Origin of the sequence: Allorhodopirellula heiligendammensis (genome assembly GCF_007860105.1) — a bacterium.
In the GTDB taxonomy this organism is placed as follows: Bacteria; Planctomycetota; Planctomycetia; order Pirellulales; family Pirellulaceae; genus Rhodopirellula; species Rhodopirellula heiligendammensis.
In genome coordinates this window covers 859,613-917,283 of record NZ_SJPU01000002.1, presented here as the reverse complement: position 1 = coordinate 917,283, position 57,671 = coordinate 859,613, and the positions used below count along the sequence as shown (strand labels likewise).

Below are 57,671 nucleotides of genomic sequence, written 5' to 3'. Positions count from 1 at the left end.
TTCCATGCGGCTGGCTGCATTCAGCGTTGGTCCCGAGGATGCACCCGCTGAGGTAACGATCATCAGTGCCGGCGGCAACCTCCGCAACAACGTCGCTCGCTGGATGGGCCAAATCCGCCAGTCGGCGGTTCCGGACGAAGACGTGGACGCGGCGTTTGAAGATGCTGAAAAAATGGACATCAGCGGCAGACCGGCCCAGCGGTTCGTGTTGCTGCCGCCGAAAGAGGAGTCCGCCACCGACAGTTCTGAGGGCGCCACGGCAATCGATGGCACCATGGTCCCGCTAAGCGACGATTTTGCCATGTTCATTAAGATGACAGGCCCTGTGGAAACGGTCCAACAACAATCTGAACAGATGAAATCCTTCCTCGAATCCCTCCAATTTTAGCCCACCTTGAGCCGAGTGCCGTGCGGCACGAGGCAGCACCGCCGCGCCAGTCGCCACTGCGTTGGGGCTCACTCGCTCGGCAGCCCGCTCACTGCGTTTTCGCTTTCATCCCTCCCCGCCTTTTAGCCCTTGGTCCCTCCCATGGCTTCTGCTAGCTCACCCTACACCACCGACGCGGCCGCATCGAAATCGCGGCTGCACGAACGTGGCTCCATTGCTCACGGAGTGCTCGCTGCTCTCGGTTCACTGAAGATGACGGTGGTGCTGTTTGCCCTTTCACTGATCCTCGTCTTGGTTGGGACGCTCGCGCAAGATGAAATGAACATGCAGGAGGTGAAACAGCGATATTTCCTGTCCTGGGTCGCGCCGCTGCATATCGACGACTTCTTTCCTCAAGCGTTCTACCGACATGACAAGCCGATTCCGGGCATCATCCCCTACCCAGGCGGTGCCCTGATTGGGCTGTTGCTAATGGTGAACTTGATTGCCGCTAAAATCACACGCTTTCGGGTCCAGGCCAGTGGCGGGCGTTTGGCCGCGGGGCTCGCATTTTTAGCAATCGGTATCGGGATCGCTGGCATCGTTGTGTTCATGGGGCATAACGACGACGGCTTGCAGGGCACACCCCCGGAGTGGCTCGGGTACGAGCGTCTCTGGTCGTTAATCATGGGGATGCTCGCGATCGCTGCAGTTGCCTGTGGGGTGGCCGCCTCGAGCAGCCGGTCGGTTGTTGTCAAGCGACTCGGTTATGTCACCGCGGCAGTACTCGCCGTTGCGGTGATCGCATCGATCTCGACGGGCTTTCGTATTGGAGATCCAGGCCTGCGAATTGTCTGGCAGTTAGCCAAGGGGCTCGGTGCGGGCTTGGTAATGTTGGTGGGATGTCAACTCGCCTTCGGTAAACAGGGCGGTAACGTTCTGTTGCACCTGGGTGTAGGTCTTTTGATGGTCGGCCAGTTCGCGTTTGGTGATCGGCAGACCGAACAACGATTGAGTTTGATCGAGGGGCAATCGACCAACACATTCGTCAATCTTGATGAGATCGAACTGCAATTGATTCACACCGAGGACGGTATCCAAACCGTCACGGCGATTCCTGCAGCGAGATTGCAAACAGCCGCGAGCAGCGATGCCGTGCTCGACGATCCCGCACTGCCAATGAAAATACGTGTGGAGCAGTTTTTCGAAAACTCGACACTGGCCAAGCCCGACGATTCAAATCCAGCGACCACGGGGCTCGGATTGGATTACGCGGCAGTCAAACGGGACAAGTCGGGTGGTGCCAAGATGGAAACGAATATTCCGGCAGCATACATCGAATTGCTCGATCCAGAGAGTGACGCCTCACTGGGAACGTATTTCGTGACGCTGATGCTCAACGATCAAGCCATGCTGATGCCAGACGGTACAAATTCGGACGAACTGGATTCGGTCACCGTCGACGGAGTAACCTACGAGATCGGCTTGCGGATGCACCGGGAGGTCAAACCCTACTGGGTACAACTCGATGACGTCCAGCGGATCAATTGGAGCAACTCGGACACGCCGCGAGATTACTCTTCGTTCATACGCATCGTCGACAACGAGACCGGCGAGGATCGCAAGGAACGCGTATGGATGAACAACCCGCTGCGATATCGCGGTGAGACATTTTATCAATCGAGCTATTCGCCATTGCCAGGCGGCAAGGAAATGACGGGGCTCCAAGTCGTCCGTAACTCGGGATGGTTGATTCCCTATGTCGCCTGCAGCATCACAGCGTTGGGCATGCTGGTGCACTTTTGGGGCACGCTGACGCGGTTCATTGCCCGTCGCCGTCGTGAGACCAATAACCTCGTCGATGCCCCGCTGCAGCCCGATCCATTCGGTCGGTTTAGTGAAGAGGAACTGTCGGGCAACTTGTCCGAAACCCGCTCCGGAGCGGCGCCCGTGGATCCGATGGATCCCGTGGACCCGGTCTCGGCGGCAGAAACGACACCTTCGAATTGGCCGGTCGCACTGTGGATTTCCGCCGTCGTGTTGTTCACCGTTTATCTGTTGTTGCCTGCCTCGTCGCTGCAAAACTTTCGTCGACCGTCCGAACGGGATACCTCGTTTGATTTCGTGGAAGCTGGGAAAATCCCGGTTCAGTACGGCGGGCGTGTGATGCCCTTGGACGCCTATGCACGGCAGACGCTCAAGTCGATGACGAACAAGGAATCTCTGCCAATCAAGGGAACCCCCGCCAAGCTCCAGGACCGTGTAGAAACACGCAAGATGTCCGCGGTGCAGTGGTTGATGGAAGTCGCCGCCGACCGCGAAGAAGTTCGCCGTTTGCCGATGTTTCGGATCGACGCGAGCGAGGTGTTGTCCGAACTTGGCTTGGATCGACATGAGAGCAAACTGTATTCGCTCAATGATATCGGCGAGAACCCCGAACGGCTCAATAGGTTTACCGAGTTGGTGAGGGAGGCCGGTGAAAAGGAGCCCCGAGATCGAGACTTTAAAGAGAAGAAGCTGATTGAGCTGGATCTGCGAACGCGTCAGTACACTCTCGCGGCTGCCTCGTTTCGACTGCCGATCCCCGATGCGATTCCGGAGGAGTTTTTCCCCGAAGGGACGAGCGAGCAGACCCGCCAGCTCTTTGCTCTGCAACGGCTGCAGGATCGCATGGAGAGTCTGTCGAGCATGAACGCGCCCACGCTGATTCCTCCGTCAGCGGAGCAATCCGTGTCGACAGTGAATCAACCGCGATGGAAAGCGTTTGCACCTGCGTTTTTTGACATGGCTAAGAATGGGCTCGACGAAGATCAAGCACCCGCGGGAATTCTCTCCTTCAGCGAGATGATTCGAGCCTACGGTAACGACGACCCCGCCGACTTCAATGCCGCTGTGGATGAGCATCTCGGTGCGGTGCAGTCCTACCCGATCATTGGTTATGACACGACCGCTGTGGCGCTCGAGCGGTGGCTCGGCGGTGCCGATCCCACGTCGGTCGCAATCATGATCTACCTCGTCGCCTTCGTGCTGGGCCTGATCGCAATGGCGATTGACTCTCCACGACTGAACACGGCGGTATGGGGAACAGTCGTGGTGGCCTTCGTCGTGCACACGATCGTAATTGGATCACGTATCTACATCACGGGCCGTGCACCTGTAATCAATCTTTATTCTTCCGCGATCTTTGTCGGTTGGGCGGCCGCTCTGTTCGGCTTGGTGATCGAACGAATCTTCCGCTACGGTACGGGTAACCTGCTGGCCTCGTTAGTGGGCTTCATCACCCTGCAGGTCGCCGGTTACCTAACGGTTGTCGGCTCAGCGGAAACGATGGGTGTACTGCAGGCGGTGCTCGACACCCAGTTCTGGTTGTCCACACATGTGATCACCGTGGCACTCGGTTATGTCGCGACCTTGGTCGCGGGCATGCTGGGGATCGGTTACGTCGTTTCCGAATGGGTGGGTGCGAGCGATCGTGCGAAGCGAGATTTGTACCGCGTGGTTTATGGGGCATCCTGTTTTGGGATCCTGTTCAGCTTTATAGGCACGGTGCTTGGTGGCCTATGGGCAGACGATTCCTGGGGCCGCTTCTGGGGCTGGGATCCGAAAGAGAACGGCGCCCTATTGATCGTGATTTGGAATGCGTTGATGTTGCACGCACGCTGGGACGGAATGGTCAAAGCGAGAGGGTTTGCAATACTCGCCATTGGTGGCAATATCATCACCGCGTGGAGCTGGTTCGGTACCAATGAGCTCGGCATCGGACTGCACAGCTACGGCTTCACCGAAGGCATTTTGCAAGCACTCGCGATCTTCTTCGCGGTGCAGATCGCATTCATCATCGCCGGGATTTTCGTCCCGATCATCGCCAAGAGGTTTTCTCCCAATGCCAACGGTCCCAGCACACCGTGACCGCGTGGTGGCAAGAGGGCCACATACTCGTTGAAAAATCCCTCGTGAAAGTTCGTTCACTCCCCACACGCGTTCCGGCGGTCGTGGCCCTTAAAGCTCCAACGTGTCGGGTAAGCTCATTCCACAGTGATTACCCGGTTCGATGAACGCGAGCCGAGTGATGCCATAGGCGCGGATGTCCCAATCGCCAGCAGGCAGGAGGTCCGTGTCAAAGGTGTAATCGGTCTCCGCAACGAGGATGCTGCCCGGTGGCGCGTGCCGTTGAACGTGCCGGATGATCGCAGCGAGCTTGGGATACATCTCCGGGTCATTCCAGAATCGATACGGTGGGCTGAGGAACACGATCCAAGGGGTGTCGTCCTCTCCATCACAACTCAGTAGGCGATTCGCGACGGCAAAGGCATCCGCTTGCACGAGTTTGAACTTACTATCGAGATCAAGATGCTCCACCGTTTTGCGAATTTGGTTCACAGCCTGCTTCATCGGCTCAACGGCGACGGCACGAATCGCTCCACGGCTGATCGCCTCAAACGCCAACACGCCGGTGCCGGCGAACAGATCGAAAGCCGTGGTCCCGCGGACGCCGCGACCGAGGATGTTGAACAGGTTTTCGCGCACACTGTCGCGCATGGGCCGAGTGAACTCTTCGCCATGGTACGTGACTGTGCGGCCACCCATGTCACCGCCAATGATCCGCAGCTTGGTGGCTTTCGAGTTGGGCTTCGATTTAGATTTCGAGCGTGATTTCATAGGAATTCAGTGCCAATCCAAGGGAGCTTGCCAGGCCGATTTCGCGGCCTCGATGTCGACATCGAGGACGACATCATCGCGATCACGGATCTGCACCGAGGTACCCGATGTGACTTCGCCTAACTTCGTCAGGGGGACACCCGCGCCGGAGAATATCGACGCGATGTCAGAAACGCGATCGGCGTTGACCTCAATCAAGAAACGGGTGTTCGACTCGCTGAACAAGACTTCGCTGCTGCTTAGTGGCTCGCCCTTGCCATCAACACGTGAGACATCATCGAGTGAAACGGTCAAGCCCAGACCGCCGGCGAGGGCCATCTCGACCGCTGCGACGGCCAGTCCCCCTTCACTTAAATCGTGGCAAGAGCGTATGTGGCCATCCATGATCGCGGCGTGGACGGTTGCAAAGACCTGTTTGGCAAATTCCGGGTCAACCTGTGGAACCTCGCCTCCGGTGACACTCTCGACGAGACTGTAGTGCGATCCCCCCAATTCTCGCTGCGTGCGGCCGACGAGCAGCAACACATTGCCGGCTTCCTTCAGGTCCATCGTGACCGCCTTGCTGACATCAGCGATCTGCCCCATCGCACTGATCAACAGGCTCGGCGGAATCGCGATTGTCTGCTTGTCGCCGCCCTCGTCGAAGTAACTGAACTCATTATTCAAGCTGTCTTTGCCACTGACGAATGGCGTCTGCAGTACCTCCGCCATGTCTTGGCATGCGATCGCACTTCGGACCAGTGACCCGAGCGTCTCAGCCCGATCAGTATATCCCCAGCAGAAGTTATCAAGGATGGCGATCTTCGAAGGGTCGGCGCCCACGGCAACCGCGTTCCGCATGGCCTCGTCGATCGCGGAAGTCGCCATGTGGTAGGTGTCAAAGTCGCCGTAGTGCGGGTTCATACCGCACGAAATCACCAGTCCGCGTTTGCTGGTGAGTTTCGGCCGGACGACCGCTGCGTCTCCAGGGCCATCGCACTGGGGGCCGACTAGCGGTTTGATCACGCTGCCGGCTTGCACTTCGTGATCGTACTGACGAATCACCCAGTGCTTACTGGCGACGTTGTAGCTGCCCAGAATGGCGAGCAGTGTATTCGTGTTGGACTCCGCGTCGCGGTCCTCAATCGTCAGCGGAGTGACCGCCGGTGGATGATAAACGGCGTCACGAATAACCGGTGGGCGTCCGTCATGGAGGAACGACATCGCGACGTCGCCCACCAACTCGCCTTGATACGTCAGTTTCAAGCGGCCTGTGGGTACGAAGCGTCCGATAGCGGCCGCTTCGACACCTTCGCTCTCGCAGAGCTCTCGCAACTCGTCCCACTTTGATTCGGGGACGGCGAAGACCATGCGTTCCTGCGCTTCCGAGATCCAGATTTCAGTGTAGGTCAATCCGTCGTATTTCAGGGGGGCCTTGTCCAGCCACACCTCCGCTCCGAGTTCCTCACCCATCTCGCCCACGGCGCTACTGAATCCACCGGCCCCGCAGTCCGTGACGGCATTGTACAGTCCGCGATCGCGAGCTTGCAGCAGGACGTCGAGCACCATCTTTTCGGTGATCGCGTTGCCGATCTGAACGGCACCGCCTGAGAGGCTCTCGGATTCACTGGTCAGTTCAGCGCTACTGAAGGTTGCTCCGTGAATCCCATCGCGGCCGGTCCGTCCGCCGATCGCGACAATCAGGTCGTTCGCTTTGACCTCTTTGTCTTCCATGCCGACCGGGAGGATGCCCACGTTGCCGCAATACACCAGGGGATTGCCGAGATACCGGCGATCAAAATAGACCGCACCGTTGACCGTTGGGATGCCCATCCGGTTGCCGTAATCCCGCACGCCCGAGACAACGCCCTGGATCACACGTCGCGGATGGAGGACTCCTGGCGGCAGTTCATCCGGTGTTACATCGGGCGGCGCAAAACAAAACACATCGGTGTTGCACACCGGCTTGGCACCCATGCCCGTACCCATCGGATCGCGAATCACGCCACCGATGCCAGTATTCGCCCCACCATACGGCTCCAGTGCCGAGGGATGGTTGTGCGTCTCCACTTTGAAGCACACATGATCATCCTCATCGAATGTGACGACTCCAGCATTGTCTTTGAACACGCTCACACACCAATCGTCATCGCCTAGCGTGCGTCGGATCGACTGCGTTGCCGCAAAGATTGTCTCTTTGAGCATGTTGGCGTATTGCCGCTCGTCGCCTTCTGGCGTGCCATCGGCACCTGGGCCGCGATAGTGAATGCGACCGGCCAGCGTTTTATGGCTGCAGTGTTCGGACCAGGTCTGCGCAACCGTCTCGAGTTCGATATCGGTCGGGTCGCGATCGAGGGACGCGAAATGATCGCGAATGGTCTGCATCTCAACGAGAGTGAGATAGAGCTGGCCATCCTTCGACAGTTTCTCCAAGCCCGCGTCGTCGAGGCTGCGGATGGGCACGCGTACCAATTCGAACTTTCCCTCGGATCCGACGCCGAGTTCGTTCATTCGCAGCGGGCCGATCACGAATTGTTCAATTGAGTCGTTCGAGAGAGCGCGCCGGCAGATCGCGTCGAGACCGGCCTCGTCCACGCCTGAAATCCAATACTTGCGGAACGTCTTGACTGCTCCCGCGTCCAGACCGCTATCGGCCAGGGCGCTCTGCGTACTCGCAGCGACGGGATCCATCACGCCCGGCTTGCTCATCACATGCACCAAGTGCGGCTGATCTTCCACACCACGCTCGGCGAGATTCTCCATCATCGACTCGGGCGGCTCCGAGAGCGCGTCACTATCGCCATCGACGCTCTCGCTAACGCGGCCGATCACCAGACGCTCGGTGACGGTATCAGCCAGCAAGGTCGCGGCGACCGATTGAGCCTGTTCACGGCTGATCTCTCCCTGCACAAGAAAGCCCCGCGCCGCGGCGACAGTCAGGTCGCTGCCTAGGCCGAGCTGGTAGATCTCGTCAGCGGTATGCAATCCCATCCGGTCGAGTTGCTGCGGTGCCGGATGAATGTCGATTTGCCAAAGTGGCATGTCTGGAGCTCAGTTTTTGAGAATGAGGGATGGGGAGAAGTGGGCTGAGGAGCAGAGGACAATAGTAGCGGGGAAGGCGGAACTTATGAGGGCGGCGGGAACGATGGCGGGGATGACGCCGCTTCGCGTCTTTTTCTGGCGTCGCGGAGGTAAGTGGTTAGGGCGGGGTCGTCGGCAGATTGAATGATCTCGATCAGCTGCGATAAATCTTGGGCCGTGGCCTGTATCGCCGCAAGGATAGCGGCCCGATTTTCACACACGATGGCGGTCCACAGCCCCTCGTCACCGGCCGCAATCCGGGTGGTGTCGAGCCATCCCGATCCCACCATCCGAAGCGCTTCCTCAGGGACCTGCCGGGCGACGACCGCCGCCAGCAGATGGGGTGCATGGGAAGTCACTGCCATCAATTCGTCGTGCCGCTGGGGCGATAGCCGCAGAGTCCGCGCGCCGGTGGACTGCCAAAACCGTTCGATGGCATCGACCACGCCGCTGTTTTCGGTTCCCGATGGCGTGAGCACAACCAACTTGTCGTCCAACAAATCGCCACGAGCGTGCTCAATGCCCGTTTTCTCGCTGCCCGCGATGGGGTGGGAGGCTACGAACCGAGCCATTGCCTCAGGAACCGTTGCAACCGCTTGCACAATGCCGCACTTGGTACTGCCCACGTCTGTGATTAAGACATGGGGGCATGCGGCCGCTATTTTCAGAGCATATTCTGCAATGCGGTCGACCGGCGTCGCGATGATGACGAGATCCGCCAGCTTGGACGCCTCGATAAAATCGTCTGAAACAGCGTCGACGAAGTCATTATCGATCGCAAATTCACGGGTTTCCGCCCGGCGTGCCCACCCAATCACACGAACCTGTGAATCTGCGCCCGTCCGACGAAGCGATTTTGCGACACTCCCACCGAGCAACCCTAACCCGATCACCGCAACAGTGCGGATCGGCAAGAGGGGCGATTCGGTAGCAAAATCAGGTGTATTCACGCGCAGCAGAATATCGCATCGCGGGGGTCAAGCCCAGCCGTAGGATCCCTCTCCACACCAAAATTCACGCTCGGGCGAGCAGTCGGCCGACCGTCGAAACCATGCTCGGCAGCGGGCACTTAGCTCGGCAGGGGGCACTTAGCTCGGCAGCGGGCACTTGAATTGATCTTGCCGTGATTTCATGGGCGAAGGCACAATCGGCGGCATGACTCCCCCTCCTCAATCAAACCGCTCGTCCTCTCAATCCCCGTCGGCCTCCCACCCTCGCGGTAATGGCCTTCCGCTGGGAACGGTCGACCGCACCGATTGCAATCCTGAATCGCAGTGGGATAACGCTCCCAATCCGTTTTCGCGGGTGCTCACCGCCAGTGAACCCTCGGCCAAGGATCGGTTCGTGAGGGCGGTGAGAACACTGGTGGTCACACTCGCGTTAACCGCAATTCTGTTCGCAGGTGTGTTTTTTGGCAAGCAATTCCTGCTCGCTCAGCTGGTCGCTGGATTCGATGATCTCGATGCTGCGGGCAAACAGGCTCGCTTGACACAAATCGCGAGCTTCGGACTTGATGCGGTCGAACCACTGGCCGGCAAGCTAGCAAACGAGGAGGATGCGGTGTCGGTAGCTGCATTCACGCTGCTTCAGCAGCTCCAGAATGACTGGATCACGCTATCTCCCGCAGCCGCCCAAGCAGCTCACAGCCGCTTGATTGAGTCGATTGCAACTGCATTTCGACGTCCATCGGAACAGGCTGGGATACCGGGGCCAGCTCAGCGTGGTCGGGCCAGTGAATTGCTGAGGCAGTCGATTCTCGAATTCTCATCAGCGCCGTCTCAGACACCGGAACTACTCGGCGCCGCCAATGATCTACTGGCGGAACTCGACGGTCCCGCGTCGACCAACGCGATGCTGGCCAACTCCCCGGTGCAACTGCGCTCGGCCCCGCGGCGTCATTCCGTAGCAAAGGTTGCGCGGCTTGCTACGCCCGTTCGCCAATCGGGCTGGACCGACTGGCCACCACCCACCAGTACTCAAACCGCTCAAATCGTCCGCTCTGGTGCTCGTCGCGCGAGTGTGGAGCAGGCGAGCTTGGCAGACCAAGCCGATATGTCAGCAACGCTGACGGCACCAGCGAGTCTGCAAGCCCTGCCACGTGGTGTGATGGCGCCGTTGCAGCAGATCACGTCACACGAGCCTGTCGCTTCATCCTCGCCTGCGGTTGCGGCGCATCGACCGGTCAGTCGGGTAATCCAGGTATCGGCGGATGCGGACGCTCCCATCGAGACGCTCAGTGAAGCGGGAACCCTGGAGAAAGTCTCGAATTCTAGCGACGCAGCAAACGAACGAGGTTACCCGGAGCTAACCGCGCGAGGGTTCTCCAAATCACAGCTGGAATCGGCCGCCAAATGGAGCAACGCAGCGGCCGAGGAGCGGATTGCAATGATCAGTTCTCTGGCTCGTTCGGGCGAACTCGGAACCGAGCCCTGGTTGTCCTATGCGATCAATGATCCGGACCGTCGCGTGCGTTTGGAGGTGGTCGGTGCCTTGGAGAAATCACGCGGCGCGGCCGTTTCAGCAGGTCTAAGGAAGCTCCTGGCCGGCGAGACCGATCCGCACGTCGCCGCTAGGATCCGCCGAATTCTCGATCTGTTTTGAGTTGAAGTCTGGCGATTCGGGCACACGGATTCTATAATTTTCATACACTGGAGTATCCGAATCCCCACTGAGCGATATTTTCTGCGGAAGTGCCATGAGCGAAGACAAAGTAGACGACCTAGCCGGCGCATTCGGCCAACTGACCCCCACCGGTGGTGGCGATCCGATCCCCTTGATCAAAGACAATCTACTGATCGGTCGACGCAAACATTGCGATATTTGCTTGGACTTTCCCAACGTGTCCAGCCAGCACTGCCGGATGACGCTGGAAAACGGCTACTGGTTTATTCGCGATCTCAATAGCCGCAATGGGACGAAGGTTGACGGGCGGCCCGTGATCCGCAAGCGTGCCGATCCCAAGTGCAAGGTCACGATTGCACGGCATAACTATATTCTCGAGTACGATCCACAGGTTCTCGGTGCCTATGGTCCTCCTCCACCGGATGACAATTACATCGAAGAAGTCATGAAGAGCTCGTTGATGGACCGGGCCGGTGTCGCCAAACGCGACCCTAAAAAGGGGTTGTTCAACCGCAAGTCGGACTGAGCGACATGGGATGAGCAAACCAGGTAGCTGCGTTGGCCAACAATTGGATCCGACGCTTTGGCAACGTTGGTTACCTCAGACTTGCGATTCCGAGACGGTTCGACAATCGTTTGATTTTAGCTAATCCGCATTTCTTATCTCGCCGATACAATCCTCACAGGCACTCTCGCTGCGCCCTGACTCCGACGGAGTCTCCTGTCGCGGGCGAGTGTGATTTTCCAGGGTTAGTCCACCGCGAGGTTTTCTGAATGTCGGGCGATTCCAAGGTTCTCGACCGAGATCGCCGATTGACGTTGCCGTCTCGCTTGCCGCAACCGCTGCATGCCTGGGTGATGCAATGGGGCACAGCGATTGTCGACGGCATTGCTGCCATCGGCGATTTGGCTTGCTTCACCTGGCAGATGCTGGGGTGGATGTTCACACGCTTACCGCGGCGGGGAACTTTATTAACCAACTTCTATCAGGTTGGGGTGTTGAGCCTGCCGGTGGTCGCATTGACAGGTACGTTCATCGGCATGGTGCTCGCCGTCCAAAGTTTCTATCAATTCCAAGCCATCGGATTGGCCAGTCGGCTCGGCGTGGTGATCAATACGTCACTGGTCCGTGAGCTTGGACCGGTGCTGGCTGCGACCATGCTCGCCGGTCGGGTAGGCGGCGCGATGGCCGCCGTGCTCGGCACGATGCGTGTCACCGAACAAATTGACGCGTTGACGACCATGGGAGCCGATCCCATTCACTATTTGGTCGTGCCCCGATTCCTCGCCTGCCTGTTGTTGATTCCCGCGTTGACCATCATGGCGGATTTCATGGGGATCGTGGGAGGATATTTTTATAGCGTGGTGATTCTAGGTATCGACCGGGCTGCGTATCTGCACCATTCGCGGGAAGGCGTCGTCGGATTCGACCTGTTCATGGGAATCTTCAAGAGTTTCTTTTTCGGCGCCATTATTGCGATCGTCAGTTGTTACCGTGGATTCAATTGCCAACCGGGGGCTGAGGGGGTCGGTAAAGCAGCCACGGCGGCGTTCGTTTACTCGTTCGTATTGATCCTCGCCGTGGATTTGTTTCTGAACATCGCGTTGGATTCGATTTACTTCATGGTATATCCCCAGGGACCGGTGCTGTTTTGAGCGATCACGATGCCATCGAGACGCCGCATGACGCCTCTGCAGATGAGCCCCTTGGGCACGCGTTGATTGAAGTCCGCGGACTGGACGTTGAGTTCGACGGTCATGTGATTCTATCGGGGATCACTCGCAGCATCACACGTGGCCAGACTGTCGCTGTGATCGGTGAGAGTGGTTGCGGCAAAACGGTATTCATGAAAACGCTCGTCGCGCTGATCAAACCAACTCGCGGTCAAATAAGTTTTGATGGGGCTGACTTGAATCAGCTCTCCCCCGCTGAACTCGCTCAGATCCGGCGGCGATTTGGTTTTGTATTTCAACATGCTGCGTTATTTGACAGCATGAATATTTTCGACAATGTGGCCTTTCCGATTCGACAAAACGAACCCGACACCGGCGAGGACGAAGTTCGCGATCGCGTGCGAACCCATCTGCTCGAGGTCGGATTACCCGAAGAGGTCGCCGCGAAATTCCCAGCTGAAATTTCAGGCGGGATGCAGAAGCGCGTCGGGTTAGCGAGGGCACTCGTGTTGAAACCCGAGTTGATCGTGTACGACGAACCGACCACTGGACTCGATCCCATCATGAGCGACGTGATCAACGAACTAATTTTAAATACTCGGCGGATGTACCCCGTCACCAGCGTGGTGGTCACGCACGACATGCACACGGCGCGTAAGGTTGCCGATCGTGTGATGATGTTTTTTCCTCGTCGGATGCTCGGCGAGGGGCAGTCTCAAATTTTATTCGACGGACCTCCCAGCGGACTCGAACACGCCGATGACCGGCGGGTTCGCCAGTTCGTCCGTGGCGAAGCGGGCGATCGGATTCGTGAAATGTCTCGAGCAATGGCGTAATCATCATGGACGACAGCAGACTACGATTTGGGGTGGGCGTGTTGGTCATCGCAGCAATCGGAATCGGCGTGATCCTCACGTTTCTGTTCGGTGCGTTTCCGGCCATCCTCAGCCGCGAATACATCTTAACGGTCAATTTTCCATCGGCTCAGGGTATCAATACCAATACGCCCGTCCTTCGCGACGGTGTGAAGATTGGGCGTGTTTCGGACATACAATTGCGTAGTGAGGGCGGCGTCACGCTCACCCTGGCGATGGATGAAGCGTATCCCATGCTGCACCAGTACATCCCACAAATTGGCATCGGATCACTGATCACCGGCGATTCGAAACTGGAGTTTCGCAAAGCAGAACCGCAAGAATTGGCGGCTCTTTTTCCTGATGATCCTGCGATGATTGACCGTACCTATAGTAACGGTGAGCATCTCGATTACGGGCAGAAACTCGATGATCCGTTCACCCTGTTATTTGGCATGGAAGACGAGTTGCGGTCGACGTTCAGCAGCATTCGGCATGCGGGTGATGCCGTTCAGGGCACCGGCGAGAGTATTCAGTCGCTGGTCAACGATGTGCGTGGTTTGATTGGGATCGAACCCTCCTCGAACGCTTACCCGCCAGGTTTTCCTCCTCAAACCTCCGTGCTCCCCAGACACTCGTCGATGGGCATCGGCAACTCCGCACCCATGTTCGCGCACGCGAGTCCGGGAGGGCAGATGCCGCCCGCTCCGTCGTGGGCGCATCCCGTCCGCCTGGTGTCAGCAAGCGCCTCTGAAAATACCGGTGCATCCACCGTTCAAACAGCCGCGTTCACGCAGCCCAATCAGAACTCGCTTCCGCCGGGCGAACTCGGTGCAGACCCCGCCCGATCCTTGCAACCTGGCTTGACGCCACCTGTAGGGACGCCTCGCGGTGGGGCTGGTACACCCACGTTTGTTCAGCTGCAAAACGAAGCCATCGAGACGCTGGAAGAGCTTCAAGGCGCGATTCGCGACGCACGCTCGATTCTTGGCAATGAGCAGATCCGCAGAGGGATCCACGACTCGGTGGAACGCTTCCCCGGCATGCTCGATCAAGCCAACGAAACACTTCGCACCGCTCAAAAAACATTCGATAACTTCGCTGAGGTTGGAAAGCAATTTGAGCAAGTTGGCTCGGTCGCCGAACAGGCCATCACCGAACTCAAAACGACCGCCGGGGGCACACTCGAAAGCTTCCAAGCGACCGCCCAGAACGTCGAGGCATTCACAGATCCGTTTGGCCGACGAAGCGAAGAGTTTGCTGAGCAGGTTCTGAGAAGTCTCGTCAGTGTCGATAATGCCCTGACGCAGATCGATACTTTCGGCAAGACAATCAATGGCTCCGACGGAACGCTCAAACGCTTGATCGAAGACGATGAGATGTATTATGAGATCAAACGTACCGTTGAAAATATCGAAGCAGCAACTGCCCGGATACGTCCCATTCTCGATGATGTTCGGGTGTTCACAGACAAAATTGCTCGTGATCCACGGCAACTCGGCGTCCGAGGAGCGTTGGGACATCGACCGACGGGCGCGGGGCTGAAATAGAATCGCCTGAATGGAGGTGCAGCCGGAACTACGAGCTGGCGTGAAGCCCGCCCCACGAGCGAATGGATCGCGAGCTCACCAGGGTGGCTGCTACCGCCAGACGGGGGTTGGGCAGATTGTGGCGAACCCTAATACGAAGTGTTTTGTTCGTTAGCAGGTTCGCTTTTTGGGACGCAAGTGAAGCGTTGATAGCGGTGCACCGCGAACGCTCCAGCAGTTCAGAGTGTGGACGGTGTACAAGCTTAGACCAGTGGTCTTCAATGCCGCTCGCGAGATGCACGAATTGGGTTGAGTTTGTCGGCACGTCCCGGGGAATTCACTTTGATTCTCCGCATTTGCTAGTGCGTTGATGATGAAATCCTCTACGATCATGGGCGTCTTTTCCCATATCGTGCACGGATATCAAAGCCTACATGGACGTCACCCTCCCCGAAGCCGACACTGCGGTAAGCGAGCCCGTTGAACTTGCGTTACCCTGTCAGCGGTCCGTTCCCGACCCGCGGCGTCGCGGTGCCATCCGCTGGGACTACACTCTCTTTTTCGTCACGCTGCACCTGCTTACCCTGTTGTGCCTGCTATCGTGGTTTTTTAGCTGGGCGGGAGTGATCGCTTTTGTGGTGGGCGTTGTACTGTTCGGTCAAATGGCGATTCCCATCGGCTACCATCGACTGCTCACGCATCGCAGCTTTCGCACCCCGAAATGGTTTGAGCGCACGCTCGTAACGCTCGCCATGTGTGCTGCCCAGGAAACACCAGCGCACTGGGTTGCGTGGCACCGGATGCATCATTCCCACTCGGATCATGCGGAAGACCCCCATTCGCCTCGCCAAGGATTCCTGTGGTCCCATGTTCGGTGGTTGGTCCATGAAACCCGCACGCGACTGGCGACGTTCTCGATGTACGAAAAATACGCTCGGGATGTGTTAGCGGACCCATACTATCGATGGATCGAAAAATTACCGTCACCCGCGGGATTATTTTGGCTCGGTCATGCGTTGATCTATACCTTGATCACGACCGCGATATGCCTCGCGATCTACGGCAATGAAGCTGCGGCGTACCGCATGATTGCCAGCATTGTTTTGTGGGGCGTGATCGCTCGCACCGTGTGGGTCTGGCACATTACTTGGGCGGTCAATTCGCTCAGTCATATGTTCGGCTACCGTAACTACGACACCAACGACGACAGTCGAAACAATTGGTTGGTGACGTTGCTGACCGCAGGTGAAGGCTGGCATAACAACCACCACGCGGACCCGGCGAGCGCTTCCGTCCAGCACCGATGGTGGGAAATCGACATCAACTACTACGTCATTCGAGGTTTCGAACTGGTCGGTTTAGCCAGTCATATCATTCGTCCCCGCTGCCACCGTCAAGCCGAGACTGGCAAAGCGGTCTCCAACGCCGTTGAGATTTAGCAGCCTGTTAGGTTAATGCTTTCGCTGCCCGGACGCATAAATACTAACCCGAAACGCAAGCGATGGACGAGGCGGGTTGCCTCGCTGGTTTGTCGGGTTACCGAATCAACAGGCAGCGAGGCCCCGACCGTATCCTGATGCTTGAACAAGCCAAGAAATGTGTTTCGGCATTCTCGATCCACGACGCCAGCGATCAGCTACGCCCCGCTGGCCAGCGGCACTTGGCAGGCATAATCACTCGCCAGCTCCACCTGGACGGCCAAAGCGGTCGTCGACGCGGCAATCCAACCAAACACTGGGCCGGTCATGGGATTGGGGGTGATTCACCTCGCGTTGGGAACGAACCGGCTCCTCATACGCGGCCGTTGGTTCCTCATCTGCGGTCGCTGTGCCAGGCAGAGGACCGTCAACAACACGCACTTCCATGCCGCGGAAATCTATCTCCAACCGGGCGGAGTCGATCACGCAAGGAGCATCCGGCAAAACAGCAGCCCCAACCGCCTCGTCGTAGGTGACGAGGCGGTACCGGACGGCTGGAGTTGGAGCGTTTCGCGTCTCGTCACGCTCGACGACCACCAATAGCGTATCATCGAGAATGACACGCTGGCCGACGCGTAACCGCAATAGCTGGCCTTCGTCGGAGGCGATGCGGATCGGGTCGCCGAACAGAGCTCGACGGAGACGCGATATCAATTCCACTATTGCTGCGCAGCGTCGTCGTCACCGGTAACGAATTTGTAGATTCGTCCGCCACCCATCATGGTGCTCATGAGAACCTCTCCCGATTCAGTCTCGCCGAAGGTGAAGACAGGAAGTTGCTCCCATGCGATCGTGCGGTTTTCGAGCACCTTCTTAGACGCGGGATCAATCTTCATGGCCCACAGGCGACCGCTGACGTAGTCACCGTAAAGGTAATAACCATCGAGTACAGGCGTGTCTTTTCCACGATAGACCGAACCGCCTGTGACCGATTTCCCCCAGTCATCGGTGTGGGGGTATTCGATCAAGGGCTCGATGTATTTCTCGTTGACGTCGGAACCTTTTTCTCCCCCTAGGGTGAACCGGTTAGCACCTTCGCGAACGCTCCAGCCGTAGTTGCCCCCGTTCCGAATCAAGTTGATTTCTTCCCAGTCATTCTGACCGACGTCGGCGGCCCAGAGTTCGCCGGTGGCCGGGTCGAACGACATCCGCCAAATATTGCGGATACCCCATGCGTAGATTTCTGGCCAAACATGGGTGCGTCCGACCAGCGGATTGTCGTCGGGGATACCGTAGGCCAGTCCGTCGTCCTGGGAATCGACATCGATCCGCAAGATCGATCCGAGCAGCTTGCTGAGGTCCTGAGCTGACTTGAGTGGATCGTTTCCTTTGCCACCATCACCCAACGCGATGTACAGGTATCCATCGGGACCGAAAGCGACCGTGCCACCATTGTGATTCCAAAACGGCTGGTCGATACGCATCAACTCACGTTCGCTATCGGCGTCGCCAAGTTTGTGTTGGGATCCTTCCTGCGTGCGGAATTCACTCACGATCGAGACATGAGGACGCTGCGAAGTCGTGTAGTAAACATAGAACTTGCCGTTCTCTTTGAACTTGGGGTGGAATGCCAAGCCGAGAAACCCCTCTTCGTTTTCACGATCTTTATAGCCCACGCGATCGCTCAGATCCATGAAGATCTCAGGCTCCTCGACCGTTTCGTCATCCTGGTCAAAAGCGTAGATCTCGCCCGTTTGGCTGGCCACGAACAACCGACCGCTCCCGTCACCCGCACCCATCATCACAATCGGGCGACTGATCCGTAAATTGGGATAGGCCTCCACCACCTGAACATCCAACGGACTCGCGTTCAATTCAGCTGGGGGGTTGGCAAGATTAATCGTCGGGGAGTCGGGACTCTCCGCAAACGCGGTTGCGACGGGCAGCGAGTTTGCCGCAGAGATCGCAAAACATGCTGCCGCCGTGTGGCGCAGCACCGGGGATCGGAACAAGGAAGACATTCGCACGGAAGACCTCAAAATCATGGTGTCGGTATTGGGAAGAGAGCACACGGTGTTAGCGGAAAACCGCTGGAACTGGATTTCGCTGGGCTCTAGAATAGAACCAGAGCTCTGGTTGGGATTCATGAGTTGCGATCCACGAGCAGGCTCCCGATCAACCGCCCATTCTACCTCGTCCGAGCGAAGCGGTCGAATGGGCAGATTGTCGATCGACGGCTTCGTCCGTCACGGGGGATTGCGATATCATCCCAATCTGCCACGCAGGCATGAGTCAAAACATTTCACGCAAGGGAAATCTCAACAATGGCACCGTTTATTCAATCGAGTTGGGAGAGTCCCATTGGTCGCCTGCGGATCTCGGTGAGCGAACAGGGCGACGGCACCCCACATTGCGTGGGGCTGTATTTCCCCGGTCACCAGCCGACTCCCAAATTCTGGTCTGATGACAGGACTGAGTTGGACTGGCGTCAGCATGATTTTGTGCGACACATTGTCGATCAGTTGGCGGCCTATTTTGCCGACGGAAAATTTCGCATCGAGCTGCCGTGCCATTTCAGCGGAACGGATTTCCAACAGCAGGTCTGGCACCAACTCACGCTGATCCCTGCGGGCACAACACGGACTTATCGTGAAATCGCCACCTTGATCGATCGCCCCGCCGCCGTCCGGGCAGTCGGTTCCGCCGTCGCCCGCAACCCGTTGTCCATCATTGTCCCCTGCCACCGAGTCATTGCTAGCGGCGGTGGTCTTGCTGGGTTCGCTGGCGGCTGCGACCGCAAACGTTTTTTGCTGAATCACGAATTACTCGAGCAGGAATTGCTCGAGCAGGAATTGCCCGAATACGAAGCAGGAGTTCACACTGACACTCGAAACAGCCAATCGACAACAGTCACCACGCCGGTTGCGACAATTGCCCAGCCCAATGCGGTTAGCGTGCGTGTAGCTGGCAATCGGCCCGTCCAGGTCACGCGGGCCGCCGCGATAAAAACTGCGAGTGCGAGGAATGCCAAGCAAAGTCCACCTGCGTTGGCTTGAGCCGCCGCCCACCATTGCCCTCGAGTCCAATGGCTCCAAGACGTGGTCATCCCGCAAGCGGGACAGCGCATTCCCAATAAGACCCGCATGGAGCACGGCGGCAAACCGAGCTGTTGATGGGTTCCCAAACCTGCCGCAGCGGGTACCAGTGAGCGGGCCAAGCCAAGCAGCATGACCAGCCCCAGGGCAAGGGCTCCAGCGGCTACGCGTAACCAACTCGCCCAGCGGTGAGATGTCTCCTTAAGCTCTGAAACTCCCTCCTGAGGGTTCTCGCAACCTGGCGGGATCTGGTCGGCAGCCACTTAATTCACCCTCGGCCAAGCTGGGTGGATCGGCCGTCGAACCGTCAGCAAATCGGAGATGGCCGTCGGCACGGTATCCCGCATCGCTGTGAGTTGCGACACCGTCGACGGACCACACGGGACACGAGCCCGCATTCCACGAACTGCGTTGGCAAGGGGTGGAGTCACACCATGTCCAGCTTTGCTGGGGCGAGGCCGATCACTACCGTCGCTGGACACCGTCAGTCGGTTCATGTGCCACGCCGGTTGCCGTACCAACGTATTTGCATGCGATCGCAATACTGGAACCCAGCTGCAGCAGCCCAGGGACGTAGCCAAACTGCGGCGGCATCGAGCTGATCGACGGTGATGCCCTGGGGCATGATCCACACGTCCGCCGCGGCGACACCAAGATCGCCCACGACCGTGAGAATTTCGTCGTACTCGGCAGGGGAATCAACGACAAATTTGACCTGCGTGGTGGGCGCTCGGTCGATCAGCCGCCGCATCGTGGCGATCGGCATTCTTCGCTGCTCATGCAGTTCAGCCCAGCGTGAATCGTCCGCCAATGCTGGGCCGGCACCTCGTCCCGGCGTGCTCGCCCGCAACTTGGGACTCAGTGATAGTAGATCGCAGGGCACCTCCACATCGACTGTGCCCGCAGTTTCGATTGTCACATGCAGGCCGCCCGCCCGCAGTCCGGTCGCCAATTCTGTCATTCCTTTCATGATCAGCGGTTCACCGCCAGTCAGGACCACATGTCCAATTCTCGCTGCCGATGAGGGGCCGCCGTCAGCATCCGGCATCCGCGCCTGCACCGCCCGTTCGATCAGTTCAGTGATGGTGGACCGCTCGCCTTCAGGCCGCCACGATGCATAGGGCGTATCGCAAAACCAGCACCGCAAGTTACAGCCACTGGTGCGAATGAAAAAGCTCGGCACGCCCGTGAGCAAACCTTCGCCCTGTAGGCTGGAAAACGTCTCTGCGATCCTCAGCGAGACGTCGGCATGCCCGTTCGGGGATAATACGTGTTCTTGCGTTTTCAAATTCCGAGACCGTCTGACCAACACGAGGGTGAATCACTCTAATATCGCGAAAACCCGTATACCAGCAACCCGCGACCACGCATGATCCCTACTCAACTGGGGAATCAGTAAGATACATTGAATCTTCCGCACGACGCCAATCCTCCTGCCAGTCGAGAATCAGCCACCATGGAACTTCCTTGGCTTGCAAATACAAGCGACGGTTTCTATCCGGCTAATCGCCAATGTCTGACTTGCGGAGGCGATTTCTCAGACGGCTTCGCGTACCTCAGTGGAGGCGGGATGCTGCTCTCGGGTGATGGCCAGGATTCCATTCATACAGAACGCCTCAAAGGATTCTTGCATGTGGGGTTCCACGGGCGAGATTCTGAGATGCGAGACTCGGGTGATTTTTTACTGGTCGATGATGTGAGCTATGGCCAGTTCGACTTGAATTGGTGTTCGATAAAATGTTTACGAACGGCTCTCGGCCAATTGTTGGACGACCTCGAGACGAGGATCTCACAGCAAACACCGGGCGAAGATGAACATCAAGAGTGAGGATGCACTCGTTGATCACGCCATCTCGACGGCCTTCGCCACTGGACTTGGCCGGCTCGACCGCTTGGCCAGTTCGACATAGTCTGGCCGATCCGAGGCTTGGTCGTGCTGAAAACCCTCGATCACTTGACCTTGATAATAGGTGAACACGCCCGGCATCTGGAAGGAATTTCCCTGCGGCCACCCGAGTCCATGACCGTGCAGCAAGCCAGCCACGATGCCACGTATCCACACCCGCATGCCGAACAGTTGCCGAAAATCGCCAAGATCGAGCCCGAACTGGCGATAGAGCCGGCACTGCGGGTCGGAGATTCGCGGCACGTCGTCCATGCCGTATTGAGCGAAAAACTCCCTACCATCGCCCGCGCCCAAGTGGACCAAGACAATTCCGCAGCCAGCGGCTTCAATCTCATTTCGTCGTAAGGATATTTCAGCGAGTGCCTCACGGCAAAACGTGCAGCCCGAATGTCGCAAGAACACCACCATCTGAGCTTGCTCGCTGGCGAGTCGATCCATCGTTCTGCCCGTATTCGTTCGCAGGTCCTGGAGGGGCACGTCAGCCTCCGGGGTGTCGTAGGCAGACCCGGCCGCATGATCATGTAGGACAGCACCCCACAAAATGATTGTGAAAGGAACGAGCCAGGCGATATCATTGGTCAATATCACCCAACCGAATTGGGCTGGTAAAGCATGAGATGACAACGCGACGGCAAACCCTACCAAGCCAAATAGCTTTCCTAGAAAGCCCACCAGTACGATTGGCCAGTGTCGGTAGGGATGGGTCGCTGCGATCAAAAAGCCGACGCCGAACACGCCGACAATCATGCCAATGCATTGCCAAAAGACGGCCTCGGTCGCCGAGGGCTGCAGTCCAAACCATCCGAGCATCGACGTGGGCATGAAGACGGCGATCACTCCCCACACAAAATTGTAGACTGCTGCGGCGAGCAGAACGTACTTCATCCAGTTCTTCGGTTGGTAATTCATGACTATTTCACTGCGAACATGGATTCGAACGGCTGGGCGACTTTGGCGAGTTTCTCCAAACTCTGATAAAGGATTTGCCTCGCTCGCTCTTTACTAATTCCAACTTCGTCACCCAACGCACGCAGGGATTTCCCCTTCTCGGAACCGTCCAATCCAAACCGCCCGCGGACAATAAAACACTCGCGAGCATCAAGAACCTCGTCCATCTCCTTCAGTACAACGGTGGCCGCAGCGAGTAGATCCGCAGCCGACGGCTGATCCGAGTCCACCGTGGCAGCGGCCCAGTAAAGTGTTTCATTGCCATCGCTCAATTCATGCGACCTGCGTTTGCAAGCGCGACCAATCAATCGAGCGATATGCCGTTGGACAGCATGGGTCAGATAGGTACTGAAGCGGTAACCGCGACTGAAGTCAAACTTATCAATCGCATTGAGCAGGATCGGATTCGCTTCGGCGACAAACTCATCAAATTCATCGCTCGATGATGAGATTTTGCGGCACACGAACGAGACCAGACGGAGATTGGACCGTGCGATTTCCTCTCGGGTGTCATTGGCTTCATCGAGCAAGCGCCCAATCTCGGCTTGCGTCTTGCGGGGTCGTCGCTGGTTGCGCAAGGTTGCGGTGAGCGCGTGAGCTCGAAACCGAAGGAAATTGAGCCGCTTGAATAAAAACTGCTCCCCTTCGAAAGTCAGAATCCGACATTCCTCTACCGCCGTTAGAAAATTAGCTGCCGCGTGGCCAACGTCGCCAACCGCGCGATCGTCTTCCTCGACGTAAAGTGCGCAGTCAATCTCGGCAAAATCCTGCTCGTGCGCCGACTCAAAGTCGGCATGCGGTATGAACGGGATTTCGGCGTCAGCCACGGCAGTCTCAGTCGCTGGTTGGTGTTCGCTACGAGCAATTTCCGTGTTTGTAACAGAAGCCCTCACAATGACCAGCAAAAAAATTGAAGATGTCGTCTCCGGTCTGCTGACTGGGTGAGCCGAGACGCTCGACAACCGGGCTCGCGAAACTGCCCGTTGAGGTGCGGCATAGGGCTGACCTGTGCGTTAACGAAACCGCTTCTAAGCAGGTCGGGGGAAATGTTTCGGTATAACTCACGTAGGCGAGTCTCTCCGAGACTCGCAACTCTCAGCGTCTCGGAGAGACGCTGCTACGTGGTTTCACCGAATTACTTGTGCGTACCTGCTTATCACTTCGATAGCAAGCTGTTCGCCGGGCCGACGGTAGAATATCTGATCGCGTGCGTGGTCATTTTTGAGCAATCGTCTACTAACCGGTCGCGAGGAATCAAAGCTTAACGAGTCAGTACAGGTGTTTTCGTGCGAATTGCTATCATCGGATCGGGGATTTCGGGCCTAACGTGCGCCCGAATCCTGTCCGGTGAGCATCAAATCACCGTCTTCGAAGCGTCTAACCATGTCGGCGGTCACGCCCATACCGTCAGTGTGGAGGTCGGAAATGAGCGGCACGATCTCGATACCGGATTCCTTGTCTACAACGATCGCACCTATCCTGTTTTCGCGCAGATGCTCCACGACCTCGACGTCGAAACCTCACCTTCCTCGATGAGTTTTAGCGTTCGCTGCGACCGGTCCAACACGGAATACAATGGCACCTCGATCAATGGACTCTTTGCCCAGCGTCAAAACGCTCTGCGTCCTTCGTTCCTGAGGATGTTGGCGGATATCGTTCGCTTCAATCGCAATGGACCTCGTGACATTGACCACGTCTCGGACGACCAAACGGTTCGTGACTATCTCGCCGCCGGCAGATACTCGCGAGCGTTTGCAGATCGCTATTTATTGCCCATGGGAGCCGCGATCTGGTCATGTCCGCGGGAGTCATTCGCAGACTTTCCAATTCGTTTCATTCTCGATTTCTACCATCATCACGGTCTGCTTAGCTTAACCAATCGTCCCGTGTGGCGAACGGTTGTGGGTGGATCACATCGCTATGTCGCGAAATTGATCGCGCCTTTTCGTGAGCGGATTCGCTGCGGTTGTCCTGTGCGAAGTGTGAGTCGACTCGAAAACGAAGTCCGGGTGCGTTACGCAGGCGGCGAGGAGGATTTTGACGAAGTCATCATTGCTTGCCACAGCGATCAGGCCCTGCAGATTCTAGCAGACGCCGATGAGCTAGAGACAGAATTGCTGTCTGCCTTTCCGTACGGTGTGAATACCGCGGTGCTGCACACGGACGAGTCAGTGCTGCCTCGACGCCAACGTGCCTGGGCGAGTTGGAACTATCTCATCCCTGCGGAACTGGAAACGCGCCCGCAGGTGACTTACAACCTCAATCAATTACAACGCATTGAGTCACCTCACACCTTGTGCGTGACGCTCAATGCCGACGATATGATTGATCCGGCGAAGGTGCTTGGCCGATTCCAGTATTCGCATCCCCTGTTTACGAGTGAGCGGAGCGTCATTCAGCGGCGTCACAGCGAGATCATTCGCCGGCGGCGAACGTCGTACTGCGGCGCCTATTGGCGAAACGGATTTCACGAAGATGGTGTCGTCAGTGGTCTGGCCGTGGGGCGGGCATTCGGCATACCAAATTGGCGCATTGGATCGGAGGGAGCCGCGAGGATCTCGACAACGCTGCCGACAGGAGGACGTCGCCCATGAGCATCCAGCATAGCTGTCTCTATGAAGGATCAATTCGCCATCGGCGTTTTCGGACGACGTCGCACGAATTCTGTTATCCGCTATTTTTTTTCTATCTCGACCTCGATGAGTTGGACGAGGTTTTCCGAGCTGCACCTTTGGTTTCGACTCGTCGTTTCAGTCTCGTCCGTTACAACCGAGCTGACTACGTCGGGGAGGCAGACCAACCACTCGCCGACAGCATTCGGAAGATCGTGCAGACCGACGCGGGTATCGAGTTTGATGGACCAATTCGGATGCTTGCCCATGTGCGTTATGCGAGTTTTGTCTTCAATCCGATCTCACTCTACTATTGCTTTCATGCAGATGGTCAATCGCCTGCTGCGGTTATCGCCGAGGTCACCAACACGCCTTGGCGAGAACGACATTGCTACGTCATTCCTTGGGAAAGCAATCACCGCGTCCAGAGGCACCGATGCGAAAAAGCTTTCCATGTATCACCGTTTCTGCCGATGGATCTCGAGTATCAGTGGCGTCTGAGTAATCCCGGCCGAAGCCTCTCCATCCATCTTGAGGACCACGATCAGGACGGCTGCCTGTTTGACTCGACATTGCTGATGAAGCGCAAGCCGCTTACCCCAACCCAACTTGCAAAAACATTGTTGCGGTTTCCCCTCATGACCGGCCAAGTCGTCGGCGGGATCTACTGGCAAGCGTTCCGGTTGTGGCTGAAGAAAACGCCTTCATTTCCACATCCTAGGCCGTCCGAAGTTCCACTGAAATCCACTCCTTGATAGACGTTTTGAGAGCACACACGATGTCGAGCGGGACCGATACCGAATATACAAACGTGGACTGGCGACCGGAGGTTTCCCGCATCAACGACGATGCCGCACCGACTCGGAAGTTCACGTGGATGCAACATTTCACGCGTCGCAAGATGATGGATTGGCTTGGAGGGCTGCAGGGCGGGCAGATTCAATTTTCTGACGCGCAGACAGGCGAGGTTTTTGGGCCGTGGGATTCGCCCCTGTGCGTCTCATGGCAGGTCAATCATCCATCGTTTTATAGCCTGCTTGCGTCGCAGGGAGCCATCGGGCTTGCTGAGTCATATCTGCGCGGCTACTGGCAGGTGGATGACCTGACGACCTTCATCCAAATTCTCTGCCGCAATCTCGAACGGACCTCGTCACTCAAGACAGGATTGTCAGCAATCACGGGCTACTTCCGTCGACTAGGTTATCGGTTTGACAGCAATTCTCGCAGCGGTAGCCGACGTCATATCGCAGCTCACTACGACCTCAGTAATGCGTTCTTTGAGTTGTTCCTCGATCCCACCATGATGTACTCATCGGCTTGGTTTGAGCACGACCGCATGTCTCTTCATGAAGCATCATTGTGCAAGCTTGAACGTCTTTGCGGCAAACTGGATCTGCAAGCCAGCGACCGCGTGCTCGAGATTGGAACTGGCTGGGGAGGATTCTCGCTCTATGCTGCAAAGCATATTGGCTGTCACGTCACAACGACCACGATATCACCAGCGCAGTTTGAGATGACAAATGATCGCGTCCGCCACGCTGGATTGAACAATCGCATCAAAGCGTTGTCGAGCGACTACCGTGATCTCGAGGGGCGTTACGACAAACTCGTTTCGATCGAGGTTATCGAAGCGATCGGAGAGCGTCACTTGGACGAATTTTTTCGCAAGTCCAACGAACTACTCAAACCTGGCGGGCGGTGCGTCATGCAGGCCATCGTGATGCCAGAGCAGCGCTACGACACCTACCGACGCGGCGTCGACTTCATACAGAAGTACATTTTCCCGGGTGGATTTCTGCCTTCCATCGTTGCAATTCAACAATCTGCAGGTCGCATGACATCGTTTCGATTGCAATCAGTCGACGACATGTCACGGCACTACGCTGAAACACTCATGCATTGGCGTGCAGGGTTTCTCAATCAACTCGGCGAAGTTCGCAAACTCGGCTTTGACGACCGCTTTATTCGAATGTGGGAGTATTATTTATGTTACTGCGAAGCAGCGTTCCGCGAAGACACCGCCAGAGTTGTCCAGATTGTTTGGGACAAAACGCAAGAGTGAATTCGCTGGAGTCCGCCTGGTCCACCATCCCCAACTACGTCGTCTCGCGACTGTCGGACGCTGCAGAGCAGGGCCGTGTGCCTGATTGGCTGGTGCGACGCGGGATTCGCAACCTGCTTCACAACCGGCTCGGCGATTTGAATCAACGTAGGCCAGATGAAGTTGCGGAAAAATTACGCTCCGAAGTCGCCTCTCAGCCGATAGCGGTTTGCACACATGATGCGAACGATCAGCACTATGAGGTGCCAGCGAGCTTTTTTCAGCAGGTCTTGGGCCCACAACAAAAGTACAGCTGCAGTTACTGGGAGCCGAATACCAAAACGCTCGTGGAGGCAGAGGAAAACGCACTGCGAGTCACGGCGTCGCATGCCGGGCTCACCGATGGCATGAGCATCCTTGAGCTCGGATGCGGGTGGGGCTCGTTATCGCTGTGGATGGCAGAACGGTATCCCAATAGTCGGATCACGTCCGTGTCGAACTCCAACTCACAGCGCCGCTACATCGAGTCGGCAGCGCGAGATCGAAGAATCTCCAACTTAGATGTTGTCACTGCGGACATCAATGTCTTTGAATCCATCGAGACCTTTGACCGCGTCGTGTCTGTAGAGATGTTTGAGCATATGCGTAACCACGACCGATTGATGGAGAAGATCGACCGTTGGCTGCGCCCCCAGGGACAGTTGTTTGTGCACGTATTCTGCCACGCTACGACGCCCTATTTGTTTGATATTGATGGGGCACAGAATTGGATGGGTCGTTACTTTTTCACTGGTGGCATGATGCCCAGCGACGACTGGTTGCCTCGCTGCGGTGGTCCATTGCGAGTCGCCGAGCGATGGGCGTGGAACGGAAGCCACTATGCGAAAACCTGTCGAGCTTGGCTGAGTAACCTGGACGCCGCCTCCGAGACTGTCCAGCCGATCTTGGCCAAGACATACGGGCGTCCCGACGCCAAACGTTGGTTCCATCGATGGCGAATCTTCTTCATGGCTTGCGAAGAACTCTTTGCCTTCAATGAAGGCCAAGAGTGGTATGTCTCGCACTATCTATTTGAAAAGTAGAACCATGGCCATGAGTCTTTCCTACTGCGCCGCGGTAATCGGCTTGCTGATGTTCAGCATGTGGCTGGTTAGCCTCTACCTCAGAGATGTCAGTGTCGTTGATATCGCTTGGGGGTTAGGTTTCGTACTCGTCGCCTGGACGGCATACTTCGTCCGGTCCAAAGCTGGTGACAGCTTGATTGTGCCCTGCCTGACAACCCTGTGGGGTATCCGTTTAAGTGTGTACCTGGCTTGGCGGAATTACGGCAAAAGCGAAGACCCTCGCTACCGGAACATGCGAGCGAATTGGGGCGATTCATTTCCATGGGTCAGCTTAGTAACCGTTTTCGGTGTCCAGGCAGTCGTGATGTGGATTGTTTCGCTGCCCCTGCAGGTCCTGTTTCAGGAGTCTGGAGTCCACCACCGATGGGCGAGCATGATCGGAATGCTCCTATTCGCAGCCGGACTTTTCTTCGAATCGATCGGCGACTGGCAGTTGGCTCGATTCAAGTCTGATCCCAGAAACGAAAGGGAAGTACTCGACCAGGGGCTATGGAGATACACGCGCCATCCCAACTACTTCGGTGACTTTCTAGTATGGTGGGGCCTGTTTTTTGCTTCCTATGCGACCAGTGACGCAGCATGGACGGTGATCGGTCCGATCACCATGTCAATCTTTCTGATGCGAGTTTCAGGTGTGACGCTGCTAGAGAAATCGCTCCAAAAAAGCAAGCCCGATTATCGCGAATACGTGCAACGGACCAACGCGTTTTTTCCCGGTCCACGCCGTCACTAGCCGAGTCCCACGGGCACGGTGGCAAAATCACCTTTTAGGAGATGCCGACTCGATTCAAAACGGGGGGCGTGGGAGGTTGATAGGGGGGAACCTGTGGGGCACAACAGGACTCCAGTTCGAGTACATTGATGAGTCTGGCGAACATTTCAGCCACGGAACGCACACGAAGGCAACGATGAAGATTTTACTGACACTAGTCGCAACATTATTTCTAACACCACTTGCTACAGTTCACGCTGGCACCGGTAGCGGACAGCCATCGCCGCAGCCGAATGTACTGGTGATCGTGACTGACGACCAAGGTTACGGCGAGATGTCCTGTCATGGTAATCCCGTGCTGCAAACGCCGCACCTTGACCAGTTGTATTCAGAGAGCATCCGCTTCACGGACTTCCATGTCGCGCCGATGTGTACCCCCACGCGAGGCCAACTGATGACTGGCGTGGACGCCCTGCGCAACGGTGCGATGAATGTCAGCAGCGGACGTACATTGCTGCGTCGGAGTTTCCCCACGATGGGAGACCTGTTTGCGGAATCCGGCTGGAGCACTGGGCTCTTTGGTAAGTGGCATCTCGGTGACGCCTACCCCTACCGTCCCCAGGACCGCGGCTTCCAGGAGAGCCTCTGGTATCCCTCCTCTCATATCGGGTCCGTTCCAGACACATGGAACAACGACTATTTCGACGACACCTACATTCGCAACGGCACCCGGCAGTCATACACGGGCTATACGACCGATGTACTGTTCGATGAAGCGATGCAGTGGATGAAGCAGGAGGCCGGCGCGGAACGCCCGTTTCTCTGCTATTTGGCTACAGCCACAGCACATCAACCGCATTACGTACCCGAGCAGTACCTGGCTCCTGTCCAAGCGGCGTTGGAGGCGGTTGCCGATCAGTTGCCGGTGTTGGAACCGGCTGCCAAGGAGCAGCTGGTTCGGTTTCTAGCGATGTGCGTCAACATCGACGAGAACATGGGAAGGCTGGAGAAATTCCTGGAAGAGCAAGAGATTCGGGAGAATACCGTGCTTATTTTCATGACCGATAATGGCAGCACCTTCGGGCCGAAATACTTCAATGCGGGCATGCGGGGCGGCAAGACGACTCTGTGGGAGGGCGGCCATCGTGTGCCGTGCTTCGTTCGTTGGCCTGGAGGCGGATTGCGACCAGCTGGAGATGTCGACGGGTTAACGGAGGTTCAAGATCTACTGCCTACCCTGACTGATTTGATGGATATCGAGGTGCCAGCCGCTACCAAGTTTGATGGGATCAGCCTTGCAGAAGTGTTGCGAGGCAGGTCTGAAGTGCCGGACGAACGCATGCTCACCATCAACTACAGCCGGATGCCGTTCAAGACCGTACGTACCACGCTGCGCAACCCAGCAGTGCCCCGACGCGAGGGCGCAGCAGTTTTGTGGAAACATTGGCGGCTACTCCACGACAACGAACTCTACAACCTACGAGAAGATCCGCTGCAGCAGCACAACGTGATCAATCATCATCCCCAGGTTGTCGCGAAAATGCGCTCCCATCTCAATGAGTGGTGGGGCGGCGTGCAAGCCCATGCCAACGACTTTGAGCCGTCTTTGATCGGGCATGATGCGCAGAATCCGGTCCAGCTGACCGCCTGCGAATGGGCGGATGTGTTCATTGATCAGCAATCGCAGGTACGGCGAGGTGAACGTAAGAACGGACTTTGGCATATCGAGGTTGCAGCTGCAGGAGACTATTCCTTCACGCTGAGTCGCTGGCCGCAGGAGTCAGGACTGGCGCTCAATGACGGCATTGGAGAAACCCGCGTGACCGATGGCATTCTGAGCAGCGGTCCAGCTTGGGACGTCGCCTCTGCGAGGATCCGGGTAGGCGACGTGGAGCGGAGCACGCACGTGAGCGCGGGGGCTCGCTCGGTCAAGTTTGAAATGCCTTTGGCCGCGGGACGGACGACAATGCAGACGTGGCTTAGCGACGGCAAGGGACAGGAAATTGGAGGTGCATATTATGTCACGGCCGAACGCCTCGAAGCGGCGTCCCCAGTAACGCTGATCTTCGATACAGACATGTCTGGTGACTGCGACGACGCTGGCGCATTGGGGCTCTTGCATGCCCTCGCAGACCGTGGTGAATGCGAACTGCTTGCTGTCGTCACCAATCGGAGGGACCTCAGCAACGCATCCGCTGCCGCGGTGGATGCAATCAACACGTATTACGGCCGGCCGGAAATTGCGATTGGTACCGATAAACAGGGGCCGACCGCGCTGCAACGCACGAGCCCTTACGCAGCAGCTTTGCGTGACGAGTTTCCAAACGACATGGTTGCCGACGACCTTGCCGAGGATGCATTTGATACCTACTGCCGAACGTTGACCGCGCAACCCGACCATAGCGTTACCATCTGCAGTGTCGGTGCGCTGTCAAATCTTGCTGAACTGTGTCGCAGGAAGCCAGACTTGGTTCGGCAAAAAGTGAAGCAATTGGTCGTGATGGGCGGTGAATTTCCTACATCGACGCGACGCGAAGCAAACATCGCAACTCACCCCGAGGCGGCGAAGTTCGTGGCCGCACATTGGCCGGGCAGTATCGTCTGGCATGGTTTTGAAGTCGGTAACGTCCTCGTTACGGGCGCTGGGTTAAAACAGGTGTCAAGGAAAAACCCCGTTCGGCGAGCTTATGAGTTGAGGCCGCACGCAGGAAGGATGTCGATCGATCGCGGCAAACCAAGCTACGATCAAGCGGCAGCGTTGTTCGCCGTGCGAGGAGCCGACCCCAGCCACTGGGAAACCATCACCGGCGGCCAAGTGGTTATCAACGACCAAGGCTTGACAACGTGGAAGAAAGACGCAGATGGGAAACACACGTACGTCAAAATTGCTGGCGGTCCCGAGCAGCTCGCACAAGTTATCGAATCGCTGATGGCTGCTAGCCCCCAAGCGGTCACGGCAGTCCCGTCAAAACGAGAGTGAAAGCACACCCCACCGGGGCTTTCGCCCTCCACGGTCGCGGAGTCTTGCTTGTTGCTCTAGGCTAATGGTGTACGTGGTCGTCGTCTGCGGCGATCGGATCTCGACGTATTTCCAACAATTTACGAAACAAAATGTCAGCTGAGTTATCTGAAACCTGTCTCGAAATCGCGTCCGCGGCGAAGGCGGCCTCCCGCCAACTCGCTACTCTCGATACCACGATCAAGAATCGCTGGCTCCTGGATTCGGCCGATGCACTCGTCGCCGCCACACCAACCATTCTCGCTGCCAATGAGCGAGATTTGGCTGCCGCGCCAGATTATGGGCTCACCGACGCCAGCATCGATCGCTTGCGGTTGGATGCTGGCCGTATCGAGGGAATTGCCACGGGTTTACGCGAAATTGCTGCCCTCAAGGACCCCATCGGGGAGATTCTCGACGGGTTTACACGTCCTGGCGGGATGCGGATTGAGAAGCGCCGGGTGCCGCTGGGAGTGGTATTCTTCATCTACGAGAGTCGTCCTAATGTGACCGCAGACGCCGCCGGCATCTGCGTTAAAAGCGGCAATGCAGTAATCTTGCGTGGTGGTAAAGAAGCCATGCACAGCAGCCGGGCAATCGTCGACGTACTCTCCGAAGTTGCTCGTAAAGTCGGTGTTCCCGAACACGCTGTACAGTTGGTCGCAACGACCGATCGTGCCGCTGTGGGGCACTTCCTGAAAATGGATAAACAAATCGACGTCACGATCCCGCGTGGCGGTGAGGGGTTGATTCGCCGGGTAGCCAGCGAAGCCACCATGCCCGTTATCAAGCACTACAACGGAAACTGCCACGTTTACGTCGATGCGAACGCTGACATCGACATGGCAGTCAGCGTCGTCGAGAACGCGAAATGTCATCGCTTGGGTGTTTGCAATGCGTGTGAATCCTTACTCGTTCATGAGAAAATCGCCGCCGAAGTATTGCCAAAAATTGCCGAGCGACTGACCTCGCGAGGTATCGAGATGCGGGTTGACGAGCGAGCGGCGAAGTACGTCTCAGACGGCGTTCCTGCCACGCCAGAGGATTTTGCGACGGAGTACCTAGGTCCGACGATCAGTATCGCGGTCGTCGATTCACTCGACGCCGCGACCGACCACATCGCGGAATATGGGTCCGGGCACACCGAGGCGATTATCACCAATGACATTGCCACGGCCGAGCAATTCACAAACCTAGTCGATAGCGCTGCGGTGATGGTCAATGCCAGCACGCGGTTCAATGACGGTGGGATGTTCGGTCTGGGCGCTGAAATTGGAATTTCCACCGATAAGTTTCACGCCCGTGGCCCATGCGGCTTGCGGGAACTGACCAGCTACAAGTACATCGTACGTGGGAACGGTCACATACGTAGCTGAGGTTTTTCATGTCCGCCGAATCGCTAAGCCCCAATCAAGTCGCGAATTTGCGTAAAGCCATGGAATCGGCCTTGGGTGGTGAGGATCCACAGGAACGCCACCAGCCATCTTCTGGAACTCGTTTAGCGAGCAGCGAACCGGGCCCCTCGGTAGAGGAGCCCGAGATCAGAGCGTATGACTTCAAACGCCCTGACCGCATCGGCAAGGATCATATGCACACGCTATGGTCGTTGCATGCGTCTCTCGCTCGCGATTTTAGCAACTCGTTCTCGCGTCTATTACGCGCCCCGCTCGACGTCAAACTGTCTAGCATGGACGCAGTGGCTTACGGTGATTTTGTATCGTCCCGACAAAAACCGAGTTGCCTGGGCGTGATCACGCCTGCGCCCCTGGACGGCAGCTGGATGCTCGACATTGCTCCGCCGCTGGCGTTCGCAATCATCGACCGCATGCTCGGTGGTGACCCAGTGCCCGGCGAGAACATCTGTCGGCCCCTGACGGAGGTGGAAACCCGCTTGATGTCGCGAGTCGTGACCTTGTTCTTGGATCAAATCATTTCTGCGTGGACGAATGTTGCCACGCTGCAACCTGAGCTAGAGTCCATTGAGAGCACACCGCATCGTGTCCCGATTGCGGGTGTGGACGACCCTGTGATTCAAGTTGGTTTTGAGGTTCACTGGGGCAAGAACTCGGGCCAGATGACGTTGTGTATCCCTGTCCAATCGGTTGAGAGGTGTCGCGAAAAACTATCAGAACGCGGCCGCGACGAGCAGGGAAACGCTCCATCCACCGTAGGGAATCGGAGTCAAATTGCCGGGAATATTGATGCTGCCAACGTCAATGTAGTCGTCACTCTCGCTCGGAGCCGAATCAAGACCAGCGATCTGCTCGGTCTCGCGGTTGGAGACATCATCACGACCGAGCAGGAGATTGCCCATCCGCTCGAAGTGGCGATCCAGGAAATCCCCAAATTCCAGGCGTCCGCAGGAGCCTACCATGGCAAGAAAGCGGTTCAGATTCGATCTGTGATTGAACCGAGGTAGTTGGATTTGCCTTGCAAGAGTGAATCCTGTCGGTTTTCGCGGCTCGATTTCTCGCAATTCGACTTGCGGAAAATTGCGGAAAATTCCTATAGCTGCGAGGAACCCTTGCCGACAGACTTGCAAACTCACAGCGTTGCATCCTCCTGTCGCCAGCAACTTGACGCCGTTCCTCTTGCTCCACGAACTTATCATGCGACGCAAATCAACCGCATTGGCCGACAGCGCACGAGTCTTTACTGGATCGCTCTGTTGGGCGGTGGCGCTGGCGTTCCCACTTTTGGCTTGTGGCCTGTGTAATTCTAACGGATTCGCCCAAGGCCCCCAGCTCCCGTCGACATCCGTCGCCCGAGCACCCTCGACGCAGCCGCAAGGATCTCCGCAAGGTGGATTCGTGTCGCGTGCTGATACACCGCCGAGTATGCAGGATGCGCCCCCCCCGAATCCTCCCTCAGGCGGATCATCGGGCCGGCTCAGCAACGGGGGCGAACTCCCCCGAGGCGCAGGCCAAGAACTTCGCGTCTACGATTTGCGTCCGTATACCGGCTACCTCACTACCGAAGACCGACCTCACCAGGCGGTGGTGGATTGGATCGTTCGTGAAACAGGCACCGATGTCTGGCACACCGAACCCTTCGGATTCATGACTGCTGACCGAGATGAATTGACGGTTTATCACACCAATGAAATGCACCAGGCGATCGCCGCGATCGTCGATCGTTTCGTTGCAGGCGACAAAGACCCGCAGGTCATGAATCTCAAAGTCATGACGGTCGGCAACCCAAATTGGCGGAGCCGTGCACACATGCTGATGCAGCACGTGAACGTCCAAACACCCGGCATCCAAGCATGGTTGCTGACCAAAGAAAATGCCGCCTTAGTGATGAACCTGTTGCGACAGCGTACGGATGTGCGACAGGTACAAGCGGTGGATATGGTCACGCACAACGGTCAGACGAAAAAGCTCGCCAGTACGCGGGGCCGCAACTACGTCATCAATGTCAAACCGTCACCAGCAGGTTGGCCTCCCTATGAACCGGAGACTGGCGAGATCCAAGAAGGGTACCAACTCGAACTCAGCCCACTGCTCAGCATCGATGGCCGCACGCTCGATTGCGTCATCAATGCCAATATCGATCAAGTTGACAAGCTCGTGCCCGTTGAACTCGACCTGCCACTGCCCAACCAACAGGTTCACCGAACCAAAATTGAAGTTCCTCAGTTGGTTAGCTGGCGTTTACACGAGCGTTTTCGCTGGCCATCGGATATGGTCCTGCTGCTGTCCTGCGGAGTCGTTGCGAGTCCCGATCGAGAACAAGCGGCGATACCGTTTCTCGACTTCGCCTCGATCACTGGTACCACTGCCGGCCGCGCTGACGCACTCATGTTCATCGAGTTCCGTGGTAAAGCATCTCACAACATAACGCAAACACCGATGGTTCCCCAAGTCAGCAGCCGTGTATCGGCACCCAATCGTGGCCGCTATTAAGAACCGGTCGCTCATCGCTTAAGGTCTCGGCATCGCCTCACGGCTTCGCCATCGTGCCAGCCTGATGCGTGGGGCCTACTGAATTCCTCCGCATCCCTTGCTCGAGCAACTAAATCAGTCCGCGACAGGGCGATCCTTCGATCCTGAACTGCTAGAACGCTCGACTACGAGCAGCGAGCATTTGGCTGCCGAGCTGGATGGCCAGGCTTCCGTAGACGAAATAAAGAAACATTCCAGCAAACGGAAGAATGGCGACGACGGCGGACGCGATCCCAATTCCGATTCGCCCCGCGGGTGTGGGCATGTTCATGGTGGCGACGACGAACACCGATAACAGGAAACAGTACATCACACCCGCCATCGCATAGGTCAGATTGAACCAGATTAGCCCGGCGGCGAGGCTTAGCAGCGCACACCCCATCAAGATCGCAATTAATGTTGAGGTCAGTCGCTCCTTGCCATTGAGGAGGTGGCGGCCGAAAGGATGTAGCCGCAGGGCGGTATTCATCAGCGGCGAAGCGATCCAAGTCGTCAGAGCAAAAATCACATATCCCATCACGATAACGCTCGTGTACGGCGCCAGGAATGGAACCGCATCGGCCAAACGATCAATATTTTGGATCAGCAGATAAAATCCGATCATCAACGCGAAGGCCACACGTTGATCCAAACGCCCCATCCACACGAAATAGCGATGCAGTGTGCGATAGAAAAAATTGCTCGAGTTGATCGCTTCGATCATCCCTCGCCGGGCAAACTCATCGGTGGGGTCCAAACGTAGTGCTTCACGAAACGCGAGTTGAGCCTCTTTGTACTCGCCCTGATTGAGGTGCGCGTAGGCGACCGCAGCGTGAGCGGTTGAATCATCGGGTTGACGACTCAGCTGCGCCTGAGCGGCCACGATAGCTTCCCCACCGCGGCCGAGTCGTTCCAACGCCAGACTGCGAATATTCGTGCAGGAACCGTGCTCGGGATCGACTTTCAAACCTTGCTCTGCGGTTTCGAGAGCTTCGGCGTAGTGCCGGCTTTGAAGCTGAGCTCCGGCGACAATCGCGTATGAGTCGGCATCATAGGGATCGAGAGCAATCGCCGTTTGTCCCGCTTCAATTGCTGCTGGGCAGTCACCCCGCTGCAGACGCGAGAATGCCAACGCATAGAATCCGAGCGAGTCATTGGGATCGCTGGCAATCGCCGATTCGGCATGCCGTGTGGATTCGATCAACTGCTCCCGGTGCTCCGGCGTTCGGGCAGCATCTCCTACACGCTCGTCCTGGGCGAGCGCCAGTGACAACAATGCATGTGCATAGGTGTGCTCCGGATTCTCCGCTAATACCTGACGCAGTTCCGATTGAGCGGCGCTGTAACGTCGTTGCTCTAGCAGCATCGAGGCGCGGCGCAATATCGTTTCACTTGGATCGTTGGACATCAGCGTTTTACTTTCATGTAGTCGAGCACCTCGTCGTAGACGCCACCCTCATTTGCATACAGAGCATGGTTTCTCGCGGTGGCAAACCACTCGTTGACCGAGGGGCGAATGGTTTTGGCTGCAGCGAGCAGATCCTTTGTCACGATCGGTTTGGGCATCCCCGTCGCAATCGCTTCGGTGAGCTTCTGTTCGACGCAGACATCGATGACGGATTTCAGATCCGCCCCTGAAAATCCCTCGGTCTTGGCCGCTACTTTAGCATGATCGACCGAGTCGGTCGGTTTGCCGCGCAGTTGAATCGCGAGCACCGCCTCCCGTCCTTTGGCATCAGGTGGAGGTACAAAAATCACACGGTCAAACCTCCCTGGACGCCGAAAGGCACTATCGAGATGCCAAGGAGTGTTGGTCGCCGCCAAAATCAACACCCCATCGTTATTGCTTTCGACACCATCGAGTTCGCTGAGGAACTGATTGATCATCTGCCGTCCACCACTGCGCCGCATATCGCTACGGCTCGCCCCGAGCGCGTCGACTTCGTCGAAGAACAGAACGCAGGGTTTACTGCGACGCGCCTTATCAAAGATCGCGTGCAGATTCTTTTCGCTGTTACCTACCCACATGTCCAAGACATCGTTGATGCCGACTGAAAGAAAGCCAGCGCCCACCTCCCCCGCTGTCGCGCGAGCGAGGTGCGTCTTGCCGCATCCGGGAGGACCATAGAGAAGAATTCCGCCACCTACCTTTTTACCGTAGGCCGCATACATCTCGGCGTGTTGCAGTGGATAAATGATCTTCAGTCGGATTTGTTCCTTGACCGCATCCATGCCACCGACGGATTCGAAACCGTCGGATAGGTCTGCTTCTAAATCCGGCAGTGAACCACTATCGTCCGCACGATCGTCCGGCCCCGGCAGGCCGACTGCGTCCGGGATCTTGTCACTGTTGGATTCGTCGAAATCTCGCAGCCCAAGGAGGCTTTCCAATTCTGAATCACGTGCAGATTCGTCGTTGGCAACGGCGTCTTGGTACGTCGCGACGGCGCCCCGGATATCACCGCGACGCTGCTGCAGTCGGCAATGTAACAACAATACTGCGGCGTTGTCTCGATCCGCCTTCAGCAAAGTCTCGACGATCGCTGATGCGTGAGAGTCTTTCCCGCGGCGGAAAAAGATCTGCGCCATCAACAGTTTGAAGTTGTGACGCTCTGGAAACCGAGCCGCAGCTGCCTTGGCCTGTTCTTCCGCTTCGCCATCACGTCCAACTCGCATCAGCAACTCGCAAAGTTGACGCACTAATTCGATATTCCCCGGTGCCGCCGCCGTGGCAGCGCTCAGGGCATCGATCGCAATTTGGTTGGGGTCCATCATCGCTAATCGTGATTGAGAAAAAAATATGCCAGCAACGCATGCCGAGATAGGATTGCCACCAATCTCACGGATTCGAAACCGCCCGTCAATGTGGAGCTCTACCTCGACACATTGTGTTTCCGCCGTTTGCCAATACCTCGCCAAACGCATAGGTCTCTCAGCCGGGTATTCGGATGGCAATTATCCGACATAGGTAGTCTAACGTCGAGCTAGGCGGCGCTCGACTCGGCGGTCGTCAACCGGCGGGATAGGCCCAATCTGGCCAGCGTCGCGCCGAGCGCTCGATTTGACACCTAGATTTCGATTAACGCGGGATGAAGATCGAGTTCCGAAAAGTCATCTTCAAGGGCGGGGGGCGTGGCGGTCTCGGAAAGCGTTGACAGATGAACTCGAAGGATTTCCAGCAGGGTTTGCTGCGCCGCATGAGATTGCAGGATAGCCGTGTGGGTCGCATCGACGAGCGTGGTCGATTCTGCGTTCGCCCGGTATGCGCTGCTGACGGGAACCACCGTGTCGGACCATCCCGATCGAGGCCACCAACATGATTTCCCGATGATTGAGTTGATCACACTCGACGGCGTTGATGGGGTAGCTGCGAGCGTTTCGAGAAGGTGACTGTTGGGTCGGAGCATTTCCACACTTGAGGGAAAAGAGTCAGAGTATTGACCAGAAAAAACGCCGGGATTATCTCGCACAATGATCTCGTAGTCATCTCGCTCCTGCCCCCAGATCCCCGCCAGCGTAGAACCGAGCCGCCCGATGCACCGTGACGCCCACTGCGACCCACGGTGCGGTGTGGCGATATAAACGACGCGACCGATATTTGGGCTGGCACGAAAGAAAAATGATTCGTGCAGCTGTTTGAGCAGTTTTGGTGAACCTTGCAATTGTTCAAACGGTACATTGGCAACCGCACGCCATAGTCGATCACCGCTATCGGTCACCTGCAGTTTCGACAGCAAGCCGCCCATGCTGTGACCGACAATCACAGCGCGGTGGGCGGGCGAATTACCGGCCTCAAGATGCAACGTTTCGGCTGATCGCGACGGACAATCGCATCCCTGAGCGCAGGCATACGCAGCAGCAAGCTGGCGCCGCAGCGAGGCCGCCGAATTCAAGACATTGTCACCCGTCGGGTAGCGGAACAACCATATTTGGTAGCGTTGGCGCAGTAGCGGATCGGCATGGACGGCCTCACCAATTTGTAGATAAACCGCTGGATCTGATAATAATCCATGCACCAAGAGCAGTGGGATCTTGTCCGGTGAATATGGCTCAAGGAAACGAAGGCGTGGCTGATCGATCCCATTGTCACCGCTGAGAAACGCTCTTAGTGGATTGTAGCGACTCGATTGACGCGCATAGTCCAGCGGCATCGCGGGACTCTGCGCGATGGCAGGCCCCTCATCGAGTCCGCCGTTGGTGCCAGGATCAATCACAAGTGGATTCACCAATGTCACCGATCCTACATCAATTACGTCAGGTCCCTCATCTCGCTCACAGGTTTCGTCGAGAAAGATCGCTACTGGAATGTCCATCAACGCTGTGGCAGCGAAGGGTGTTTGCGAGTCGATGAAGGATTCGCACTGGGAAGGTGCAAGGTCCTGGATCTCGCTTCCATCACAGGTCAGCCGCCCGGACTGAGTACGGGCTTTGAATGCCGACAACACGACCAGGGGCACGCCTCGCCCACAGACATTGCCCGGGGCTCCGGGAGGTGGTTCGAAAACGAGTAACTGTTGGAAATCGCTACTCTGCCACGCAAAGCCATGATGAATCACAGGGATGCGGACGGTCTGGTTGGCACCATTTATCTGGAGATGCGATGACGGGTCGAGTCGTCCATAAGCTTGCCCCTGCGAAAGAATTCGAATCATCGCGCTGTTGTGGATCTGTGCCGCGCGGTCAGCAAAACTTTCTCTGTGGCCAAGAACGTATAACTTGTATGTCGATTGATACGGGCATTGTTCCCCCTCCCGCATTGCTTCGGCTGTCCATGCGACCGCTCTGGCCCAGTAATCGACCGCTCGTTCGTCGCACTTTTCATGCAAACGCTCGGCGACAATATAGGCACTCTCTCCCATTAACAACGCCGACTTGGTCGACGACGTGAGTGCTGGTGACCGAACCAGTCCAGTCTCGCAGGTGCATACGGGATCGCAGTCTGGCGACTTAAACCACCAGTTACACGGTGAACCGGCCAATGCGGCAGGGACGACGTGCGCCGTTTGCAATGGTGTCGGTCCCATGCAGCAGCAACCGCTGACGCTGACCAATAGCACCACGTAGCAAAACGATTGTATGAAACGGCGCGAGAGCAAAATGGACCCAAGTGATGGAGAGTACGTTTTTGTTCGACCGTCCATGATCGGATGATGCGCCCGCAACTCTGAACTGATAAGAAAGCCCGAGGCAATTCCTCAACTCAGCTCGCAGTGGCGGCATACCACTGATGTCATCGGCAGACATCACGGGTGAGATTGATCATTAACGAAGAGAATCTGGTCGCAACGATTGTGCTGCCTGCGCAGCGAGTTGGACCGTACAGAGGAGTGTTCATCCGAGGCGCCGGCGGGTGCGGCCGCGTTCTTAGGTAAACCTCACCCATCAGGCCCACCGCTGGAAAACCACTGGCAGAACCCGATGGGCCTATGAACGTGCGACAGTGGCGAAGGCAATCACCTGGATCGCTCGTCGCCGCAAACGAATTCGCGCCTAGACAGCGTCGTTTTCACGCCTGAACTTGGTAGCTTCCCTGCGCAGCGAACTAGAATTGGTGGTAGGTTGCCCCTCCACCCTCCGCATTTCCTTCTCAAAGAGCATCCAGCATGATTCTGTCTTGGTTTTTTCTCGGTCTAGCGGCATACGCTGCCGTTCGAATATTGCCTGGGTGCCTGTACACCGTGGCACCCAATCAGCGCGCGGTGAAGACTCGCTTTGGAGCCGCCGAACTACTACCCATGGTTGCTGAGTCCCCCGATATCGCTCCGCCCTTAGATCCATCGCTCAGTGAGGACGAGCGCCGTCGATACACCTACCCCCAAGTACGCGTGATTGGGCCAGGGGGACCGTACTTCAAGTTGCCTTGGGAGACGGTCCATCGAGTTGACGTGGCTACCCAAGCCGTTGATCTCGCCTGGGACCCGTCCAAGCGTCAAGAAACAATCGAAGCGGTCACGAAAGACAACCTCACCACCGGCGTCAATGGGCAGATTCGCTATCGAGTCAGTGAGAGCAATCTTTATCCATTTCTGTTCGGCGTGAAGAGTCCACTCGAACATGTGATGGGATTTTTTGTGTCCGTCATGCGGGAACGGATCGCGAACTTTGTAGACCCGAAGGGCGCGAGTCTCCTTAGCACGGAAATTGAGGACGAGGCTCCCGAAGGTGCCTCACGCAGCAGTTCGGTGGACCTTTCTGACGGCGTGTCGATCAATGATTTACGCAAAAACCTGCCGCTGCTAAACCAGTACATGGAAGAGCAGTGTCGATCGACAACAGGTCGGTACGGTATTGAGCTCGATGCGGCTTTGATTACCGAGATCGATCCACCACAGGAAGTTGACCGCGCCCTCTCAGCCATCAATAGCACGCGAAATCAAGTGGCAGCAGACATCAGTACGGCTCGGGCTGACGCCGAACAGCAGATTACCATGAGCGCCCGCGCTGTCGAAATCGCGACCAACAATGCCCACGCGGAAGTCGCCCCGTTGCAAGAACTCGCTGGCACACTCACATCGATCAAGCAGGAGGGTGGCTCGGAATGCCTACAGGCATATCTGCGGAATTCGCGTGTGCCGCTGCATGGTCTCGCCTCCCGCGTCGTGTTGAGTAAACCGCAGCGTGCGTAGCCGCCGCAACTCAATTCACTCGACCCAACCATTGCCTTCCATCAAGATTTTATCATGCACATTGCTTTGTTCGTTTTTGGATTCGTTACCATCCCGCTGTTACTCACCCTCGCCCGCGCGTTCGGTATTTACACCTGTGTTCAGGAGTGTGAAGCACAGGTCTTCACTCTATTTGGCAAGGTCATTGGAACCCTCACCCGTCCTGGACTGCATTTCCCGATTTCAATCTTTGGACCTCGCGCGATGTTGATCCCGTTCTTTGGGAAACGCTATGTCGTCAGCACCGCGCTGCGACAACACTACCTGCGAAGTCAGATGGTTAACTCAGAGGAGGGGACACCGATGGGTGTCGGCATCTGGTACGAGATGCAAGTGGCCGATCCCGTCTCCTATCTGTTCACCAACGCGAATCCTGATGGTTCGCTGCAGGCCAACGTGACCAGCTCAACGATCTCGACGCTGAGCAATCTCGAAATGGAAACGATGCTTGAGAATCGGCACAGTCTTAGTCGCACAGTACGCCAGGCCGTTTCGCCATTGTCCGAAAAGTGGGGCTATCGCCTCGGTTCGGTCTACATTCGCAAAGTCGAGTTCACAGACATGCAGATGGTGCACAACATCACCGAGAAAGTGGTCAAGCGATTGGTACAGGTCACCAGCGCCATGAAACAGGACGGAGAAAACCGCGTCGGTCTGATCAAAAGCGAGACGGCGTTCAAGGTCAGTCAGAAAATGGCCGAGGCTGCTGCTGCTCGACCCGAAATCGTCGGCAAGCAGCTTAATGAGATCGCCAAACATGATCCGGAGGTGCTCGATACCGTCCTCGAAGTCATGGAGATCAACCAACTGATTGAGTCGGGAGCATCGGTCGATGTGATCCCGAACTCGGGGAACGTATTGCTGCAACTGGGCGACAGCAAATGAGAGCAGGGGCGTTCTCCAAAAGTACTCACCCAAGGCCGACTCACGCCAGCACCCCCTGGCTCGCTCGCTTAGAAATCCACTCTCTGAACGGTCTCAGTCGCTTGCCAGGCGTGGGCTTCTGGGTCTCACAGTAGACTCAAATTGATCCAATACTGATTGGCTGTTGATAAGCACGAAGTAGTATCGAAAGACTGGCGATTCTATAGGAAATGATTATTTTTGCGGACGGAAAGATGTATCTTCCAGGCGGAATTGCACGAAGAATACGCTCGGCGTCATGTGTGCTTGTGGTGTGCGTGCTCGTTGGCACTCAAAACGCCGGACTGCGCGCAACCGACCTGTGCCAGAGGCGTAGTAAGTACAGCCGTTTGTCGCGCTCGCCTACGGCAGGCAGTTCATTCCGGCAGAATCTACGACAACGCGTCGGGGCAGATTCAATTTTAGGCTTGGATTGATCTCAAGCTAAAAGCTGGTAACGCAACCAGTATCGAAGCTGGATCGCCTTAGACGGATCGGTCTTCGGGTAGATACAACATGGCGTTGCAGTTCGGGCAATAAGTAAGCTGGGACAGCATGACTTGGTTGGCGACCTGGGTCGTCAGCGTCTGATAGCAACCGCCGCACGATTCGTTTTCGATCGGAGCGAGCGCCTCCTCGCCACGCGCTTCGAGCAGCCGTTTGTAGTCAGCCTTCACCGCAGCGGGAATCAACGTTTCGGCCTCTTCGAGCTGCACTTCCACGCGATCAAGATCAATAGCAACGCGTTTCTGGCGATCTTCAATTTCAGCTCGCCGTTTGGCGGCGTCGGCTTCAACCTCCGCTAACTTCTCTTTCGTGCGGGCGAGCTGAGCTTCGAGTGTATCGATGCGTTCGAGGATCTCAAAGATTTCATCGTTCTGCACGCTGTTGGCTTGCTCGTCGGCGGCGATCTGCTCTTTGAGCAATGCAAATTCTTTATTGGTAGCTGCTTCGTTGAGTCGTCGTTGGAGTTGGCTGACATGTGCCTCGCGGGTTTGCAGCTGCAAGTGTTTTTCATCCGACACCATGCGTGCTTTCTTTAACACGGCGATTTCAGCGTCGACGGCTTGGGTCGCAACGTCGATCGAAGCCTGGACCGCCTTGAGCTGCAGGGGACCGCGTCGGGCTTGGCTCTCCAAGTCGGCGCGTTGTTGATGGATGCGGTGCAGACGGCGGAGTAAAGGGGTACTGATCTCGGTAGATTTCGGACTGGCCATATAACTTCATTGAGTATGATTAAAAATGTCTTGTGAGCGGCGAGTGGGGCGTCGGGCTCAGTCAGCTTTCTCGGGTACCTTTTCGAGAATATCGAGCAACACCGTATCCGGCTCGATCCCCTCGGCTTGGGCCTCGAAATTGAGCAGCACGCGGTGCCGCATGGCGGGCAAGAAAACACGCCGCAGGTCCTCGAAGGACACATTAAACCTGCCGTCGAGCAACGCTCGCACCTTCGCGGTCAACGCCAGGGTCTGGGCACCCCGAGGGCTGCTACCCCACCGCACGTATTCATTGGTGATCGGCACGCTGTGGGCCCCTTGCGGGTGCGTCGCCATCGTCAAACGCACGAGGTAGTCTTGGACATGAGGTGCCAAAATGACATCTCGCACGAGTTTCTGCCATCGGATGATCTCGTCACCGTCCATGATTTTCTCGATCGCCGGTTGCTCGCCTCGCGTCGTGCGGTCGACAATCGTCCCGAGCTCCTCACGCGATGAATAGCCCACCACGAGTTTGAACAGAAAGCGATCCATTTGTGCCTCTGGCAGTGGATAGGTCCCTTCCTGCTCGATCGGATTTTGCGTGGCCAAAACGAAGAATGGCTGAGAAAGCTCGAAACGTGTGCCCGCAGCGGTGACCGTGCCTTCTTGCATCGTCTCGAGCATCGCGGATTGGGTCTTGGGTGTGGCTCGGTTGATCTCGTCGGCGAGTAGGATTTGCGTGAACACCGGCCCCCGTTGAAACTCAAATTTCCGTCGACCACTCTCCTCTTCCACGATCATGTTCGTGCCCAGAATATCTGCGGGCATCAGGTCGGGAGTGAACTGGATACGGCTGAACTGCAAATCGAGTACTTCCGATAGCGTCCGCACCAACATCGTTTTGCCGAGTCCCGGGACACCTTCCAGCAGACAATGACCACGGCACAGCATCGCGGTCAGGACACCGTCGACGATTTCGGTATGCCCGACAATCACCCGACCGATCATCTCTCGTACGGCGGCATAGCGAGCTCGAAATTGCTCCGCATCGGCCTGCATCGTTTCAACGGTCGACATGGATAAACGCCTGGGGAGAAGAGAGCCGAATTTGAAAAGAGCGTGTGGTCGAGACGATTTTAACACACATCAATAGTGTGGGGGCTTCTCGTCGCTCGGTGAACCGGGGTCGCGGAGGTTGGCTTTGAGATCCTTGATCTGGTCAACCATCCGCTGCATCAAACGTTCGCGCGACTGAGCGGATACCGAGAGGTGCGTCACGACCTCGTTGAGTTGCTCGCAGGTCCGTTGCATGTGCGCCAGCTGAATCTCAAGATCGGTGAGGCGTTGTTCGATCGAATCAGGCATGAATGGCGGTGGCAGTGGGACGTGAGAGAGTCAAGTTACGGTTTTGCGGGCGCGAACCCGCGTTTTCGCAGCAGCGCGTCGGTGTCGACATCGCGACCGCGAAATTCGCGATATGTTTCCGCGGGGTCGATCGTGTCGCCAACGCTCAGAACGTGGTCGTTTAGTTTTTGTGCGACGGTGGCGTCGAAATATTTCCCATCGGCTTGCTCAAACATCTCCGCAGCGTCAGCTGTCAACGCGTCGCTCCACAAATAGCTGTAGTACCCCGCCGAGTAGGCATCGCTACTGAACAGGTGACTGAAGTGAGGCAACCGGTGACGCATCGGCAACTCATCAGGCATGCCAATTGCGGCCAGCTCATCGGCTTCGAATTCACTGATGTCGATATTCGCTGCATTCATTTCGTGCAGCTTCATATCGAGAATTGCACAAGCGAGATACTCCGTCGTATCAAACCCGCTATTGAACTTCGACGACCGCTCGATTTTCTCAAGCAGTTCCGCGGGCATCGGCTCGCCGGTTTCGTAGTGCGTCGCAAACTTGCTGAGCACCTCCGGCGTCGACAACCAGTGCTCAAGAATCTGCGAGGGGAATTCAACGAAGTCACGAGCCACATTGGTCCCGGACTGGGATGGATATCGCACATCGCTAGAGAGACCATGCAGTGCATGGCCGAACTCATGAAACAACGTCGTCGCATCGTCCCACGAGATCAGGATCGGCCCTTCACCGGAGACTGGGATGAAGTTGCTATTATTGGAAACGATCGGTGTCTTCACAGGAATATTTGTATCCGACTCAGCCAGCCCCGTGCCCGACTGTTCACGATAGTCGGTCATCCAGGCACCGCTGCGTTTGCCTTCGCGGGCGAACGGATCGAGATAGAACAAACCAACATGTTCACCATCGCGAGTGACCTCGTAGACCGTCACATCGGGATGGAAAGTAGGCAGACCGGAGACGCGTTCGAAATGCAAGCCGAACAATCGCTCGGCGCAGTACATCATCGCTTCACGCATCTTGTCGAGCTGCAGGTACGGGCGGACTTCTGCCATGTCGAGGTCGTATTTTTCTTTACGGACTTTCTCGGCGTAGAAGCGATAATCCCATGGCGCGATCGCGAAGGGTTGCGTGCCGTTGGCGGCGACCTCGGCATCGACGATGCGCTGCATATCGGCGACCTCGTTAGCCACCCGCGCGATCGCGGGCTCCCAAACCTGCATCATCAATTCCATCGCCGCCTCAGGCTTGGCGGCCATCGTCGACTCCATGCGCCAATGAGCATGGGAGGGATAACCGAGCAGTTGGGCGCGCTGGCTACGGAGATGCAAAATCTCGCGGATGATGTTTTTATTATCGAATTCGCCGCCGTTATCGCAGCGGTAGTAGTAGTGACGCCAAACCTGTTCACGCAGCGCCCGGTTTTCGGCATAGGTCAAAAACGGATCCATCGAGGAACGCGTGTTGGTGACCGCGTACGCCGCTTGGCCGCCCTTTTCTTTCGCAGCGTCAGCCATCGCCGCGATCGTCGAATCAGACAGCCCTGCGAGGTCTGCGGGTGAGTCGATCCAGGTCACATGCCGTTTTTCTTCTTCGAGCACATTCTGGTTGAAATCGGTGAACAGCCGTGCCAAACGAGCGTTGATCTGAGACAGCTTCGACTTGTCAGCATCAGACAACTTTGCACCACTGCGAATGAAACCTTTGTAGGTCTCGTCGAGCAACCGCCGAGCATCTGGCTGCAGCTCAACGGTCTTGTTATCGAACACATCTTGGTGCACCGCCTCGATCCGCGCGAACAGCTCTTTGTTCTGCGTGATGTTGTCCGAGTGAGCAGCGAGCTTAGGGGTCACCTCTCGCTCAAGGTCGGGGATTGGACCGACGTTGAGGTTCGATGCATGAACATCGAATAGGGTTTCGAGCCGATCGAGTGACTCGCCAGCGGTCTCGAGTGCCAAGAGCGTATTTGCAAAAGTCGCGGGCTCAGGATTATTGGCGATCGCGTCGATGTCGCGTTGAGCCTGCTCGATCGCGACGTCAAACGCTGCTGAGAATTCGTCGACGCGAACGGAGCGGAAAGGCGGCACGCCACCGTACGGTCCCGTCCACGAATCGAGCATTGTTGAGGCGTGTGCGGTGTTCTTGTGATTCGAGATGTCAGTCACAGTCTGCTCAATGGGGGCCGGTGGATCGGAATCGGCCCGCGTCGCAGGCGGACCAGCCAGACAAGGGTGGTAGTTCAAAGCCAGCAGCACAGTGGTCACACTGAGCACGCGAACGATATCGAATTTCATTTCACAAATCCGCGAGTCGTTAAGAGTTCGATCACCGCATCGGCACAGGCGCCCACGGATGATTCAGAGGGATCGACGACGAGATCAGGTGACGTGGGTGTTTCGTAGTCAGCAGTCACCCCTGGGAAGTTGAGCAACTCGCCGGCATCAGCCTTGGCGTACTGCCCCTTCGTATCCTGTTTGCGGCAGACGGCGAGGGGCGTGGCCACATGCACGACCAGATAGCGGGCGTCGCCAATCAGCTTGCCAACCTTCTGACGAACGTCTTCGGCAGGGGCCACCATCGCTGCCATGCAGATCAAGCCCGCATCGTTGAGCGCGTGAGCCAGGTGACCACCACGACGCAGGTTCTCGCTGCGGTCTTCGGCAGTGAAGCCGAGATCGAGACTGAGTCCCCGGCGCATCTGCTCCCCGTCGATAACGGCGACAGCGCGGCCGCGATCGAAGAGCTTCCGCTCGACCGTTTTCGCGATCGAGGTCTTGCCACTGCCGGTCAGGCCTGTCAGTAGCACGGTGACGGGTTTCTGCCCAAAGCGGGCGGCTCGCTCTTCGGTCGATACTGTGGAGACTTCACCCTCGGTATCCGTTGCCGCCTCAATGTCGTCGTCCCACACCGACCGAGTTTTGCCGGTTGCTCCGCGATCGAGAATCATTCCCGCAGCGACCGTGGCATTCGTGATCCGGTCGACCAGAATAAACGCTCCGGTCGATCGATTGCGGCGGTAGGGGTCAAACTGAACGGGGGCCGATAACTCGATCGCCACGCGGCCAATCTCGTTCAGTTCGAGCGTGGGTGCAGGCGTTCGGTGCAGCGTGTTGACATCTACTTGGTATTTCAGCGTCTGCACATTGCCCGGCAGAGTACGGGTGGTGTGTTTGACAAGGTACGTCTTGCCCGGCACCATGGCTTCTTCACCCATCCAGACCAGCATCGCTTCGACATTTGAATCACTGCGAGGCACGTTGCCGCTGCGCACAATCATGTCTCCACGACTGGCATCGATCTCATCTTCAAACGTCAGTGTGATCGACATGGGCGCGAAGGCTTCCTCGATGTCTCCGTCATAAGTAACGATCTGCTTAATCTTGGACTTCTGCCGACTCGGCAGCACCATGATCTCATCGCCAGCACGAATGATGCCCGACGAGATCGTGCCACAAAAACCTCGGAAATTCAGGTTCGGACGGTTCACGTATTGCACCGGCAAACGGAAGTCTTGCAGGTTTCGATCCGAACCGATGTTAACGGTCTCGAGGAAGTTCATCAGTGTCGAACCGTTGTACCACGGCGACGCGGGACTGCGATCAACGACATTATCTCCATTGAGAGCACTGATCGGAATGAAATTCAAATCGGGCAGGTCCAGCCGCGCCGCAAAGGACCGGTATTCCGCACAAATTTCTTCAAAGCGTTCTTCGCTAAAGTCGACGAGGTCCATCTTGTTGATTGCCACGACGACGTGTCGAATCCCCAACAACGAGACAATGAACGAGTGCCTGCGCGTCTGGGTCAGCACGCCATGACGGGCGTCGATGAGGATGATGGCGAGATCCGCGGTGCTCGCTCCCGTCGCCATATTGCGGGTGTACTGCTCGTGCCCGGGCGTGTCCGCGATAATGAACTTACGCTTGGCGGTGCTAAAATATCGATAGGCCACGTCGATCGTGATGCCCTGCTCGCGTTCTTCCTTCAGCCCGTCCATGAACAACGCCGGATCAAATCCGCCTGCGACAGAGCCCTGACGCACCGAATCACTTTGGACTTTAGCGAGTTCGTCTTCGTAAACCAGCTTGGAATCGTAGAGCAGACGCCCGATCAGCGTGCTCTTGCCATCATCGACGCTACCACAGGTAATGAAACGCAGCAGCTGCTTCTGCTCATGCTGTTTCAGATAGGCGTCGATGTCAGTCGCGATGAGATCAGATTGATGTGACATTTTTGGTAGCTACTAGCTGTTCGCTTCTAGCTGCTAGCTAAAAACAAGTTGGTGATGGATGGTTCTGAGCTACGAGCGGATTGCTAATAGCGACACTCCGTTAGCCACTCGCAAATAGCGGTTCGTGACTAGCGATGGGCTCAATTCTGTACGAAAAACGATTCAGCGGCGAGTAAACACATGGTCCGCACTTGGCTGTCAGCTCGACGCTGATAGCTGGCAACGGCGGCGCCGCTCAAAAATAGCCGCGTTCTTTTTTCTTCTGCATGCCAACGCCGCCTTCGTCTTGGTCAATCACACGGCCCTGACGCTCACTCGTGCGGGTTAGCAACATTTCTTGGATGACTTCAGGGAGCGTCGTCGCTTCGCTTTCCACGGCGCCCGAGAGCGGGTAGCAGCCGAGCGTGCGAAAGCGGACCATTTTGGTTTCTTCGACTTCGCCAGGAAGCAGCGGCATCCGCTCGTCATCTCGCATCAACAACACGCCATCGCGACGAACGACCCGGCGAGGTGCCGACAGATACAGCGGGACGATCGGAATGTTTTCCAAATGGATGTACTGCCACACATCCAGCTCGGTCCAGTTGCTCATCGGGAAGACGCGGATCGACTCCCCTTTATTGACCCGTCCGTTGTACAGATTCCACAGCTCAGGGCGTTGGTTTTTCGGATCCCAGCGGTGCGATTTATCCCGGAAACTGAAGACGCGCTCCTTCGCCCGACTTTTCTCCTCGTCGCGGCGGGCACCACCGAAGGCTGCATCGAACTGATACTTATCGAGGGCGGCTTTGAGCGCGTCGGTTTTCATCAATTCCGTGTGCCGCTCGCTATCTTCCCAGGGATGGATATTGAGTTTGAGCGCTTCCGAATTGATATGCACGAGCACATCCAGACCGAGTTCGCCGCGAACGTAATTTTCGCGATGCTCGATCATGTCCTTGAACTTATAGGTCGTGTCGACATGCAATAGCGGGAAGGGCAGCTTGCCTGGGTGGAACGCCTTGAGGGCTAACCGCAACAGCACGGCAGAGTCCTTACCGATCGAGTACAGCATCACCGGCTTGTCGAATTCCGCCACGACTTCGCGGAAAATCTGGATGCTCTCGGCCTCGAGCTGTCTCAAGTGAGTGAGGCTGTAATCTGACATGGGAACCGTTGAGCGAATGCGTTGAAGGAAATTGGTAGTTTTTTTCGTCTGGCGGGATGGCCAAGTATAGTGGTCTGGAGATATTTCAACAGGCCCGCCAAATCGTGACCGTCCGGTCTCACGGAGGCCCCATGAAAACAGAGGCCCTATTCAAACCGCCCCTTGCGTGACAACTGCAAAACCACGCCCTGCCCGGGTCCAGCGTCGTCCGCCCCCTCATCGCCCTCGGGCGTTTCGTCATCACCCCCATCCAAAGCGGGAGGTCCGAGCGGATAACTGGCCAGCACCCGCAGGTCGACATCTTTGAGAGCACCGTGATGCCGAGCCTCTCCGCGTTCCTCTACCCAACGAGGCCCTTTGACGAGCAACAGTCGGTCGAAACTGCTCCAGTGCGGCTCCACCCAGCGGCAAAATTTTAGCAAACTGCCCACCGCTCGACTGACAATGGTCGTAAAGCGAAAATCCTCTAAGAGCTGCTCTCCGCGGGCAGCGTAGACTGGCACGGCCAGATTCAGCTCCGTCACCATCTCGTCAAGCACTTTGGCGCGTTTGCCCACCGATTCAGCGAGAGACACTTCCACATCAGGCCGGAGAATTGCCAGTGGAATCCCCGGGACGCCGTTGCCGCTGCCCAGATCCAAAACCACTTCATCGGGCTGAATCAAATGAGCGAGCTGCAAACAGTCCCGCAGATCACGGCCAACAAACAGATCCCATGTGGTGTGGCGAGTGAGATTCAGCTGTTCGTTATATCGCCACATCAACTCGGCGTATTGCCGCAGCGACTCCGCCAACGGCGCGTCGAATTCCATACCATGTCGCTGCAGAGCGGCCTCGAAGCTGTCTTCGGAGTCCAGGTTTTCAGTATTTTCGTTCATGCTCGCAGGTGATACCAAGCCGCCGGGCAAGCGAAAAGGGCGCGTTGGCGTGGATTGTTGGATTCGCCGATGGTGCGACGCGTAGCGGCTCGAGCGGCGACCCAAGATTAGCCCCTCCCGCTCACTGGGCCAGGCAAAGGAAATCGACGGACGTGCGGCCAGACAACCGTCCGCAATGCCCACCAGCACAGTAAACATGAGAAAATTCTCGCGCCATCAGCTTGCCGAAAGCGATGAGCATCGAATCTGCTCGAATCTACACAAATAGGTAGCGACAGTTTCAATTCTTGCCGATTTTTGGAATTCGCGGCAAAACGACTCGCAGCCCCGCGAATAAACATCGGCTGCTGCCGGGCAACCAACCTGGCGCAACGATTTTTAAAACAATTTTACTCGCGAATTCGCACCGCTATCGAATCTGCATCAACTCGCTCCATGCACGTTCCAATACGAACCCAATTGCGCCCTATGCGGTCCCTAGACCCGCCGCGTGAGCGTGGCGGAAAAGATTTTTTGTTTCTTGAGGCTTTTTTTGCATCAATTCCGTCTTGTTCCGAATCTGCGGATCGGTACACTCTGCCCTTCCTGGTCGGCAACAGCGGCCAACGTAGCTCAGTTGGCAGAGCAGCTGATTTGTAATCAGCCGGTCGTGGGTTCGAATCCCTCCGTTGGCTCTTTGATTTCGTCGCACGTTGCCGAACCGAGAAACGCAGGATACTTGAGATTTTTTTCGCAAAAGTTGTCGCGGCTTTCTGACGGGCGATTTATTTCGCTTGCTACCGCTTAAACAGATTGAAAGACATCGGTATGATGCACATCGACCAGCGACATTGCCGCTGGCCGAAACCAAACAACGAATGAACGACTGAAGTGATTTTTGGGGGTTTGCCCGAGTGGTTAAAGGGGGCGGACTGTAAATCCGCTGGCTATGCCTACACAGGTTCGAATCCTGTAGCCCCCATTGAAGAAAAGCTACTAGCGATTCGCTACTAGCCACGAGCGAGATGCAGCGGCCCATGCCGAGGTCGACAGCAGCGAGTGGTGGGAAGCGAGGCCTAGTAGCCTGTTGTGCGGGTGTAGCTCAATGGTAGAGCAGCAGCCTTCCAAGCTGAATACGAGGGTTCGATTCCCTTCACCCGCTTTTGAGAGAGAAAGCTTATAGCAGTTAGCTATTGGTCGCTGGTTTTCTTGTCGACCGCGTCACTCGCGGCGGCCGAAGTCCAGTCGCTAATGGCTTAAGGCTGGCAGCTTCCTGCTGCTGTAGCTCAGGGGTAGAGCGCCTCCTTGGTAAGGATGAGGTCATGGGTTCAAATCCCATCAGCAGCTTTCGGGGCGTCCGGAGGGTCGGCTTTATTACGTGCAAAGAAGCACGTGGCTGACCCAACCAGATACGGGACGTCCAAACATTTCCGTTTCGTTTCGACTTTTCAAAGTCGAATGCGATCGGCACGGCCGAGTCGTCAGCGGTCCACCGTGGGTGTGAACACGGTCGCGAGCGGCGAGGGCTTTCGCAGAGCGTATCTCAGTGAAAGTAGTGGTGCAGATTGCAATTGTAGGTGAAATTAGCATGGCTAAGGATAAATTTAACCGGACCAAGCCCCACGTGAACGTCGGGACAATTGGCCACATTGACCACGGTAAAACGACCACGACGGGTGCCATCCTGGCCGTTCAAGCGGCCAAGGGTCTGGCCAAGGCGAAAGGTTATTCCGATATCGCCAAGGGCGGTACGGTTCGCGATGCGACGAAGACCGTGACCATCGCCGTGGCTCACGTTGAGTACGAGACGGAAAACCGGCACTACGCCCACATCGATTGCCCCGGCCACGCTGACTTCGTCAAGAACATGATCACCGGTGCCGCCCAGATGGACGGTGCGATTCTGGTGGTGTCGGCTGCCGACGGCCCCATGCCACAAACCAAAGAACACGTGCTGTTGGCCCGTCAGGTCGGCGTGCCTTACATCGTTGTGTACCTGAACAAGTGTGACCTCGTCGACGACGAAGAACTGCTTGAGTTGGTTGAACTCGAAGTTCGTGAACTACTCAGCAAGTACGACTTCCCCGGCGACGACGTTCCTGTCGTCAAGGGCAGTTCATTGCCTGCTTACAACAACCCAGCAGACCCCGAAGCGTCGAAGTGCATCACCGAATTGATGGATGCCCTCGATGAATACATTCCTGAGCCAGTTCGCGAAGACGACAAGCCGTTCCTGATGGCAATCGAAGACGTCTTCTCGATCGAAGGTCGCGGAACCGTTGCTACCGGTCGTATCGAGCGTGGCGTCGTCAAGGTTGGCGAAGAAGTCGAAATCGTCGGCCTCGCTGAAACCCCTGTCAAAACAACCTGCACCGGCGTCGAGATGTTCCGCAAGGAAATGACTGAAGGCCGTTCAGGCGACAACGTCGGTTGCCTGCTCCGTGGTGTCAAACGCGAAGACATCCAACGCGGCCAAGTGTTGGCTAAGCCAAAAAGCATCAACCCGCACACCAAGTTCGAAGCTGAAGTGTATTGCCTCAGCAAAGATGAAGGCGGCCGTCACACGCCATTCTTCAGCGGCTACCGTCCTCAGTTTTACTTCCGCACGACCGACGTCACCGGCACCGCCAACCTTGTCGGCGCCGACATGTGCATGCCTGGCGACAACGTCAAGGTTGAAGTCGAATTGCACAAGCCAATCGCGATGGATGACGGCGTTCGATTCGCTATCCGCGAAGGCGGACGTACCGTTGGTTCGGGCGTTGTGACGAAAATCCTCAGCTAGTTGCTGGCTTCAACCCGCCTTGGTATTTAGCTGAGGAGGGATTGTCGCTACAATCACATTGCTGGGCCTTGGATGGTGAACCATTCGCCATCCAAGGCCTCGCTAATTCAGGGGCGTAGCTCAATTGGCAGAGCACTGGTTTCCAAAACCAGCGGTTGTGAGTTCGACTCTCGCCGCCCCTGCTTTTTAACGTAAACAATTCCTGCCGAAATCATTGGCTGTGAAGGACCTAAGGGAATGTCAAAAGAGATCACTCAATCAGGCACAGCCATGACTCCATTGGCGAGTGAACTGTTCCACGGGAACGTGTACAAGCCAAATCAGGGGCGATTGGTTCGCCAATTGACTGCCCTTGCAGTATTTGTGATTGTCGCACTGGGCTGCTGGCGTCTGTATGGGTTTCTCCCCACCGTCATGAGCAACGTGGTGGTCGCACGCTCGATCGCTGGGGTCCTCCTGGCGGCTGGTTTATGGTTTGGATTTCGCGTCGTCAATTGGCCTCGGTTTGCGGACTTTTTGATCGCTGTCGAAGCCGAAATGAACAAGGTCACCTGGCCCAGCAAGGACGAATTGAAGCGGGCTGCGGTCGTGGTCATCTTCACCATTTTTTTCCTCGCCATTACGCTGTTCGCCTTCGATGTCATCTGGCAATTTGTCTTTAACAAGCTCGGGGTTACTTCGTGAGCGATAACGAAATTTCGGAAGAGGAGCTCGTCGAACACGAAGAATCCAGCGGTGCCGGCGAGCCAGCAGCAGAATCGGCCAGCCCGTCGCCAGCATTACCTCCCGCGGCCCCGGTGGACCCCAATGCTCCACCCCGTCCCGAGGTGACCGACGAGTCACCGATGGATTGGTATATCCTGAAAGTCGCCTTCAATCGCGAAGATTCCATCGCAGACGCACTTCGCAAGAAGGTCAAGATGGAAGGCATGGAGGAGTTCTTTGGCGAGATTGTTGTCCCCAGTGAGGACGTCGCCACCTTCACGCGTGATGGCAAGCGACGCATCAGCAAACGCAAGCTGTTGCCCGGCTATATCATGGTCTACATGTCGATCAATGATGACACCTGGTTCCTCGTCCGTGAGACCGGCGGGATCAGCGATTTCACCGGGTCGGCGGGCAAACCCCAGCCGATGGAGCCCGAGGACGTCGAACGTTTCGTCAACCGCCCCTTGGTCGACGATGAGGACGACGCCCCGATTAAGACAGCGATCCCATTCAAGGTTGGAGATCGGATTCGTGTCAAGGAAGGCAACTTTGAGAACCAGGAAGGTGAAGTTGATGTGGTCGACGAAGCCAATGGACGCGTGACCGTGATTATCAATATTTTCGGCCGTAGTGTCCCGATGGAACTCGATCACTGGCAAGTCGAACCGCTCTAACGAGCAACTAGCTGCTAGCGGCTTGCTCCCAGCGACGCCCGACAGCAAAAATTTACTGTATTCCAAGTTTCCTGACCCTTGATTGCGTACGCTTTGCAGCGAAAGCTGCAGCACTCCAGCGAAGCGCTAATCGCAAACAGCTAATAGCTACACTCATGGCAAAACAAGTCACTGGCCAAGCCAAATTCCAAGTTCCTGGCGGACAAGCCACTCCTGCGCCTCCCGTCGGCACCTCGTTGGGTAAGTACGGCGTTAACTTGGGCCAATTCGTCCAACAATTCAACGATCGTACCAAAGAATACAACGGCACCCCGATTCCTGTCGTCGTCACAGTTTACAACGACCGTAGCTTTGACTTTATCACCAAGAGCCCCCCAGCAGCATCGATGCTCAAAGCTGCCGCAGGTATCGCCAAAGGTAGTGGCGTGCCGAACAAGGACAAAGTCGGAAAAGTAACGGCAGCACAGTGCGAAGAAATCGCACAGAAAAAGATGGACGACCTCAACGCACGCAGCGTCGAGCAAGCCGCCATGATGATCCAGGGTACCGCCCGCAGCATGGGCATCGTCGTCGAAGGCTAGTAGCCGACCGAAAAATTCTCCCCCGGCAACGTGCACTATCGATGCCGGAGGAATACCGATGCGTGGCAATCCCGGACTGACGTCCGGGATTATCGTTCAGTAAGACGCTGGTCTTTCATTGCTACGCCGCACCAAGCCCAATCTCGCAAGTCAGCTGGTGCCACGCCGCGACACTGATCCTACACAGAAAGTTTTGCTTCGTGCCGCGATCAAGTGCCGGCAATCAGATGTTGGGCTAACTCGCTCGAATGGGTCTCACCGCTCTCGGCGTGGTCGTCGAACGGGACTAACGTCCCGAGTCCCATCCGGCGGATCCTGTCGGAACATCGCGCACTTCAGTGCGTAGCGATCTCAGTCCGCTGGCCCACGGACTTGGATACCTTGCGCGGGTGGACGGGTAGTTGCAGCATTCGAGGTGAGCCGTAGTTGGACTCCAGGCAGAGGCTGCCGTCGAGATGCTCTACCAACCCAGTGCAATTTTCGACCCAGTCCCCGGTATTCAGATACAGCATATCATCGCTGTACACGATGGCGGGCGTGTGAGTGTGCCCGCAGACGACACCGTCGCAGTTCTGCTCGCAGGCATGCTGCATAATTGCTGATTCAAAGCCACTGAGCCACATCACGATCCGTTTAACAAAGGATTTCAGTGTCGCGCAGGCACCATAGGGATTCTTGTGCCGCCTTCCCGTCAATCGGTTGAACAGGCGATTCGCGCTGAGCACAGTGTCGTAGGCAAACGAAGTCACTTTGGAAACCCACTGTGCTTGAGTCTCGACAACGTCGAAGAGGTCACCGTGTGTGATCAAGAATCGCCAGCCACCGAGGGATTCGAACACGAACTCGTTAGCAAAATGAATGTCAGAGAACTGATCGGGAATCATCCCCAGGCTTTGCTCATTTCGTAGAAACGAGTCGTGGTTGCCAGGCACGTAGAAAACCTCTGTTCCTTGAGCGATGAGGGATTCGATGTGATCGATCATTTCTTTGCAGGCGCCCGACCAATGCCAGCCC

At 56.6% G+C, this 57,671-nt stretch carries 44 protein-coding genes and 5 tRNA genes (2 of these 49 running past the window's edge); 30 read left to right on the top strand and 19 right to left on the bottom strand.

The annotated features are described in order from the left end of the window. Together Poly21_RS13775 and Poly21_RS13770 are read left to right on the top strand one after the other, a co-directional pair. Positions 1–388, top strand: partial view of a hypothetical protein gene (locus tag Poly21_RS13775; protein ID WP_146407563.1) — the 3' end only. Its footprint begins 899 nt before the window's first position; the window shows 388 of its 1,287 coding nt (coding positions 900–1,287); its start codon lies beyond the left edge, outside the window; it ends in the stop codon at positions 386–388. A gap of 141 nt (positions 389–529) precedes the next feature. Further along, a complete protein-coding gene (locus tag Poly21_RS13770; protein ID WP_146407562.1) occupies positions 530–4,276 on the top strand; it encodes a cytochrome c biogenesis protein in 3,747 nt (1,248 codons plus the stop codon). Positions 4,277–4,366: 90 nt separating this feature from the next. Here Poly21_RS13770 and Poly21_RS13765 read toward each other — a convergent pair whose 3' ends face one another. From Poly21_RS13765 to Poly21_RS13755, 3 genes are all read right to left on the bottom strand, one after another. Beyond that, positions 4,367–5,026 carry an RsmD family RNA methyltransferase gene (locus tag Poly21_RS13765; protein ID WP_146407561.1) on the bottom strand — a complete coding sequence of 220 codons (660 nt, stop codon included), beginning with the start codon at positions 5,024–5,026 and terminating at the stop codon, positions 4,367–4,369. Positions 5,027–5,032: 6 nt separating this feature from the next. Next, positions 5,033–8,047, bottom strand: a complete 3,015-nt coding sequence (gene purL, locus Poly21_RS13760; protein ID WP_146407560.1) for a phosphoribosylformylglycinamidine synthase subunit PurL — start codon at positions 8,045–8,047, stop codon at positions 5,033–5,035. Between the two features lie 83 nt (positions 8,048–8,130). Beyond that, positions 8,131–9,036, bottom strand: coding sequence for a prephenate dehydrogenase (locus tag Poly21_RS13755; protein ID WP_146407559.1), 906 nt, complete (start codon positions 9,034–9,036; stop codon positions 8,131–8,133). A gap of 205 nt (positions 9,037–9,241) precedes the next feature. Between Poly21_RS13755 and Poly21_RS13750 the strand changes: the two genes are divergently transcribed. The 6 genes from Poly21_RS13750 (at position 9,242) to Poly21_RS13725 (ending at position 16,204) form a co-directional block, all read left to right on the top strand. Then, entirely contained in the window at positions 9,242–10,687 is a 1,446-nt protein-coding gene (locus Poly21_RS13750; RefSeq protein ID WP_302118873.1) for a HEAT repeat domain-containing protein, read from the top strand. 94 nt (positions 10,688–10,781) lie between these two features. Further along, the gene (locus Poly21_RS13745; protein ID WP_146407557.1) at positions 10,782–11,234 is read left to right on the top strand and encodes an FHA domain-containing protein; all 453 of its coding nucleotides are present in this window, start codon (positions 10,782–10,784) and stop codon (positions 11,232–11,234) included. A gap of 332 nt (positions 11,235–11,566) precedes the next feature. Then, entirely contained in the window at positions 11,567–12,364 is a 798-nt protein-coding gene (locus Poly21_RS13740; protein ID WP_146408681.1) for an MlaE family ABC transporter permease, read from the top strand. 14 nt (positions 12,365–12,378) lie between these two features. Beyond that, positions 12,379–13,218, top strand: a complete 840-nt coding sequence (locus Poly21_RS13735) for an ABC transporter ATP-binding protein (RefSeq protein ID WP_302119773.1) — start codon at positions 12,379–12,381, stop codon at positions 13,216–13,218. Positions 13,219–13,223: 5 nt separating this feature from the next. Then, on the top strand, positions 13,224–14,786 hold the full coding sequence (locus Poly21_RS13730) for an MlaD family protein (protein ID WP_146407555.1): 1,563 nt from the start codon (positions 13,224–13,226) through the stop codon (positions 14,784–14,786). 413 nt (positions 14,787–15,199) lie between these two features. After that, positions 15,200–16,204 (top strand): acyl-CoA desaturase, encoded by a 1,005-nt coding sequence (locus Poly21_RS13725; protein ID WP_146407554.1) that lies wholly within the window; start codon positions 15,200–15,202, stop codon positions 16,202–16,204. A gap of 234 nt (positions 16,205–16,438) precedes the next feature. On the opposite strand, the gene Poly21_RS13720 is transcribed toward Poly21_RS13725, so the two are convergent. Further along, positions 16,439–16,897 (bottom strand): hypothetical protein, encoded by a 459-nt coding sequence (locus Poly21_RS13720; protein WP_146407553.1) that lies wholly within the window; start codon positions 16,895–16,897, stop codon positions 16,439–16,441. A gap of 5 nt (positions 16,898–16,902) precedes the next feature. Next, a complete protein-coding gene (locus tag Poly21_RS13715) occupies positions 16,903–18,204 on the bottom strand; it encodes a PQQ-dependent sugar dehydrogenase (protein ID WP_146407552.1) in 1,302 nt (433 codons plus the stop codon). A 303-nt stretch (positions 18,205–18,507) separates the two neighbouring features. Between Poly21_RS13715 and Poly21_RS13710 the strand changes: the two genes are divergently transcribed. After that, on the top strand, positions 18,508–19,239 hold the full coding sequence (locus Poly21_RS13710; RefSeq protein ID WP_146407551.1) for a methylated-DNA--[protein]-cysteine S-methyltransferase: 732 nt from the start codon (positions 18,508–18,510) through the stop codon (positions 19,237–19,239). Positions 19,240–19,771: 532 nt separating this feature from the next. On the opposite strand, the gene Poly21_RS13700 is transcribed toward Poly21_RS13710, so the two are convergent. After that, positions 19,772–20,566, bottom strand: coding sequence for a 7-carboxy-7-deazaguanine synthase QueE (locus tag Poly21_RS13700; protein WP_302118871.1), 795 nt, complete (start codon positions 20,564–20,566; stop codon positions 19,772–19,774). A 168-nt stretch (positions 20,567–20,734) separates the two neighbouring features. Here Poly21_RS13700 and Poly21_RS13695 point away from each other — a divergent pair, with 168 nt between their 5' ends. After that, positions 20,735–21,106: a hypothetical protein gene (locus Poly21_RS13695; RefSeq protein ID WP_146407549.1), complete on the top strand. Its 372-nt coding sequence runs from the start codon at positions 20,735–20,737 to the stop codon at positions 21,104–21,106. Between the two features lie 15 nt (positions 21,107–21,121). Here Poly21_RS13695 and Poly21_RS13690 read toward each other — a convergent pair whose 3' ends face one another. Together Poly21_RS13690 and Poly21_RS13685 are read right to left on the bottom strand one after the other, a co-directional pair. Next, positions 21,122–22,093: a thioredoxin domain-containing protein gene (locus tag Poly21_RS13690; RefSeq protein WP_146407548.1), complete on the bottom strand. Its 972-nt coding sequence runs from the start codon at positions 22,091–22,093 to the stop codon at positions 21,122–21,124. Positions 22,094–22,095: 2 nt separating this feature from the next. After that, positions 22,096–22,959: a sigma-70 family RNA polymerase sigma factor gene (locus Poly21_RS13685; protein ID WP_302118870.1), complete on the bottom strand. Its 864-nt coding sequence runs from the start codon at positions 22,957–22,959 to the stop codon at positions 22,096–22,098. A 459-nt stretch (positions 22,960–23,418) separates the two neighbouring features. Here Poly21_RS13685 and Poly21_RS13680 point away from each other — a divergent pair, with 459 nt between their 5' ends. The 9 genes from Poly21_RS13680 (at position 23,419) to Poly21_RS13640 (ending at position 35,524) form a co-directional block, all read left to right on the top strand. After that, complete coding sequence (locus Poly21_RS13680) at positions 23,419–24,726, top strand: NAD(P)/FAD-dependent oxidoreductase (RefSeq protein ID WP_146407546.1); 1,308 nt, start codon at positions 23,419–23,421, stop codon at positions 24,724–24,726. Then, on the top strand, positions 24,723–25,499 hold the full coding sequence (locus Poly21_RS13675) for a DUF1365 domain-containing protein (protein WP_146407545.1): 777 nt from the start codon (positions 24,723–24,725) through the stop codon (positions 25,497–25,499). Before Poly21_RS13680 ends, Poly21_RS13675 begins: the two co-directional genes overlap by 4 nt. A 23-nt stretch (positions 25,500–25,522) precedes the next feature. Next, positions 25,523–26,806, top strand: coding sequence for an SAM-dependent methyltransferase (locus Poly21_RS13670; protein ID WP_146407544.1), 1,284 nt, complete (start codon positions 25,523–25,525; stop codon positions 26,804–26,806). After that, the gene (locus Poly21_RS13665; protein ID WP_302118868.1) at positions 26,803–27,867 is read left to right on the top strand and encodes an SAM-dependent methyltransferase; all 1,065 of its coding nucleotides are present in this window, start codon (positions 26,803–26,805) and stop codon (positions 27,865–27,867) included. The genes Poly21_RS13670 and Poly21_RS13665 overlap by 4 nt, the downstream gene beginning before the upstream one ends. Positions 27,868–27,871: 4 nt before the next feature. Beyond that, on the top strand, positions 27,872–28,642 hold the full coding sequence (locus tag Poly21_RS13660; RefSeq protein ID WP_302118867.1) for a DUF1295 domain-containing protein: 771 nt from the start codon (positions 27,872–27,874) through the stop codon (positions 28,640–28,642). 175 nt (positions 28,643–28,817) lie between these two features. Continuing rightward, positions 28,818–31,601 carry a sulfatase-like hydrolase/transferase gene (locus Poly21_RS13655; RefSeq protein ID WP_146407542.1) on the top strand — a complete coding sequence of 928 codons (2,784 nt, stop codon included), beginning with the start codon at positions 28,818–28,820 and terminating at the stop codon, positions 31,599–31,601. Positions 31,602–31,732: 131 nt separating this feature from the next. Beyond that, positions 31,733–32,995, top strand: coding sequence for a glutamate-5-semialdehyde dehydrogenase (locus tag Poly21_RS13650; RefSeq protein WP_146407541.1), 1,263 nt, complete (start codon positions 31,733–31,735; stop codon positions 32,993–32,995). An 8-nt stretch (positions 32,996–33,003) separates the two neighbouring features. Then, entirely contained in the window at positions 33,004–34,038 is a 1,035-nt protein-coding gene (gene fliM / locus Poly21_RS13645; RefSeq protein WP_146407540.1) for a flagellar motor switch protein FliM, read from the top strand. A gap of 190 nt (positions 34,039–34,228) precedes the next feature. Then, complete coding sequence (locus Poly21_RS13640; protein WP_146407539.1) at positions 34,229–35,524, top strand: hypothetical protein; 1,296 nt, start codon at positions 34,229–34,231, stop codon at positions 35,522–35,524. A gap of 151 nt (positions 35,525–35,675) precedes the next feature. Here Poly21_RS13640 and Poly21_RS13635 read toward each other — a convergent pair whose 3' ends face one another. From Poly21_RS13635 to Poly21_RS13625, 3 genes are all read right to left on the bottom strand, one after another. Next, positions 35,676–36,950: a tetratricopeptide repeat protein gene (locus Poly21_RS13635; protein ID WP_146407538.1), complete on the bottom strand. Its 1,275-nt coding sequence runs from the start codon at positions 36,948–36,950 to the stop codon at positions 35,676–35,678. Further along, positions 36,950–38,317 carry an AAA family ATPase gene (locus Poly21_RS13630; protein WP_302118865.1) on the bottom strand — a complete coding sequence of 456 codons (1,368 nt, stop codon included), beginning with the start codon at positions 38,315–38,317 and terminating at the stop codon, positions 36,950–36,952. Before Poly21_RS13630 ends, Poly21_RS13635 begins: the two co-directional genes overlap by 1 nt. Positions 38,318–38,610: 293 nt before the next feature. Beyond that, complete coding sequence (locus tag Poly21_RS13625) at positions 38,611–40,194, bottom strand: esterase/lipase family protein (RefSeq protein ID WP_302118864.1); 1,584 nt, start codon at positions 40,192–40,194, stop codon at positions 38,611–38,613. A gap of 951 nt (positions 40,195–41,145) precedes the next feature. On the opposite strand from Poly21_RS13625, the gene Poly21_RS13620 reads away from it, so the two are divergent. Together Poly21_RS13620 and Poly21_RS13615 are read left to right on the top strand one after the other, a co-directional pair. Further along, complete coding sequence (locus tag Poly21_RS13620) at positions 41,146–42,168, top strand: SPFH domain-containing protein (RefSeq protein ID WP_146407536.1); 1,023 nt, start codon at positions 41,146–41,148, stop codon at positions 42,166–42,168. A gap of 54 nt (positions 42,169–42,222) precedes the next feature. Next, positions 42,223–43,092 (top strand): SPFH domain-containing protein, encoded by an 870-nt coding sequence (locus Poly21_RS13615; RefSeq protein ID WP_146407535.1) that lies wholly within the window; start codon positions 42,223–42,225, stop codon positions 43,090–43,092. A gap of 503 nt (positions 43,093–43,595) precedes the next feature. Here the strand turns inward: Poly21_RS13615 and Poly21_RS13610 are convergent. The 7 genes from Poly21_RS13610 to rsmG form a co-directional block, all read right to left on the bottom strand. Further along, positions 43,596–44,327, bottom strand: a complete 732-nt coding sequence (locus Poly21_RS13610) for a zinc ribbon domain-containing protein (RefSeq protein WP_146407534.1) — start codon at positions 44,325–44,327, stop codon at positions 43,596–43,598. A 57-nt stretch (positions 44,328–44,384) separates the two neighbouring features. Next, the gene (locus Poly21_RS13605; RefSeq protein WP_146407533.1) at positions 44,385–45,386 is read right to left on the bottom strand and encodes an AAA family ATPase; all 1,002 of its coding nucleotides are present in this window, start codon (positions 45,384–45,386) and stop codon (positions 44,385–44,387) included. 69 nt (positions 45,387–45,455) lie between these two features. Next, positions 45,456–45,674, bottom strand: coding sequence for a SlyX family protein (locus tag Poly21_RS13600; protein WP_146407532.1), 219 nt, complete (start codon positions 45,672–45,674; stop codon positions 45,456–45,458). Between the two features lie 35 nt (positions 45,675–45,709). Continuing rightward, positions 45,710–47,794 carry a M3 family metallopeptidase gene (locus Poly21_RS13595; RefSeq protein WP_146408677.1) on the bottom strand — a complete coding sequence of 695 codons (2,085 nt, stop codon included), beginning with the start codon at positions 47,792–47,794 and terminating at the stop codon, positions 45,710–45,712. A gap of 170 nt (positions 47,795–47,964) precedes the next feature. Beyond that, positions 47,965–49,905: a sulfate adenylyltransferase subunit CysN gene (gene cysN, locus Poly21_RS13590; protein ID WP_146407531.1), complete on the bottom strand. Its 1,941-nt coding sequence runs from the start codon at positions 49,903–49,905 to the stop codon at positions 47,965–47,967. Between the two features lie 235 nt (positions 49,906–50,140). Further along, the gene (gene cysD / locus Poly21_RS13585) at positions 50,141–51,052 is read right to left on the bottom strand and encodes a sulfate adenylyltransferase subunit CysD (protein ID WP_146407530.1); all 912 of its coding nucleotides are present in this window, start codon (positions 51,050–51,052) and stop codon (positions 50,141–50,143) included. A 146-nt stretch (positions 51,053–51,198) separates the two neighbouring features. Then, complete coding sequence (rsmG, locus tag Poly21_RS13580) at positions 51,199–52,128, bottom strand: 16S rRNA (guanine(527)-N(7))-methyltransferase RsmG (protein ID WP_302118863.1); 930 nt, start codon at positions 52,126–52,128, stop codon at positions 51,199–51,201. Positions 52,129–52,531: 403 nt separating this feature from the next. Here rsmG and Poly21_RS13575 point away from each other — a divergent pair. The 9 genes from Poly21_RS13575 to rplK all read left to right on the top strand — a co-directional run bounded on the left by Poly21_RS13575 (position 52,532) and on the right by rplK (position 56,657). Further along, positions 52,532–52,604: transfer RNA gene (locus Poly21_RS13575), tRNA-Thr, on the top strand. 205 nt (positions 52,605–52,809) lie between these two features. Continuing rightward, positions 52,810–52,891 (top strand) — tRNA-Tyr (locus Poly21_RS13570). A 109-nt stretch (positions 52,892–53,000) separates the two neighbouring features. Next, positions 53,001–53,071: transfer RNA gene (locus Poly21_RS13565), tRNA-Gly, on the top strand. 113 nt (positions 53,072–53,184) lie between these two features. After that, a tRNA-Thr gene (locus Poly21_RS13560) sits at positions 53,185–53,256 on the top strand. A gap of 241 nt (positions 53,257–53,497) precedes the next feature. After that, positions 53,498–54,694, top strand: a complete 1,197-nt coding sequence (tuf, locus tag Poly21_RS13555; protein WP_146407529.1) for an elongation factor Tu — start codon at positions 53,498–53,500, stop codon at positions 54,692–54,694. Between the two features lie 109 nt (positions 54,695–54,803). Beyond that, positions 54,804–54,876, top strand: a tRNA-Trp gene (locus tag Poly21_RS13550). A gap of 55 nt (positions 54,877–54,931) precedes the next feature. Beyond that, positions 54,932–55,378 (top strand): preprotein translocase subunit SecE, encoded by a 447-nt coding sequence (gene secE / locus Poly21_RS13545; RefSeq protein ID WP_146407528.1) that lies wholly within the window; start codon positions 54,932–54,934, stop codon positions 55,376–55,378. Further along, positions 55,375–56,076, top strand: coding sequence for a transcription termination/antitermination protein NusG (gene nusG, locus Poly21_RS13540; RefSeq protein WP_146407527.1), 702 nt, complete (start codon positions 55,375–55,377; stop codon positions 56,074–56,076). Before secE ends, nusG begins: the two co-directional genes overlap by 4 nt. 155 nt (positions 56,077–56,231) lie before the next feature. Then, positions 56,232–56,657, top strand: coding sequence for a 50S ribosomal protein L11 (rplK, locus tag Poly21_RS13535; protein WP_146407526.1), 426 nt, complete (start codon positions 56,232–56,234; stop codon positions 56,655–56,657). A gap of 335 nt (positions 56,658–56,992) precedes the next feature. Here rplK and Poly21_RS13530 read toward each other — a convergent pair whose 3' ends face one another. Then, on the bottom strand, positions 56,993–57,671 hold the 3' portion of the coding sequence (locus tag Poly21_RS13530; protein WP_146407525.1) for a UDP-2,3-diacylglucosamine diphosphatase. 170 nt of this gene lie beyond the right edge of the window; 679 of the gene's 849 nt are visible here — the last part of the coding sequence; its start codon lies beyond the right edge, outside the window — the gene reads right to left on this strand; its stop codon occupies positions 56,993–56,995.

What these genes read in the sequence shown, in the direction of transcription:
- Poly21_RS13660 (WP_302118867.1), top strand. Translation starts at nt 27,872, where the DNA reads ATGGCCATGAGTCTTTCCTACTGCGCCGCGGTAATCGGCTTGCTGATG.
- Poly21_RS13610 (WP_146407534.1), bottom strand. Translation starts at nt 44,327, where the DNA reads ATGGCCAGTCCGAAATCTACCGAGATCAGTACCCCTTTACTCCGCCGT.
- Poly21_RS13770 (WP_146407562.1), top strand. Translation starts at nt 530, where the DNA reads ATGGCTTCTGCTAGCTCACCCTACACCACCGACGCGGCCGCATCGAAA.
- Poly21_RS13730 (WP_146407555.1), top strand. Translation starts at nt 13,224, where the DNA reads ATGGACGACAGCAGACTACGATTTGGGGTGGGCGTGTTGGTCATCGCA.
- Poly21_RS13655 (WP_146407542.1), top strand. Translation starts at nt 28,818, where the DNA reads ATGAAGATTTTACTGACACTAGTCGCAACATTATTTCTAACACCACTT.
- cysD (WP_146407530.1), bottom strand. Translation starts at nt 51,052, where the DNA reads ATGTCAGATTACAGCCTCACTCACTTGAGACAGCTCGAGGCCGAGAGC.
- Poly21_RS13745 (WP_146407557.1), top strand. Translation starts at nt 10,782, where the DNA reads ATGAGCGAAGACAAAGTAGACGACCTAGCCGGCGCATTCGGCCAACTG.
- purL (WP_146407560.1), bottom strand. Translation starts at nt 8,047, where the DNA reads ATGCCACTTTGGCAAATCGACATTCATCCGGCACCGCAGCAACTCGAC.
- Poly21_RS13765 (WP_146407561.1), bottom strand. Translation starts at nt 5,026, where the DNA reads ATGAAATCACGCTCGAAATCTAAATCGAAGCCCAACTCGAAAGCCACC.
- Poly21_RS13710 (WP_146407551.1), top strand. Translation starts at nt 18,508, where the DNA reads ATGGCACCGTTTATTCAATCGAGTTGGGAGAGTCCCATTGGTCGCCTG.
- Poly21_RS13605 (WP_146407533.1), bottom strand. Translation starts at nt 45,386, where the DNA reads ATGTCGACCGTTGAAACGATGCAGGCCGATGCGGAGCAATTTCGAGCT.
- Poly21_RS13625 (WP_302118864.1), bottom strand. Translation starts at nt 40,194, where the DNA reads ATGATTCGAATTCTTTCGCAGGGGCAAGCTTATGGACGACTCGACCCG.
- Poly21_RS13715 (WP_146407552.1), bottom strand. Translation starts at nt 18,204, where the DNA reads ATGTCTTCCTTGTTCCGATCCCCGGTGCTGCGCCACACGGCGGCAGCA.
- Poly21_RS13620 (WP_146407536.1), top strand. Translation starts at nt 41,146, where the DNA reads ATGATTCTGTCTTGGTTTTTTCTCGGTCTAGCGGCATACGCTGCCGTT.
- Poly21_RS13670 (WP_146407544.1), top strand. Translation starts at nt 25,523, where the DNA reads ATGTCGAGCGGGACCGATACCGAATATACAAACGTGGACTGGCGACCG.
- rplK (WP_146407526.1), top strand. Translation starts at nt 56,232, where the DNA reads ATGGCAAAACAAGTCACTGGCCAAGCCAAATTCCAAGTTCCTGGCGGA.
- Poly21_RS13740 (WP_146408681.1), top strand. Translation starts at nt 11,567, where the DNA reads ATGCAATGGGGCACAGCGATTGTCGACGGCATTGCTGCCATCGGCGAT.
- Poly21_RS13675 (WP_146407545.1), top strand. Translation starts at nt 24,723, where the DNA reads ATGAGCATCCAGCATAGCTGTCTCTATGAAGGATCAATTCGCCATCGG.
- Poly21_RS13595 (WP_146408677.1), bottom strand. Translation starts at nt 47,794, where the DNA reads ATGCTCGATTCGTGGACGGGACCGTACGGTGGCGTGCCGCCTTTCCGC.
- Poly21_RS13650 (WP_146407541.1), top strand. Translation starts at nt 31,733, where the DNA reads ATGTCAGCTGAGTTATCTGAAACCTGTCTCGAAATCGCGTCCGCGGCG.
- Poly21_RS13725 (WP_146407554.1), top strand. Translation starts at nt 15,200, where the DNA reads ATGGACGTCACCCTCCCCGAAGCCGACACTGCGGTAAGCGAGCCCGTT.
- tuf (WP_146407529.1), top strand. Translation starts at nt 53,498, where the DNA reads ATGGCTAAGGATAAATTTAACCGGACCAAGCCCCACGTGAACGTCGGG.
- Poly21_RS13600 (WP_146407532.1), bottom strand. Translation starts at nt 45,674, where the DNA reads ATGCCTGATTCGATCGAACAACGCCTCACCGATCTTGAGATTCAGCTG.
- cysN (WP_146407531.1), bottom strand. Translation starts at nt 49,905, where the DNA reads ATGTCACATCAATCTGATCTCATCGCGACTGACATCGACGCCTATCTG.
- Poly21_RS13690 (WP_146407548.1), bottom strand. Translation starts at nt 22,093, where the DNA reads ATGAATTACCAACCGAAGAACTGGATGAAGTACGTTCTGCTCGCCGCA.
- secE (WP_146407528.1), top strand. Translation starts at nt 54,932, where the DNA reads ATGTCAAAAGAGATCACTCAATCAGGCACAGCCATGACTCCATTGGCG.
- Poly21_RS13635 (WP_146407538.1), bottom strand. Translation starts at nt 36,950, where the DNA reads ATGTCCAACGATCCAAGTGAAACGATATTGCGCCGCGCCTCGATGCTG.
- Poly21_RS13615 (WP_146407535.1), top strand. Translation starts at nt 42,223, where the DNA reads ATGCACATTGCTTTGTTCGTTTTTGGATTCGTTACCATCCCGCTGTTA.
- rsmG (WP_302118863.1), bottom strand. Translation starts at nt 52,128, where the DNA reads ATGTTTACTGTGCTGGTGGGCATTGCGGACGGTTGTCTGGCCGCACGT.
- Poly21_RS13750 (WP_302118873.1), top strand. Translation starts at nt 9,242, where the DNA reads ATGACTCCCCCTCCTCAATCAAACCGCTCGTCCTCTCAATCCCCGTCG.
- Poly21_RS13630 (WP_302118865.1), bottom strand. Translation starts at nt 38,317, where the DNA reads ATGATGGACCCCAACCAAATTGCGATCGATGCCCTGAGCGCTGCCACG.
- fliM (WP_146407540.1), top strand. Translation starts at nt 33,004, where the DNA reads ATGTCCGCCGAATCGCTAAGCCCCAATCAAGTCGCGAATTTGCGTAAA.
- Poly21_RS13640 (WP_146407539.1), top strand. Translation starts at nt 34,229, where the DNA reads ATGCGACGCAAATCAACCGCATTGGCCGACAGCGCACGAGTCTTTACT.
- Poly21_RS13695 (WP_146407549.1), top strand. Translation starts at nt 20,735, where the DNA reads ATGGAACTTCCTTGGCTTGCAAATACAAGCGACGGTTTCTATCCGGCT.